This is a genomic window from Psychrobacter sp. MES7-P7E, assembly GCF_002863645.1.
GTDB lineage: Bacteria > Pseudomonadota > Gammaproteobacteria > Pseudomonadales > Moraxellaceae > Psychrobacter.
This window is the reverse complement of the sequence record NZ_PJBU01000078.1, coordinates 1-57671: the sequence shown is the minus strand read 5'-3', so window position 1 is coordinate 57671 and position 57671 is coordinate 1. Positions and strand designations below refer to the sequence as shown.

At 41.9% G+C, this 57671-nt stretch carries 49 protein-coding genes, 1 tRNA gene and 2 pseudogenes (1 of these 52 running past the window's edge); 28 read left to right on the top strand and 24 right to left on the bottom strand.

Features of this window, described 5'->3' with window-relative positions:
* From CXF62_RS05005 to CXF62_RS04985, 5 genes are all read right to left on the bottom strand, one after another.
* Positions 1-775, bottom strand: the 5' portion of a protein-coding gene (locus CXF62_RS05005; protein ID WP_102093149.1) for a recombination directionality factor. It extends 137 nt beyond the left edge of the window; 775 of the gene's 912 nt are visible here — the first part of the coding sequence; the start codon lies at positions 773-775; the stop codon falls past the left edge of the window.
* 125 nt (positions 776-900) lie between these two features.
* Positions 901-1983, bottom strand: coding sequence for a YqaJ viral recombinase family nuclease (locus CXF62_RS05000; RefSeq protein WP_167514308.1), 1083 nt, complete (start codon positions 1981-1983; stop codon positions 901-903).
* 180 nt (positions 1984-2163) lie between these two features.
* Positions 2164-3159 carry a DUF932 domain-containing protein gene (locus CXF62_RS04995; protein ID WP_102093147.1) on the bottom strand — a complete coding sequence of 332 codons (996 nt, stop codon included), beginning with the start codon at positions 3157-3159 and terminating at the stop codon, positions 2164-2166.
* 68 nt (positions 3160-3227) lie between these two features.
* Complete coding sequence (locus tag CXF62_RS04990; protein WP_102093146.1) at positions 3228-3515, bottom strand: hypothetical protein; 288 nt, start codon at positions 3513-3515, stop codon at positions 3228-3230.
* A 188-nt stretch (positions 3516-3703) separates the two neighbouring features.
* Complete coding sequence (locus CXF62_RS04985; RefSeq protein WP_102093145.1) at positions 3704-4591, bottom strand: YagK/YfjJ domain-containing protein; 888 nt, start codon at positions 4589-4591, stop codon at positions 3704-3706.
* Between the two features lie 435 nt (positions 4592-5026).
* Here CXF62_RS04985 and CXF62_RS04980 point away from each other — a divergent pair, with 435 nt between their 5' ends.
* Positions 5027-6388, top strand: coding sequence for a hypothetical protein (locus CXF62_RS04980; protein WP_102093144.1), 1362 nt, complete (start codon positions 5027-5029; stop codon positions 6386-6388).
* Positions 6389-6588: 200 nt separating this feature from the next.
* On the opposite strand, the gene CXF62_RS04975 is transcribed toward CXF62_RS04980, so the two are convergent.
* Together CXF62_RS04975 and CXF62_RS04970 are read right to left on the bottom strand one after the other, a co-directional pair.
* Entirely contained in the window at positions 6589-7950 is a 1362-nt protein-coding gene (locus CXF62_RS04975) for a tyrosine-type recombinase/integrase (protein ID WP_102093143.1), read from the bottom strand.
* A gap of 283 nt (positions 7951-8233) precedes the next feature.
* Positions 8234-8324: transfer RNA gene (locus tag CXF62_RS04970), tRNA-Ser, on the bottom strand.
* 177 nt (positions 8325-8501) lie between these two features.
* Between CXF62_RS04970 and CXF62_RS04965 the strand changes: the two genes are divergently transcribed.
* The 4 genes from CXF62_RS04965 to CXF62_RS04950 all read left to right on the top strand — a co-directional run bounded on the left by CXF62_RS04965 (position 8502) and on the right by CXF62_RS04950 (position 11381).
* Entirely contained in the window at positions 8502-9338 is an 837-nt protein-coding gene (locus CXF62_RS04965; RefSeq protein ID WP_228153171.1) for a DNA/RNA non-specific endonuclease, read from the top strand.
* A 226-nt stretch (positions 9339-9564) separates the two neighbouring features.
* Positions 9565-10392, top strand: a complete 828-nt coding sequence (locus CXF62_RS04960) for a DNA/RNA non-specific endonuclease (protein ID WP_228153170.1) — start codon at positions 9565-9567, stop codon at positions 10390-10392.
* A gap of 70 nt (positions 10393-10462) precedes the next feature.
* Entirely contained in the window at positions 10463-10726 is a 264-nt protein-coding gene (locus tag CXF62_RS04955) for a hypothetical protein (protein WP_102093141.1), read from the top strand.
* Between the two features lie 271 nt (positions 10727-10997).
* The gene (locus CXF62_RS04950; protein WP_101205965.1) at positions 10998-11381 is read left to right on the top strand and encodes a DUF2147 domain-containing protein; all 384 of its coding nucleotides are present in this window, start codon (positions 10998-11000) and stop codon (positions 11379-11381) included.
* A 193-nt stretch (positions 11382-11574) separates the two neighbouring features.
* Here the strand turns inward: CXF62_RS04950 and CXF62_RS04945 are convergent, their stop codons facing one another.
* The 4 genes from CXF62_RS04945 to CXF62_RS04930 all read right to left on the bottom strand — a co-directional run bounded on the left by CXF62_RS04945 (position 11575) and on the right by CXF62_RS04930 (position 16291).
* The gene (locus CXF62_RS04945; RefSeq protein WP_057762031.1) at positions 11575-12837 is read right to left on the bottom strand and encodes an ammonium transporter; all 1263 of its coding nucleotides are present in this window, start codon (positions 12835-12837) and stop codon (positions 11575-11577) included.
* Between the two features lie 107 nt (positions 12838-12944).
* Positions 12945-13283: a P-II family nitrogen regulator gene (locus tag CXF62_RS04940; RefSeq protein ID WP_010197981.1), complete on the bottom strand. Its 339-nt coding sequence runs from the start codon at positions 13281-13283 to the stop codon at positions 12945-12947.
* A gap of 479 nt (positions 13284-13762) precedes the next feature.
* Entirely contained in the window at positions 13763-14617 is an 855-nt protein-coding gene (locus CXF62_RS04935; protein ID WP_102092102.1) for a universal stress protein, read from the bottom strand.
* A 174-nt stretch (positions 14618-14791) separates the two neighbouring features.
* On the bottom strand, positions 14792-16291 hold the full coding sequence (locus CXF62_RS04930; protein ID WP_102093140.1) for a SulP family inorganic anion transporter: 1500 nt from the start codon (positions 16289-16291) through the stop codon (positions 14792-14794).
* Positions 16292-16992: 701 nt separating this feature from the next.
* Between CXF62_RS04930 and murD the strand changes: the two genes are divergently transcribed.
* On the top strand, positions 16993-18417 hold the full coding sequence (murD, locus tag CXF62_RS04925; RefSeq protein WP_102093139.1) for a UDP-N-acetylmuramoyl-L-alanine--D-glutamate ligase: 1425 nt from the start codon (positions 16993-16995) through the stop codon (positions 18415-18417).
* A 277-nt stretch (positions 18418-18694) separates the two neighbouring features.
* Positions 18695-19891 carry a putative lipid II flippase FtsW gene (gene ftsW, locus CXF62_RS04920; RefSeq protein WP_185156599.1) on the top strand — a complete coding sequence of 399 codons (1197 nt, stop codon included), beginning with the start codon at positions 18695-18697 and terminating at the stop codon, positions 19889-19891.
* A 132-nt stretch (positions 19892-20023) separates the two neighbouring features.
* Here the strand turns inward: ftsW and gluQRS are convergent, their stop codons facing one another.
* From gluQRS to CXF62_RS04890, 6 genes are all read right to left on the bottom strand, one after another.
* The gene (gluQRS, locus tag CXF62_RS04915; protein ID WP_102093159.1) at positions 20024-21019 is read right to left on the bottom strand and encodes a tRNA glutamyl-Q(34) synthetase GluQRS; all 996 of its coding nucleotides are present in this window, start codon (positions 21017-21019) and stop codon (positions 20024-20026) included.
* 242 nt (positions 21020-21261) lie between these two features.
* Positions 21262-21699, bottom strand: a complete 438-nt coding sequence (gene dksA / locus CXF62_RS04910) for an RNA polymerase-binding protein DksA (protein WP_057762021.1) — start codon at positions 21697-21699, stop codon at positions 21262-21264.
* 492 nt (positions 21700-22191) lie between these two features.
* On the bottom strand, positions 22192-23031 hold the full coding sequence (locus CXF62_RS04905; protein ID WP_102093137.1) for a metallophosphoesterase: 840 nt from the start codon (positions 23029-23031) through the stop codon (positions 22192-22194).
* Positions 23032-23340: 309 nt separating this feature from the next.
* On the bottom strand, positions 23341-24144 hold the full coding sequence (locus CXF62_RS04900) for a metal ABC transporter permease (protein WP_102093136.1): 804 nt from the start codon (positions 24142-24144) through the stop codon (positions 23341-23343).
* Between the two features lie 112 nt (positions 24145-24256).
* On the bottom strand, positions 24257-25054 hold the full coding sequence (locus CXF62_RS04895; RefSeq protein ID WP_102093135.1) for a metal ABC transporter ATP-binding protein: 798 nt from the start codon (positions 25052-25054) through the stop codon (positions 24257-24259).
* Positions 25055-25126: 72 nt separating this feature from the next.
* The gene (locus CXF62_RS04890; protein WP_102092146.1) at positions 25127-25705 is read right to left on the bottom strand and encodes a Fur family transcriptional regulator; all 579 of its coding nucleotides are present in this window, start codon (positions 25703-25705) and stop codon (positions 25127-25129) included.
* 210 nt (positions 25706-25915) lie between these two features.
* Between CXF62_RS04890 and CXF62_RS04885 the strand changes: the two genes are divergently transcribed.
* The 13 genes from CXF62_RS04885 (at position 25916) to CXF62_RS04825 (ending at position 38990) form a co-directional block, all read left to right on the top strand.
* Positions 25916-26809 (top strand): metal ABC transporter solute-binding protein, Zn/Mn family, encoded by an 894-nt coding sequence (locus CXF62_RS04885; RefSeq protein WP_102093134.1) that lies wholly within the window; start codon positions 25916-25918, stop codon positions 26807-26809.
* A gap of 277 nt (positions 26810-27086) precedes the next feature.
* Positions 27087-27485 carry an ATP synthase subunit I gene (locus CXF62_RS04880; protein WP_102093133.1) on the top strand — a complete coding sequence of 133 codons (399 nt, stop codon included), beginning with the start codon at positions 27087-27089 and terminating at the stop codon, positions 27483-27485.
* A 676-nt stretch (positions 27486-28161) separates the two neighbouring features.
* Positions 28162-29028, top strand: a complete 867-nt coding sequence (gene atpB, locus CXF62_RS04875; protein WP_101205957.1) for a F0F1 ATP synthase subunit A — start codon at positions 28162-28164, stop codon at positions 29026-29028.
* Positions 29029-29061: 33 nt separating this feature from the next.
* On the top strand, positions 29062-29310 hold the full coding sequence (atpE, locus tag CXF62_RS04870; protein WP_010197960.1) for a F0F1 ATP synthase subunit C: 249 nt from the start codon (positions 29062-29064) through the stop codon (positions 29308-29310).
* 117 nt (positions 29311-29427) lie between these two features.
* A complete protein-coding gene (locus CXF62_RS04865; RefSeq protein ID WP_101205956.1) occupies positions 29428-29898 on the top strand; it encodes a F0F1 ATP synthase subunit B in 471 nt (156 codons plus the stop codon).
* A gap of 13 nt (positions 29899-29911) precedes the next feature.
* Entirely contained in the window at positions 29912-30535 is a 624-nt protein-coding gene (locus CXF62_RS04860; RefSeq protein WP_057762004.1) for a F0F1 ATP synthase subunit delta, read from the top strand.
* A 93-nt stretch (positions 30536-30628) separates the two neighbouring features.
* Positions 30629-32173: a F0F1 ATP synthase subunit alpha gene (gene atpA, locus CXF62_RS04855; RefSeq protein ID WP_057762002.1), complete on the top strand. Its 1545-nt coding sequence runs from the start codon at positions 30629-30631 to the stop codon at positions 32171-32173.
* 216 nt (positions 32174-32389) lie between these two features.
* Complete coding sequence (atpG, locus tag CXF62_RS04850) at positions 32390-33271, top strand: F0F1 ATP synthase subunit gamma (RefSeq protein ID WP_102093132.1); 882 nt, start codon at positions 32390-32392, stop codon at positions 33269-33271.
* A 38-nt stretch (positions 33272-33309) separates the two neighbouring features.
* On the top strand, positions 33310-34743 hold the full coding sequence (gene atpD, locus CXF62_RS04845; RefSeq protein ID WP_101205954.1) for a F0F1 ATP synthase subunit beta: 1434 nt from the start codon (positions 33310-33312) through the stop codon (positions 34741-34743).
* 114 nt (positions 34744-34857) lie between these two features.
* Positions 34858-35274 (top strand): F0F1 ATP synthase subunit epsilon, encoded by a 417-nt coding sequence (locus CXF62_RS04840; RefSeq protein WP_057761996.1) that lies wholly within the window; start codon positions 34858-34860, stop codon positions 35272-35274.
* Positions 35275-35875: 601 nt separating this feature from the next.
* Positions 35876-36592, top strand: coding sequence for a response regulator (locus CXF62_RS04835; RefSeq protein ID WP_057761994.1), 717 nt, complete (start codon positions 35876-35878; stop codon positions 36590-36592).
* A gap of 329 nt (positions 36593-36921) precedes the next feature.
* Entirely contained in the window at positions 36922-38619 is a 1698-nt protein-coding gene (locus tag CXF62_RS04830; protein ID WP_102093131.1) for an ATP-binding protein, read from the top strand.
* 191 nt (positions 38620-38810) lie between these two features.
* Positions 38811-38990 (top strand): hypothetical protein, encoded by a 180-nt coding sequence (locus CXF62_RS04825; RefSeq protein WP_057761990.1) that lies wholly within the window; start codon positions 38811-38813, stop codon positions 38988-38990.
* A gap of 38 nt (positions 38991-39028) precedes the next feature.
* On the opposite strand, the gene CXF62_RS04820 is transcribed toward CXF62_RS04825, so the two are convergent.
* Positions 39029-40504: an ATP-binding protein gene (locus CXF62_RS04820; protein WP_102093130.1), complete on the bottom strand. Its 1476-nt coding sequence runs from the start codon at positions 40502-40504 to the stop codon at positions 39029-39031.
* 426 nt (positions 40505-40930) lie between these two features.
* Between CXF62_RS04820 and rpsP the strand changes: the two genes are divergently transcribed.
* The 4 genes from rpsP (at position 40931) to rplS (ending at position 43366) form a co-directional block, all read left to right on the top strand.
* Positions 40931-41200 carry a 30S ribosomal protein S16 gene (rpsP, locus tag CXF62_RS04815; RefSeq protein ID WP_021812802.1) on the top strand — a complete coding sequence of 90 codons (270 nt, stop codon included), beginning with the start codon at positions 40931-40933 and terminating at the stop codon, positions 41198-41200.
* A gap of 165 nt (positions 41201-41365) precedes the next feature.
* Positions 41366-41899, top strand: a complete 534-nt coding sequence (rimM, locus tag CXF62_RS04810) for a ribosome maturation factor RimM (RefSeq protein ID WP_101205950.1) — start codon at positions 41366-41368, stop codon at positions 41897-41899.
* A gap of 77 nt (positions 41900-41976) precedes the next feature.
* A complete protein-coding gene (trmD, locus tag CXF62_RS04805; protein ID WP_102092093.1) occupies positions 41977-42741 on the top strand; it encodes a tRNA (guanosine(37)-N1)-methyltransferase TrmD in 765 nt (254 codons plus the stop codon).
* A gap of 205 nt (positions 42742-42946) precedes the next feature.
* Complete coding sequence (rplS, locus tag CXF62_RS04800) at positions 42947-43366, top strand: 50S ribosomal protein L19 (RefSeq protein WP_102093129.1); 420 nt, start codon at positions 42947-42949, stop codon at positions 43364-43366.
* Between the two features lie 239 nt (positions 43367-43605).
* On the opposite strand, the gene CXF62_RS04795 is transcribed toward rplS, so the two are convergent.
* Positions 43606-44166 (bottom strand): DUF4442 domain-containing protein, encoded by a 561-nt coding sequence (locus CXF62_RS04795; RefSeq protein ID WP_102093128.1) that lies wholly within the window; start codon positions 44164-44166, stop codon positions 43606-43608.
* Between the two features lie 512 nt (positions 44167-44678).
* On the opposite strand from CXF62_RS04795, the gene CXF62_RS04790 reads away from it, so the two are divergent.
* Together CXF62_RS04790 and uvrC are read left to right on the top strand one after the other, a co-directional pair.
* Positions 44679-46202 carry a DUF3360 family protein gene (locus tag CXF62_RS04790; RefSeq protein ID WP_102093127.1) on the top strand — a complete coding sequence of 508 codons (1524 nt, stop codon included), beginning with the start codon at positions 44679-44681 and terminating at the stop codon, positions 46200-46202.
* A 154-nt stretch (positions 46203-46356) separates the two neighbouring features.
* Positions 46357-48201, top strand: coding sequence for an excinuclease ABC subunit UvrC (gene uvrC / locus CXF62_RS04785; RefSeq protein WP_102093126.1), 1845 nt, complete (start codon positions 46357-46359; stop codon positions 48199-48201).
* 132 nt (positions 48202-48333) lie between these two features.
* Here uvrC and CXF62_RS04780 read toward each other — a convergent pair whose 3' ends face one another.
* Both CXF62_RS04780 and thyA read right to left on the bottom strand, forming a co-directional pair.
* Entirely contained in the window at positions 48334-48906 is a 573-nt protein-coding gene (locus CXF62_RS04780; protein ID WP_102093125.1) for a dihydrofolate reductase, read from the bottom strand.
* Positions 48907-48970: 64 nt separating this feature from the next.
* Positions 48971-49255: pseudogene (thyA, locus tag CXF62_RS04775) on the bottom strand (thymidylate synthase); the annotation flags it as partial.
* 331 nt (positions 49256-49586) lie between these two features.
* Here thyA and CXF62_RS04770 point away from each other — a divergent pair.
* Positions 49587-50270, top strand: a complete 684-nt coding sequence (locus CXF62_RS04770; protein WP_102093123.1) for a hypothetical protein — start codon at positions 49587-49589, stop codon at positions 50268-50270.
* 109 nt (positions 50271-50379) lie between these two features.
* On the opposite strand, the gene CXF62_RS04765 is transcribed toward CXF62_RS04770, so the two are convergent.
* From CXF62_RS04765 to hsdR, 3 genes and pseudogenes are all read right to left on the bottom strand, one after another.
* Positions 50380-52176 (bottom strand): restriction endonuclease subunit S, encoded by a 1797-nt coding sequence (locus CXF62_RS04765; RefSeq protein WP_102093122.1) that lies wholly within the window; start codon positions 52174-52176, stop codon positions 50380-50382.
* Between the two features lie 281 nt (positions 52177-52457).
* A pseudogene (locus CXF62_RS04755) lies at positions 52458-53879 on the bottom strand (N-6 DNA methylase); the annotation flags it as partial.
* Positions 53880-53969: 90 nt separating this feature from the next.
* A complete protein-coding gene (gene hsdR, locus CXF62_RS04750) occupies positions 53970-56396 on the bottom strand; it encodes an EcoAI/FtnUII family type I restriction enzme subunit R (RefSeq protein WP_197707693.1) in 2427 nt (808 codons plus the stop codon).
* Between the two features lie 334 nt (positions 56397-56730).
* On the opposite strand from hsdR, the gene CXF62_RS04745 reads away from it, so the two are divergent.
* A partial coding sequence (locus tag CXF62_RS04745) for a nucleotidyltransferase family protein (RefSeq protein WP_102093120.1) occupies positions 56731-57671 on the top strand: 941 nt, incomplete at its 3' end.

Genomic DNA, 57671 nt, shown 5'->3' with positions numbered 1-57671 from the left:
CATCCATCAGACCATCGCTATCAATCTCAAAGCAGGAATTGACATAACCTTGTTTAGCAGCTTCCTCTAATGCCGCTTGATCAAAGCCGTGTTCGCTAAGCTCTTTATCAATTGCCTGTGCATCTTGTACGGCTTGTTTAAGCGTCACATCATCACGCAGCGTTAAATCCACAAAGTAAATCGGCGTGCGATAGCTTTGCGTCGTGCTCTTACCTCTAAGCGTGAGTTGCAGTGGCAAACATGACAGCTTGTTGCCGGATACCGCCGCAAAGTAGCTAAGCCTTGCTGCAAGCGTTCGAATACTATTAAAGCCAGTCGTCCGAAAGATAAATGTACCGAGCTCATCGTCTTCAGACAGATTCACGTACAGTCTGCCATACGGCTTACAAGCCCCGCCTTGTGCCAATGGACAGCGATCAGGTGATGGGCAAGGAAGCTGCTCGACACCATTATTGGTTCTGCGCTGACATTGCTCACCGTCACCCACACATAATGGACGACCTGTCTGTCTATCGAACAGCGTGTACTCAGCACGAAGGTTTAGCTCAGGATCGTTAAACAACATACGTACGGGAATCTGTCTGAGCTTACCGTCGTTATTTGCACGCAGCTTTGCATCGAGTGGATGATTGATCCAGCCATCCTTGTTTTGAACTTGACTGGTAATGGTGAATTGATCGTCTTTGGCAGGCAGACGTTTGCCATCTTTTTCAATGACACGACCAATGCTGATACGACCGAGTACGGGCGGGGTTATCGTGAGACCTTTAATCATGGTGATATTCCTTATGTGTTTTGATGAGCCATAAAAAAGCCCACCTATCTCAGGTGGGCTTTATGCGCTTGCTTGATTCGCTTTAACTGGTTGATTGCTGCGTTGATGATTAAGTGACTGATGGCTTAGTCATTAAGAATGACAAAGCGTCTACTACCTTGCTTGGTTTTACTAAACTGTATGAGCAATTCAGGATGCGCTTTGATAACCGCTTTGCTATCAAGACCGACACTGTCTTTCGAGCGCTTCCATGAAATAGCCCCTTTATCAAACACAGCGACCTCATTGTCTTTGATAAGCGTTTGCAGCTGATGCTTAACCTGATCATGACGCTGTTCGATGTCTTCCATGGATGCGCGGTAGTTTAAGAGTTGCTCAAACAACCTGTTGGCCCCGTCATCGCCTCGTAGATCAACCTTGCTTGATGGTTTAGGCGTTGGATACAGCTGTTTTAATGCTCTTGCTGCTGACTCGCTATGATCAGGGGTTGGCGGAGTGTCTGTTTCTACGTATTGCCAGAACAGACGCTCATGCTCCATGATAGACTCGATTAAACGCTCATCACGCTCAACCTTATAAATCTTAGCCTCGTGTCCGCACAGCAGTACGCAGATATGAGCAGCTTGTTTGCCAGTCACCGCCAGCTGATGTTGTACTTGGCAGGTCACATACAAAGGCACGCCGTCACGCCACAGCTTGGTACCATGTTCACCAGCGGTTTTACACTCTAAAATCTGAACCTCATCATTAGTAGTGATGGCATAGTCTAAATTCGCCAGCATAAAGGCGTTATCAGGATCAGGATGCTGCAAGACAGCATTGACACGCCTAACCTTATTGCCTGTATGCTCTTGGTAGTATTTCGCTACCATGGGTTCAAGCGTATTGCCCCAGTACAGGGGCGAGTAACCCTCGATGCCGTTATTACCACTAGCATCAATGTTTGAGCTCATGCGTCCTGTCTTGATCATCCATAGCTCAAGCATGGACAAGTATGGGTGGATACCACAAGCGGCAGCAGCATCGGAGCTGCCAATTCCTTGTCTGCGTACTTGTAGCCAATCTTCACGGCTTAAGTCTTTGGTATTGACCAAACGCTTAGGCGTGGTTGATGTCTTTGGTTGAGCAGTTTTATTTTGCTTTAGCGTGATTTCTACTGGTTTGACCTTGGTTTTAGATTTAGCGGTTCGGGACGCTTTGCCTGTCATGACTGAACGTTTAGGTTTTAGCTGAGTCGTGTTTATATGATTTAATGCGATCAGGTTCATGGTGAACTCCTTTATTAAGTTTATTCTTGGTGATCTGTAAATGTGCCTTGCTTAATTGACGGCATAAAAAAACCACGCGCAAAGGCGTGGTTGATTCATTAGATCAGATTGTCTAAGCGACTAGGCAATCAAGCGTAGCGCTTCATCTAAGCTTTTGTCTTTAAGCTTAGCACCAGCACCAAACCAGGCAGAGTCAAGGCGATGATCTTGCGACATGGCACGGCGTTCATGATCAACAAATTCTGTCATCGCATTTAATAAGCCATAAGCGGTGTCTTTAGCTGAATCAAGGCCAGCACCTCGCCCTTGGCCATTAAACATCGTCATCACCTGATTCATCGCTTTAGCATTCGGGATGGCATCTCTTTCTTTTTTGGCCGTATTAAACAGAATAAGACCATCATCTTTAACATCATTAAACACGCGGTTTAAATAGTTGGCCGCTTCTGCTTGCGTGACTCGCCTATTGGTCAATTGCTTCATCTCATAGCTGAACTCATTCCATTGATTGACGGATACGCCTAATTGCTGCTTGACCTTCTCTGCATCAAAGGTGGTGCTATGCGGTACTTTCACCACACCGCCATTACCGTTCGCAAGGCTGATCGCTAAGGTGTTATTACAAACCACGCGAATATTGGTGAACTGTGCTGTGGTGGCAAGCGTACCATCACAAGCGGTTGCTAGCAGTAGATAGCCATGACTGACATCACCGCCACGTAGTGTCGCGGATTGTCCCGTACGAGCGAGTGCCCAGAACTTGCGACCTCCTTTTAACACCCCTGCGGTCTCTAATTCAAAGTCAGCTTGTTCAGTCAGATCACGGTAAAACTCTAAGATCTCACTTGGTTGGACTTCTTGATAGCGCTGACTAACTACCGATAGTGGCTCTAGGGTGTCACTACGGTACAGTACCTTGTTATTGTCATAAGGCATGATTAGGTTTTGGCCTTTATCGTTGGTTGCCATGTAGCTCACATCCGATGATTCAATACGCCAATTCATCCCAGCCTCACGTGCCCAGACTTCAATAGGCTGCTTGGGGGAAAGCTCATTACCTAAACCGTGCCAAGGGGTTTCGCCAACGTATGCCATGCTTTCTATTAAATGTGCCATGCTGATATTCCTTTTAATATTGATTGTTTAAACGCTTTGATAATTGAGTGAGTAAATAAATGAGGATGTCAGATGCTAAAGGTATGCTGACAGGTACTGCAAAGATAGCGCGGCAGGATAGCCGCTTTCAGTAATGGCGGCTGCATCAGCCGTTGTTGTGCCAGATTGATCACGGTGGCAATAGCACCGCCTGCAACCATGCCAATCATCGGATTAATCTTGTAATACTTGCAGACGCTCACACCCAGACTGACTAAGAGTTTGGGTGAGCACAGATGCTCTGACATGCTTTGCATGTTGGTATCCGTATTTTCTATAACGTGTGCTGAATGACAGTTGGGGCAGATAGGTTTCATAGCATCTCCTTGATAGTGGCGCATAAAAAAGGCCTGCTAAAAGCAGACCTTAATTAGGCGTTGAGGGATAGACGGATAAGATCGCGATGGCTCCTTATCTCATCTCGTGGGGATACTGTATATCTGAGATTATTTTGATATTAAGGGATATCTATGCTGTGGCTTTATTAAACACCCCTCTTACCGAGCTAGTGAGTCATGCTTTGCCCAAAGGTATTCATATTCGGTAAAGACACTTTAAGACGTTGATAGCTACCATCAGGCTTATCAGGACGGGTTAAATACAAAGCAGCATTAACCGCATTCTCAACTTCTTGCATGTTATTACGATGAATCATCCCGATACCAAGTATGCCGCGGCGTGCAAGACCTTCTTTATGATTTTTAGTATTTAAGATAAAGCAATAGCCAACGCCTTCAGTAATATCTCGCCATTTTTGTCCCACTTGATCAGCCAAATAGTTGTCCTTGTAATGTTTTGCGCCATCAAAGATCAGCAGCAGATGACAATGAAAGCCACCATTTTTTCCACCATGTTCTAATGACCAAGCATAGCTAAGTAAATGCGTAAAACAAGTATCGCCATTATGAATGGCGTCTCTTAATTTTTTCATATGAAAGTCAAAATCACGAATGGTAATGTGATGACTGATCTCTTGTATGTATTTTAAATCCACTCGAACAAACAACAATCTTGAATGGTCTGATATGAGGGTTCTGATATTAAGCTCTAAGTTTTTGCCATTTTGATTACTCTGATAACGCCACGCGCTGTAATCTTTCTTGATCACCTTCTCATAACCTGACAGTAACCGAATAAATTGTACTGTCTTTTCATTATCCCAAAATACGTTATAAGGATAAGCATCACCAACAATTATATTAGTGCTTTCTATAAATGCTTGGATTGGTTTTAAATATTTAAATTCAGGATCAAAGCTAATCATGAACGAGTAATAGAACTCGTTCAATCGACTTTTGATTTGTTGAAAACTGATCGTACCGAACAGTACATCTCTAACCAGTCTGTCGACGTTAGAGATAAGCTGTGAGTGATTAACAGGTGAGTAGATCATGGCTTGCTTTCCTATGAATATAAAGTTGAATGGGTGCTACATATATTCATAGGGTTGTGTATTTTTTTACTGTTCAGTGCGGATAGCATCCGCCTTAGTTAAATAGTACCTAATATAACTTATATTATCGTACCGTCTCTTCATGAGTATCCAAAGGCAGGATTTGTGTAAGCCAGCGTTGGGTTTATGAAAATCACAACACAGTAATTCGCTGTGTTTTAGGGAAGAAGGTGAAGATAGAGTTAGCTGATCGTCATTGATGTTACTTTATAATAATCTACTAGCTAAAGCATATATAATTCCTACAACGTGCTAAAGTTATACCGACGTTTTAATGACGTTTTAACGATGTTTCTCTGACGTAAATAATGGTATTTTAATAATAGAGAATTAATAAAAAATAATTTACTTTTAATTATTATATTGAGATAAATAATGAGAAATGTGCGTAGAAATAGTAGCGAGATTTTGATAAAGGAAGAAGAGTATATTGAAAAAAAGGTAAATGCTCTTAGCGTCTACAATGTGTATTGGTGCCTTTCTGAGTTGAGAAAGCGTGGTCAACTATCAACAGGAACTGTATTGAAAAATGACTCCTTTTGTAAATTACAGTTAATAAGGATTTTAAAAGAGCGACGCTACAGCGCTAGAAGTTTAAATACATTTTTAGAAGTCAGTGCTGAAAACAGTATTCCTTTGTCATACGTCAATTGGTTTTACGACGATACAAGAGCTGCACTGTGGTTAAAGATGGTGTTAAGAAATACTATCAACTCAAGTGAATCCATCATCACAGAATCTGATATATCAATTTTTATTCATGATGTTATTTTTAATAGAAAGCTGCTAATTTCGAATAAAAAAATTGTTGAGAGAAATAGCGACTCACAAGTTGCATTGAAAAAGATAACTTTAGAATTACTAAAAGACACTTACCTTCTCAGCCAAGTAAATTCGAAAGATATTAGATGGCTTACTAATAATGGCGGTAGGGTTAAGATAAACCATATGTATCAATACATGAATAAAATGCATGATCTTAACAACTTGAAAATAAATAAAGAGAATAAAAAAAAGAACGGAGGACGAAAAATACACATTAATAAGGCTGGGTGCCAACAGGCTTTAATTTGTTCTGGCACTATTAAATTTAAAGAAACAGATACAGCTATGCGGCTTTGTCACATACTGGCATCACTTGATTATTGGATGTTCGATACCTATTGGCTTTACAAAGATGGCGACGTTGTAGACAGAGAAACGGCTGATAATAGAGGCCTCTTTATTAGTAATATGGAAGACGTTTGGAATTCGAAGCAAAGGCGTGATCGCAATAAAATCAAGAAAAATCAGGGTATAGATCTCACAAGCGACAATAAGAAAAACCTAAAGTATCTTGCTAAGGCTTGTGGTAAGACACAGCGTGAAGTGTTAAATGACTTAGTTGAATCTGCTTACAGTCAGATACGAAATCAAGAAATTAAGCTGTCCCCATCTTTTCCTAATCAATATAAGGCTTTCGATAAGATAACTCTAGAGAAGCCCTCCAGCTTGCCAAGCGAACATACTGAGAGAGAGGTCATTTCTGAAGACACTTTTCTAACTAAAGATAAGCAAGAGTTAAGTAGCGATTATGATGCAGATCCAGTTGATCAATCGAGATACGATAATGAAGAGGTGCCAGCTGAGACTATTACACCCAAACAAGAAGTTCAACCATTTTACCCTAAAGTAAGTAATAGAAAACCAGCTGAAGATAAAGCCGATACTAATACAGAAAATTATAATCAGTTATGACTTAATATAGGGATAGGTTTTTCTAGCTTGCTGAGTCTAAGCCAACAAGTGCTATAAAGTTTTATCCCTGTCCTACTGTATGGTTTTATATTAAGTTGGCCCTATACGTAGCTCAATTGATTATGATACAGAATTTATTACGTTTAAGAAAATTAGTGCTAATAGACGGCTGTAATAATTTTTCTTAACAGTTAAATACATCAGTTATTCTCAATGTAGACTTGCAGCTCATCAGCTGTGATACCTTGCTCTAATAGCGCTTTGATCAGATCTTGTTTATCAGCGTTTTGTAATGTGTTTGGTTGCTTACTTGCCAGTGACTGCTCAATTTGCTGCTTTGCTGTCTGAAAGTCTACGACCTCGCCTGTGTCTCTTAATAGGTCTAAAAAGTCTGCCCAGACCTGCATGATTTTACGACGCTCCTCTAAATGCTGCGCGTGGTTATAAACCGCGCGAATGCTGCTTTTTTTATCATGCGCCATCTGCTTTTCGATCGCGTCGCCCATATAGCCAAGCTCGTTTAGATTGGTAGAGGCGATGTGACGAAAGCCGTGACCTGTTTGTTTGCCAGCATAACCTAAGATATCAAGCGCATTATTGATGAACTCTTCACTATATGGCTGATGCATGCCTGTATGATAAAACACGTACTCATATTGCCCTGTGATGGCTTTCATCTCTTCTAACACTGCTAGCATTTGATCTGAGAGTGGTACGACATGCTTACGCGCAATTTTAAGGTTATCAATATCAACACGCCATAAGCGATTGGCAAAATCGATATGTGACCACTTCATCATACGCAGCTCGATGGTACGACAGAATGAATAGGCTAAGAATTTCATACCTAAGCGAGTCTGATCGTGACCATGGTAGCCCTCGATAGCTTGGAGTAGGGCAGGCAGCTCATGGATATCCACATGCTTCATGTGCTGGCTTTTGGCTTTAGGATAGAGTGCCTTTAAATCATCGATTGGGTTTTGCTCAATGATACGTTCGCGTTTGGCACGCTTTAAAACATTAGCAACCAAATCAATAGTGCGTCTGGTAACCTCACGTGGTGGTTCACCATTCTTGTTCACACGCTTTTCGATCTCGTCTGCCATTGATCGGCAGTCTTCAAAGCTTACATCTTTTAAAGCGATGCCTTCAAAATGTGATAACACGTCTTTATGCATACGGTTATAGTCTTGCTGATAAGTACGCGGCTTGACGTTACGTTGTCGTTCAGCAAGCCAATCTAATGCGTAGTCATTGAATTTTTGCGCATGAATATTGGCAAGCTTATCCTGCCGCTTTTTATTTTTTGGATCAATACCGTCAGCCAACAGTGCTTTGATCTCAGTATTGGCTTGTCTAGCCTGAGATAGGGACATGAAGGGATAAGTACCAAGAGTAATACTTTTTTGCTTACCATCAAAGCGATAAACGCTTATCCATGATTTTGTACCCGTGCTACGCACAAAAAGCTGTAATCCATACTTGTCAGTATACTTGTCAGGCCGCAAAGGTATGCACTTATCACTTGGTCTAAGCTTACGAATTTTGGTATCACTTAACATGTTGGTCTATTCCTCATACCTACGAGCTATACATTCAAAGCGTTAAGACAATTATGTTGGTCTAAGGCGTATAAATCTAGATCGAATGTTGGTCTAATTACGGTCTATATGAATAATAGACCAACGAATAGACCAACACAAGCGACGTGATAGGTGGGTCACGTTGGGTGGGGTTGGGAAAACAGCAGACATAAAAAAAACGCTAGACGCGTTATTTATAAAGGGTTTAATTGGTATATGAGTGGAATTGGGTCAAGGTGGGAAAACTAAGATTTTATAAGATTGGCGGTGAAGGAGGGATTCGAACCCTCGATACGCTATGAACGTATACACACTTTCCAGGCGTGCGGTTTCAGCCACTCACCCACTTCACCATTTTTTGAACGCCTAAGTATAGCGGATACCATGTAGAATGTCACGACTTGCGCGCTATCTTTCTTTATTGGCAAGCGCCTGCTAGGATAGTAAGTATGTAACGGCAAGTATAAATGGTTGAAAGTTGAATGATAAGTTTTAGTAGGCTTAAGTACGGATGTAAGAATAGTGCGCTGATGGCAGTATTGCTTGTCGCGACGGGTATCACCCAGACACACGCTGATGATTTGACCCAGTGTAGCCAGTCTTTTTATGGGGGTGTTTATCCTGAATTTACCAATACCAAGTTAAAAAAAGAGACACAAGCGCTATGCATGGAGGGCTTTGCGGTTATGTACTCGGGGGTATCACGTACACCGCTTTGGTCAGCAGAGTATCTCGATCGCACACGTCTACAACAAGCTAAGCAGATCGATCGTGAAGATAGCTTCCATGAAGAGAGTAAACTACCCGCCTTCGCACGTGCCTCACTCTATGATTACTCAGGAACTGGCTACGATCGCGGGCTGTTAGCACCCAATGCCAATATGGCCAATCGCAGCCAACAGTATGATAGCTTTAGTTTAGCCAATATTGCTCCGCAGTCACCACGTAATAACCGTTATACTTGGCGTAATATCGAATCAGCGACTCGATATTTGACTCAGCAATACGGTGAGGTCTATACCATTACAGGGGTAGCATTTACTGATAAAAAAACCAAGCAGCTCGCTGATCGTGTGCTTGTACCTAGCCATTTCTTCAAAGCTGTATATCTCCCAGCAACCAATCAAGCAGGCGTGTATTACGCCCCAAATGATGAGTCAGAACGCATCGATGTGATCAGTATCGATGAGCTGACCACTGAGATTGGTATCGATGTATTACCTATGCTAGATAGTCAGTCCAAATCTCAAGCATTTGATTTACCATTGAAGGCAGGTGAAAGCTCTGATTTACCTATTGATATACCAGCAGAAGATCCTGTTTGGAAGTTATTTTTCTGGGCGATTATTGATTGGTTAATGAACTAGTTTAATGTCTAGTTAAGTGTCTATATTGGTGACTAATAAATACTATTTGATCAAAGATATACTTGCATAGGTAGTTCACATACATATAACTTCGTTGACTTCATTTACTATTAAGTGCCTGTTAAGATAAGGTGTTAAAAGTACAAAAAAATATGGCTAGATTATGAGTTTCACATGGGGTGTACATAGTATCAAAAACATAAGATTGACAACGATATTTATCATAATGATAAGTACTTCATTAGTACACGCTGATGATTTGACCCAGTGTAGCCAGTCTTTTTATGGGGGTGTTTATCCTGAATTTACCAATACCAAGCTAAAAAAAGACACACAAGCGCTATGCATGGATGGCTTTGCGGTCATGTACTCGGGGGTATCGCGTACACCGCTTTGGTCAGCAGAGCATCTCGATCGCACACGTCTACAACAAGCTAAGCAGATCGATCGTGAAGACAGCTTTCACGAAGAGAGTAAACTGCCAAAGTCAGCACGAGCCTCATTATCCGATTATTCAGGCTCTGGCTATGATCGAGGTCATTTGGCACCCAATGCCAATATGGCCAATCGCAGCCAGCAGTATGATAGCTTTAGTTTAGCCAATATTGCTCCGCAGTCACCACGTAACAATCGCTACATTTGGCGTAATATTGAATCTGCCACTCGGTATTTAACGCAGCAATACGGTGAGGTGTATACCATCACGGGTGTGGCATTTACTGATAAAAAAACCAAGCAGCTCGCTAACCGTGTCCTTGTGCCTAGCCATTTCTTCAAAGCGGTATATATCCCAGCAACCAATCAAGCCGGGGTGTATTACGCACCCAATGATGAATCAGAGCGTATCGAAGTTATTAGCATTGATGAGTTAACTGCTGAAACGGGTATCGATGTCTTACCGATGTTAGATATCCAAACAAAAACACAAGCGTTTGATTTACCATTGAAGGCGGGTGAGAGCTCAGATACCCCCGAGGTGCCAGTAGAAGAGCCTGAGTGGATACTGTTTGTCTGGGCTATTTTAGAATGGTTGATTGCACAATTACAGGCTTAAGCTGAAAGTAAGACCCTAAAACCGCCTCATTCTGAAAAAATACAATGTTACTGATAATAAGGATAATCAAATGATTGAGCCATTCGCCAACGACCATCAAAGCATGCAGATTGGTGATCTTGTCATTGAAAATCAAAAAGACAAGATTATTATATATGGTGATATTGATCTCACTTTTGACGAGTTAGGATACGAGCAAGCCCAACAGCTACATGAGCTGTCGGAGAAAATCGTACAAGCATTTGCAGATAAAAATCTATATAGTAAGAATGATGCTAAGTCAAAGGAAAAGGATGACCAATTAGATAAAGATATCGACAACCCTTTCCTGTAAGTCTTTGATATAGTTTTATTTTTCCAGAAATAATAAAGTATAAAAAAATTACTAGGCAAACTTAAAAAATTGCTTATAATGAATCAAGACATCGCTTATGTCGCTCAGGTCTTTGAACAAACCTTATGAGTCATTGCGGTAATATCTAATTAAGACGCAAGTAATTAGGTAAATACCCCAAGACTCATAACAAAAGATTCTAGCAAAGGATAAGCATAGGACAACAGAAACATAACGTTTCGAGTAATCATTGTATGAAGGGAGTCAATCTATGAAGTTATTTACAAAGACCACTTTAGCAGTTGCTGGTATTGGTATTGCTAGCATGGCATTCGCCGCTGACCCATTAGCCAACACTACTTGGCAGACATATGATGAAGGCAAGCCAAAAGGTACGGTAAAAATCACTGAGTCAAATGGTGTGTTGACCGGTACTCTTATTGCTACTAACTCAGCTAAAGGCAAAAAGCACGTTGGTACGACCATTATTAAAGGTCTAAAAGCTGACGGTGGTGGTAAATATAGTGGTGGTACGATTACTGACCCTGAAAAAGGCAAAGACTATCGTATGACTGCAAGCTTAAGCGGCAACACATTAAAGCTAAAAGGCTATATTGGCCCATTCTCTCGTAGCCAAGAGTGGAAAAAGAAATAAACTAAAAAACTAGTTTCAGCGTAATACATAAAATCTCGCGTTACCGAAAGGTCTCGCGGGATTTTTTACGTTTTAGATTTAAGCTTATGGCTTCAACAGGGGAGAGCTTTAAACACTAAAATTATAAACACCGATACTACAGTAGGTAGTATCAGCGCATTTAACAGTAATCTTTAGCTTATTTGAAAGGCGCTTATCTTATAAATTCTGGGTAAGCTTCCATACCACATTCTGCAATATCAGCACCTTCGTACTCGTCTTCTTCAGAGATACGTAGACCGATAACTAGCTTGATGATAGACCAAACCACTAGGCTGGCAATGAATACCCAAGCAAAGATGGTTGCAGCACCCACAATCTGACCGATGAAGGTAGATGCTGGGTTAGTGATAGGTACAATTAGTAAACCGAATAGACCGACCACACCGTGAACTGAGATTGCACCAACTGGATCATCAATCTTGATTTTGTCTAAGGCTAAGATTGATAACACTACAATGATACCGGCGATAACACCGAAGATAGTAGCTTGTAGTGCAGAAGGGGTTGAAGGCTCAGCAGTAATGGCTACTAGACCAGCTAGTGCACCGTTTAGGAGCATGGTTAGATCCGCTTTACCAAAGATGATGCGAGCTAAGATCAAGGCACCGACAGCACCACCAGCAGCAGCAGCATTAGTGTTCAAGAATACCATTGCAACAGCATTAGCACTAGCGATGTCGCCTAATTTAAGCACTGAACCACCGTTGAAACCGAACCAACCCATCCACAAGATTAGTGTACCGAGTGCCGCTAATGGTAGGTTGGCACCAGGAATAGCACGTATCTCACCGTTAGGACCATATTTACCTTTACGTGAGCCTAAGAGTAGTACACCTGCTAGAGCTGCTGCAGCACCAGCCATATGTACAATACCAGAGCCTGCAAAGTCAGAGAAGCCCATGTCGCCTAGGTTAAATAGACCAAAGACATCGTTGCCGCCCCATGTCCAGCTACCTTCTAGTGGGTAGATAACACCAGTCATGACTACAGCAAACAACAAGAATGACCACAGTTTCATACGCTCAGCAACAGCACCTGATACGATTGACATACAGGTCGCTACAAAGACCACTTGGAAGAAAAAGTCTGATGCGGCAGAGTAGACAGAGTCGCCACCGAAGCCGTTTTCAGCAGAGGCTGCTAGAGCGTCTTCTACTAACGTATCACCGCCTGCAATTCCGCTTAAGAATAAATCGCCACCATACATAATCGCATAGCCGCATACCATATACATGATACTAGCCGTTGCAAATAGTGCGACGTTTTTAGTTAAGATTTCGACTGTATTTTTTGATCGGACCAGTCCGGCCTCTAACATAGTGAAGCCTGCTGCCATCCACATGACCAACGCACCACATATCAAAAAGTAAAACGTATCGAGCGCATATTGGAGCTCAAAGATTTGACTTTCCATTTAAATTCCCCCTTGAATTTATAATATAGATATCGGCATTACCGATAGATAAAAATGCTGTAAGAGTCTGTACCTATAAGTTTATGCCCGTAGGTAGGTCTTCAAATTTAGATAGCGTCAGGTCCCGTTTCACCCGTACGGATGCGGATAACTTGCTCAAGTGCAGTGACGAAAATCTTGCCATCACCAATCTTACCAGTGCTAGCGATACGAGTGATTGCCTCGATAGCAGGCTCAACCATCTCGTCGATCACAGCGACTTCGACTTTTACTTTAGGTAAAAAGTCCACCACGTATTCTGCGCCGCGATAGAGCTCTGTATGACCTTTTTGACGACCGAAACCTTTGACTTCAGTGACAGTGACACCTTTAACACCGATGTCGGAAAGCGCTTCACGCACGTCGTCGAGCTTAAACGGTTTTAAGATCGCAGTGATTAGCTTCATAAAAAATTCCTTATTTGTGTGATGCCGCAGATTGATAGAAGTACTATGGTGCATCATCATATCTCTGCCTTGCTTACTGTAAGTTATTCAAGAACTGTGCCAACCTACTCAAGGGGGGAGGTAGAATTGGCGTTGTTCATTAAAAAGTAATAACAGTAGTAACATAGAGTATGGGCTACGATGCAACGATTAGAGCCATCGCTACAAGCATAATAAAGGTGAATCAATCTTTAGCGTTTGGTTAACGAAAACTTTATTATAACCAACTTTTTGAGTGCTTGGGGAGGCTATCCCTTTATTTCATGTGACGATTTGCTAACTTGAGTTTGGTCGTTAGCTTGGCCTTTTCATGCAAGCGTATCAAAGATGAATGGCGGAAAGGTAGAGAGAAAATAGAGGTAAGCAGCAGAGTCTAACATAGTAGTCAGACCCCTGGGCTTAGATAGATAAAGGGTTTGGGCGTGTTTATATATACGTCGTTAGGCTTTAGGAAATAGTAGATAAGGGGTTTTTGTACTGACCAATAGCTTTTTTGTATCGCTACCTTGTAGTAATTCGCGTAAACGAGATTGGCCAAAAGCCCCAGTCATAAGTAAACCGATATCATGCTGGTTTTGATAGTAGTTCAAAGCTGCCGCGACATCACGGCAGTCCAGCAATGTCTTTTTGGATTTAATACCCGCCTGTTTGAGCTTGGCGTAGGCTTCACGCAACGCATCACAGTTATCAGAAGTTTCCTTGCCGACCATCACGATATGAACCGTTAGTGCACGCACCAGTGGCGTTTTACACAGCCAATTTAGTAGCTTATGGCACGTTGGACTGTTATCAAACGCAAATAAAGCGGTAGTAGGGGGCAAAAATGGTGCATGTGTCACCAAAATAGGGCAGTGACTGACTCGAATGAGTTGGCTCAGTGTTGATTTGCAGGTGACATGATGACCTATAACGATCAATTGTGCTTGGTCATCGACATAATCAATGCTTTGGTTGAGGTTCTCATGACGATGTAGTGTATATGTCTTTAGCTTATGGCGTTGCTGTTCACAATACGAGGTTGCTTGAGATAATAGCAATCGGCCCTGTGCCTTTAGCTCACAGTTGCTTAGATGTTCTTTGGATGTGAACTGTTCGAGCAAAGCGTTTTCGTCATCAATATTGAGGCAACCAGAATAATTAATAGCGGCTTTTTGCTGCAAGCTTGGCATCGAGTGCAATAAGCCAACAGGCGCGCGCAGGCGAATAGAAGCCCACATACTGGCCTCTAGTACCGCTTGAACATGATCAGGACAGTCCAAGCAAGCAATCACACTATCTGGTTTTAAATTACTCATAAAACGACCACATCATTTTAATAATAAAAATCTGCTATCTTAGTTTAGGGTTGGCGTATAAAAAATACATCCAACCCTTTTACCAATATAACTGTCTATTAATATCCGATACATCAGCCATGGACTAATAATACAGCCACATGGCAACCGCGTAGATTCTCTTAGCAGTTTCGCTTAGTCTAACAAGCCAATGTCTCGGCGGTCATGAATAGAGAAGCGATCAATCAGTGTTCGACTCGCATTGTTGAGTCCTACCACTTTGACATCAATACCTTCACGTTGCAAGCGCATCACTAGCTTGTCTAAGGTGTCAACAGCGCTGACATCCCAGAAATGTGCTTGGCTTACATCAATCTGAATACTGTCTACAGCTTCTTTGGTATCGAAACTATGCAAAAACTGGGTGGTAGAGGCAAAGAACACCTGGCCTTGAACATAATAATAACGGGTGTTGCTGCTGTCATCATATTCACTAAAGATGGTTAAGAATTGACCAATTTTATTGGCAAATGCCAAGGCAGATAGTAAGACACCTACGCCGACACCGTAAGCCAAGTTGTGAGTAAAGACGGTAGTCAATACAGTCGCTAGCATAACGATATTAAACGACATTGGATGCGTCTTAAACTCGCGAATAGATTGCCAGTTAAACGTACCAATCGATACCATAATCATGACTGCAACCAAGGCTGCCATTGGAATTTGACTGACCCATTCGCTTAAGAATACTACCATGATAAGAAGAACAACACCGGCTATCAAAGTAGATAGACGCGTACGACCACCTGATTTGACGTTGATCATTGACTGGCCAATCATTGCACAGCCTGCCATACCACCAAAGAAACCTGATACGACATTAGCCATACCTTGACCACGACACTCTTTGTTTTTATCACTTGGTGTATCGGTCAATTCATCGACGATCGTTGCTGTCATCATAGACTCTAAAAGACCGACGATGGCAAGCGCGATAGAATAGGGTGCAATAATCAGCAAGGTACTTAGGTTTAATGGAATGTCAGGCAACAAGAATACTGGCAATGAATCTGGTAAATCACCCATGCTACCAACGTTGCGAATATCAAGATTCATATACATTGCAACAGCGGTCAAACCTACAATACAAATAAGCGGTGAAGGAACGATGCGACCGATTTTAGGGATAAGTGGAAATAGATAAATAATCGCCAAACCAGCTGCCGTCATGATATAAACAGTCATGCCGACACGCTCAGTCATTGGGTTCAGTTCTGGTAATTGGGCGGCAAAGATTAATATTGCTAAAGCATTGACGAAACCGATAACCACTGAGCGAGAAACAAAGCGCATCAGATTACCAAGTTTTAGAATGCCCATCACGACCTGAATGGCACCACAAAGCAAAGTTGCGGCAAGCAAATATTGCAGACCGTGGTCAGCAACCAAATCGACCATGACCAATGCCATCGCGCCAGTTGCTGCCGAAATCATACCTGGACGACCACCGACAAAACTGATCACTACCGCGATACAAAATGAGGCATATAAGCCAACCTTTGGATCAACACCAGCGATAATAGAAAAGGCAATGGCTTCTGGAATAAGGGCTAGGGCTACAACCAAACCCGATAAAACGTCACCGCGAACATTGGAAAACCACTCGTCACGCAAGTTATCAATAAAAGATGTCATAAGTAAACTACATAGGGTTAGAGGCAAAAAAAGTAATCATTACTCATTTATAAAATGATCGCGTCGCTAATAATAGCTATTCATTTTTCTTTTACTTCAACATGCACTAGGTCATGTTGCTGTGTTGAATTGTGAGAAACTAATAACCAAAATATCTAACTAAGGTCTCTAACTAATAACCAAAGTAGCTACTGATTTTTTTGGTATCAAAAATACGCTCATCAATAATCAATACGATGATAAGGGCAGTAAATTACCTAAAAATATTTTTTAAAAGATTGCTTAAAATAGGCAACTAGATAGATGTACCTACAATAATATATAGAGTCAGCAATCACTTGCTGTAGTAGAAGGTGATATATCACTCGTCAAATTATCAAAATTGTCTGATACACCCTTATCACAACGAGAATCGTTGATGAAGAGGCGTGACAATAGCGCGATAAATGTGACAACATGCTAAACTAAAATGCTTGAGCAATGTGCTCAGCAAAATACTGATAAATATTAATCAAGCTGACTATTATAGCATTAGCCACTTAATATAAAAACAGGCGAATAATAGCATAAAGTCATAAAAAATCAGTACCGAAATCTGAACGATGGCGTTAAGATGCTGCATATCTTAGCGGCGTCGGTTAGAGTCGCTATACAGCAGATTTATTTGATACAACTTTTCTCGTTCAATAGAAGGAATAGATATGACCACTAATACAGCAACAGAAGCCTTACTTCATAAGGGTAGTGGTCTACAAGTCGTGGTGGGTTTGGGGCAGTCTGGATTGTCAGTCGCGCATTATCTGGCCAAGCAAGGCTATCAAGTCGCAGTCACTGATGCTCAAGTTACCCCTAAATTGGCAGAGCAACTGCCCGCTGAGATCGAGGTTCGTCAGTTTGGTGGGATAGATGCCGATTTATTACAGCAAGCGGCACGTATTATCATTAGCCCAGGTATTTCTCTTGAGACTACCGCTGTGGCTGCTGCTCGCCAAGCCAATATTCCTGTAGTTAGCGATATTCAACTGTTCTGCGAAGCGTGTACCGTACCCATCGTAGCAATTACAGGTTCTAACGCCAAAAGTACGGTCACTACGTTAGTTGGTCAAATGGCGGCAGATGCTGGCGTTAATGTGGGTGTTGGCGGCAATATCGGTGTACCAGCTTTAACATTGTTAGATAATTCTGATATGGAACTTGCGGTACTTGAGTTGTCTAGCTTCCAATTAGAAACCGTTACCAACTTGGGCGCAAAGGTAGCAACTGTGCTCAATATGTCGCCTGATCATTTAGATCGTCATGGAGATATGCTTGGCTACCATCAAGCCAAACATCGTATCTTCCAAGGTGCCAAGTCGGTGATGATTAACCGTGAAGATGCGCTCACTCGTCCATTGGTCGCAGACAACCTACCGAGAATTAGTACGGGTATTCATGCCCCTGATAAAGGTCAGTATGGTCTGATTACCGACACAGAGGGCCAAACTTATCTTGCTCGTGGTACAGAACGATTACTGTCGGCAGACAAACTGTTGATTAAAGGTCGTCATAATCTACTGAATGCGCAAGCGGCTCTGGCACTTGGCGAGCTTGCAGGATTGCCGCTAGAGAGTATGCTGACCACTTTACAGCAGTTCACAGGTCTTGAACATCGCTGCCAATATGTGGCCAATGCTGCTGGTATTGATTATTTCAATGATTCTAAAGGCACCAATATTGGTTCGACCATGGCCGCTATCGAAGGCTTGGGCGCAGTCTATGCGCCAAAAGACGGTAAGCTACTATTGATCCTAGGCGGGCAAGGCAAAGGGCAACAGTTTGGTGAATTAACGCCTTTTATCAATCAATATGTGAGCCAAGTCTTGTTCATTGGTGAGGATGGTCAGCAGATTGAACAACATCTCAGAGCTGCGAAATTGAGTGATGATGTCGCACTACATCAGTGTCAGACACTAGAGAACGCATTTGCGACTATTCAACAAGTCACTACCAGTAGTTTATCGCAAGTACAAGCTGTATTGCTGTCACCCGCTTGTGCTAGCTTTGACCAATATAGTGGTTATGCGGCTCGCGGTGAACACTTTAGCCAACTGGTCAATCAATTAGACACCGCACAATCAGAAGCTTGATAGGTAGTCGAATATATTAAGCAGCTATATAGGTTGGCATAGCAGATGTCTATTCTCTAGCAACAGCCAGTATTTTCTGGATAAATGATTGTTTTGCTTATAGATTGCTGCTACTGTCAAGCATATAATCCTGATTACTAAAATAGGTGCTAGCTCAGGCGTTTGCCGATGGTTAAGGGCTTTCTATCATCTATCTAGTACGATTTACTTTATGATTTTTTAAACGGTGGCGTTTCATAGACGCCGTGTTTTTTCGTTTGTTAGTGTATATAAAATTATGGCGCTCTCTTCTTTTTTTCGTTCCTCGCCCCAAACCAAGCAAACCTCTGGCTCAGATGGTGTCCTATCTATGCCATCAGCGCGCGCAATTTTATTATCAAGCGTCGGCTGTATGATGGTGCTTAGTTTGCTGATGGTTGCTTCTGCTTCTATTCCTTTTGCGCTTAGCCGCGGTATGACCGAGCTGTATTTTTTCAAAAACCAGCTGTTGTATATGACGATTGGTTTAATCGTTGCGGTCATTCCTTATTATGGCGTGTCTTTACGCACCCTATATAAGACCGAGACCCAGTTTGCTTTGTTAGGCATCACAGGGCTATTACTGGTTGCCACATTGTTTAGCACACCAATTAATGGCTCCAAACGCTGGCTCACACTAGGCGGCTTTAATTTTCAGGTAGCTGAGTTAGCCAAACTGGTCATGATTGTGTTTGTATCTGACTTTGTGGTACGCCGATCTTTTGAAGTTCGTAATGGCCTAGATGGTTTCTTACGAATTATGTTGGTAGTCGCGCTGATAACGATACTGTTATTGTCACAGCCAGATTTCGGTTCTTTTGTCGTCATTATTGGTACGCTGTTCGCGATTTTTTATATTGCTGGGGCACCTTACAAGCATTTCTTAGCATTGGGTGCTGCTGCTGTTGGCGGAGCTGTATTGATGGTGACTACGGCAGAGTACCGACTGGTGCGTGTGATGTCGTTTATGGATCCATTTGACGATGTGCAGGATACTGATTATCAGCTGGCACGTAGTTTGATCGCCTTTGGCCGTGGGCAATTCACGGGTGTCGGCTATGGCGAAAGTGTACAGAAACTGTCGCATTTGCCTGAGGCGCATACGGATTTCCTATTAGCCATTACGGGCGAAGAACTAGGGTTCGTCGGGGTCAGCATGGTACTGATACTTGAGGCGTTGATCATCGGTAGTGCGATGCGTATCAGCTACAACGCGCTAAAACGTCGTCAAATGCGCATGAGCTATACTGCTTTCGGTATCGGTGTGGTATTTATTGCCCAGACGATTATTAACGCTGCAATGAATATGGGTGCCATTCCAACCAAAGGTTTGACTATGCCGTTCTTTAGTTATGGCGGTTCGTCTATGTTGATTAGTTTGGTTATGGTCGCGCTATTATTAAAGATATATAAAGAAAGCCCTGAAATCGAGAAAAGCCAATGCCGTTATTACTAATAGGCTTTGCCTATAATTGGCTGAGTGTCATGTAACTTTAAGATTTCGGTAAATCATGCCCAGTACGATTGGCATCAAAGCGTCACAAATGGTGGCGCTTTTTATTGTCTATTTATAGCTTTTGAACTCTTATCAGTAGGACAAATTTAACTGCTGCTTGCCTTGTAGCGGGGTGTTATCCCATTGCGCAATGGCTTGTTCAAGCATATTTTCTGGGGTATCGATATCGACCTTTGGTTGCTGCAGTAGCGATAGGGCTTCAGCAATAAGTTGACTCGGGTTTGATGTGTCGATTGGTTGAGCAAGGTTCTGCTTAGAGAGTTTTTGGCCGTCAGCATTATTGATCAATGGCAAATGATACCATTGGTCAATAGTGGGTAGGCGGGCTGCTTGCATGATACCGATTTGCGCGGTCGTCATAGGTAGAATATCAAGGCCACGCATGATATGAGTAACCTGCTGTAGACCATCATCGAGGCTGGCCGCCAGTATATAGTTAATCATGCCATCCTGACGACGAGCGACCATATCGCCTAACGTCTGTTGCGGATTATCCCACTGCAATCCCTGAATACCGTCATTGAAGCCAATCCGATAGTCTGGTAGCTGAATACGTAGCTTATGTTGCTGTCTATCAAGGTCAGATGCCACACAGCGACGTGGATAGCGCTGCCGATTTGGCTGTACTTGGTCAATTGATGAAACTTGTTCGTCTAACGATGTCTGGTCGGTCAGCGCAGCTAAGCTAGCACGACTATGGTTTCTACTTATCTCTTCTTGTACCCAGTACTGTTCTAAGTCCTTACGGGAACATTGGCAGCCATAGGTCAACGGCCCTAGGTATGATGATAGATAATCGTTGTAGATATCAATGCGCTCAGACTGATAAATAACATCACCATCCCAATGCAATCCAAGTGCCTCAAGATCCATCAAAATTTGCTCAGTGAACTGTCTATCACAGCGTTCAGTATCGGTATCTTCCATACGCAACAGCCACTTACCACCGATTGATTTGATATGGCAAAAGCTGGCAAGCGCGGTGGTTAGAGAGCCAAGATGTAATTCACCCGTTGGTGAAGGCGCAAAGCGGCCAATGGGCTGTGATAGTGTGGTTTGAGTTGGCATGGTGGTAGGCATTGTTTTCAAAATAAATGGCTGTCTATAAAAAGTAATAAAGATAGAATAATAAATATGAGTATCAAAAGATATTCATTAAATGAGATTGTTTTGTTAGTTGTATCATTATTTTGGCGATTATATTTGTCAGAGTAAAATTAGTAATGCAGCAAAATAGTCACAGTTTAAAATGCAAAAAGCGACCTATTATAAGGTCGCTTCTGCTTACATTTATATCTGTAATATCTGATCTAAGCGCCTTGGTTTTGACGTTCTTTGATTTCAGATAAGGTTTTGCAGTCGATACATTGAGTAGCGGTTGGGCGTGCTTCAAGGCGACGTAATCCAATCTCTACACCACAAGTCTCACAAAATCCATAGTCGTCATTTTCAATTTCTAACATAGATTTGTCGATTTTGCGGATAAGTTTGCGCTCACGGTCACGAGTACGTAATGCCAATGCAAACTCTTCTTCTTGAGTGGCACGGTCATTGATGTCTGGCATGGCGCTTGACTCATCTTGGATGTAGTTTTTGGTACGATCCGCTTCGCCAATCAGTTGGTTTTTCCAATCCAATAAAATAGCCTTAAAGTGCTCCAACTGCGCATCAGACATATACTCTTCGTCTTTGGCCGGCACATAAGGAGTAAATTTAACTTCACTCGGATTCGTGGTCAGGGTGCTCATATGGGTATCCTACTTTTTCAAATTAATTCAATAAAACGACGTATCAAAAGACAAGACGTTATTAATGCTACAAACGCTACAATTTGTCCTTTTATCAAACGTTTCACCACTTGGTAATACAAGTAACACAGCTGATCAAATAATATCGTAGACTTTATATACTGACAGTTATATACCGATTGTTAGATAGATTGTTATATAAACTTCGGTTTTAATAATACTGTCTAAAGCATGCCGTAGGTCATTGATTGTGAAAACTGAGCTTGTGGTTAATGGGCCATCCTAGCTATCGTGCAGTGGCTTCATATTAGATATTGGGCCACCCTTGCTTTATTTCATAAGTTGTATCATTGTTTGTAATAATAATGAAGTGATTTTTTATACTGAATGCATATTTTATTTGTTTATTACTGTGTTTTTTATCAAAAAATATTGGTGAAAGCTATAAGTATAAAGGGCTAAGACTTATACCAGTACCAATAATTCTGGGCATCAAGTATCCAGTCTTTCAACCCAGCTTGCAACTGTTCCATTGTTGGCTAATTGCAACCAGCGATATCCTGGTAATGCATGCTCATCATAAGAAAAATCATCTTCATAGGGTTTGAACTGATAGCAGGTAGATGGCGTGCTATACACCGTGACGCCTTGGCGCAGTCGAACTTGCTCTTGGTGAGTATGGCCACTGATCACCACTTGTAGCTGTTCAAATGGCGCCATATGTTGCCAAAAACTCTCAGTATTTTCTGCCATATGGGTATCAATCCAGCCAGAATCAACTGGAACAATATGATGGTGCAGGGCGATTAATGCAGGCTTATCACAGCTGCTAAGTCTCTCACATAACCAATTGATATCAGTAGGCGTGATCTCGCCTGCGACCTTACCAGAAATGGAGGAGTCTAATAACAACAGCTGCCAGTATTCAGTCTCAATGACATGACGACTTAACAAACGTGAGTCAGCAGGTTGAGCGACAAGCTCTCGCTGGAAAAATGGCAAGTCTTTACCATTCTCGTCCGTCACATCATGATTACCAGCAATACAAGCAAAAGGAATCTGAGTCGCCTGTAATACAGTAAAGATATGATCGTAAATTGAAGACTTTACTCGATTGACCAAGTCACCAGTCACAATAATCAAATCACAGCGAATATCTTCACTAAGTGCCTGCTGGAGCACTGCTTCAAAACTACGCTGACAAGCCATGTCGTCACTATAGGTATTACTCTCATCAACAAAGACAGGCGTCGATAAATGCAAATCAGTAATTTGTAAAATATTTATTGTTTGGTCGGAGGTGCTTAACTTATTGGCAGGATAGTTTGGCATTGGTTCAGTCCCTTATCGAATCACAACAATAATTATTGTTAGCGCGAGTATGGATAAATGAGCTACTATTTTTCACTGGGTATTTATAATTATTATCAATCTACTATAAAAGAGCACAGTGTTTGCCTTGAGCTTACTTTAACTCGAATCAACGATATTTATACTATTAACTAGTAATATCAAAGTTAGAGCCAACTTATAGTAATATTGAACTAAAGTATTCATTATATTAATAAAATAAAGTCGAACAAAAAGATAGCGAAAAACAGTCGTGTTTTATTTATTATAACGTATTTACAGCGACGCTAACTAAAGTTTTATCTTTATTAACTTCGAAAAAATGAGTGCAGTAAAAAATAAAGCAGCTAATATCAAGACGATAGAAAGACCTGTTTGAATATCTAGCCAAATACTGCCCCACACACCAAGTGTCACACCCAGTTGAGCGATTATCAACGCTATAATCACCATTTGTTTTGGTGATGCTGACCATAGACGTGCGGTCAGTGCAGGTAGCACTAATAATCCGCTGATTAATAAACTTCCAACCGCCTGTAGTGCAATCGCACAAAACCCTGCCAGTACACCCATAAAAAACAGTCGTTGCCGTGTTGGATTGATACCTTGAATACGTGCCAATGCTTCATGTGTTGCCAGCTTGATTTGCGCAGGCCAAATATAGATAAGCAGTCCCAAGCCAGCTAGTACGCTACCAGCAAGCAAAGGCAAATCAGCCCAATCAAGGTCTAGCAAATTGCCGAATAAAAACCCGAGCACATTGGCCTGTTGGTCAGTCAATTGGGTTAAGGCTAGCAGGCCTAGGCACAAGAGCGACACTGACACGACTGCCAATACAGCATCCACTGGCAGACGCTCATCATCAATCAAGACCAGTCCCAGAACGACCATGACACTGACTAATGCAACACCGATACCCATTGGCAGTTGCCACCACACCGCTAAAGCCACACCTAACAACGTGCCATGGGCTAAGGCATCAGCGAAAAACGCCATACGCCGCCACAATACTAAGCAACCTAACGGCGCTGATAATAACGCTAATATACTACCAGCGATCCAAGCAGGCGCAATGATGGCTAACCAAGCAGTCATAATGAATGTCCGTAAAAATTTTATAAATAGAGTAAAGCCGTTTTATTTATATGTTTGATATTTTGGCTTTAGTGAGCTGGATTTTGGCGATTTTGAGCTTTGATTACTGACACTACAGTTCGCTTGGCGCATGGTGTTCACAGGCATGAGGCTGATGTACGTATGGCTGCTCATAATGATGACCAAATAGCTTTTGAAACTCAGTACTAATGGCTAGCTCGCTTGGTTGTCCTTCACAGCAAATATGCTTATTCAAACAAATGACGCGGCGGCTGCCTTTCATGACCCAGTGCAAATCATGAGACACCACTAGCATGGCGCAACGTAAGAAATCAGGCAGCTCATCAATGAACTGATATAGCCAAACTTCAGTATCGGGATCGAGCCCCTGCATCGGCTCATCTAGAATAAGCAAGTTAGGTTTGTCTAGTAGCGCTCTGGCCAATAGTACGCGCTGTGTCTCACCACCTGATAGATGCAACATCTGCCGTGACAGTAAATGCGTTAATGATAAGTTATCAAAAATAAACTGCCGCTGCTCAGGGGTTAGACGTTTCTTATCTGCTTGCGCCAACAAGTCGCAAACGCGCAATGGCAATATCGGTGGTACAGCAAATCGCTGCGGTACGTAGCCAAGCTGTAGCGGCTGATGTGCTGTCATAGAGCCATCAGTTGACTCAATTAAACCTAAAATAAGTTTGACTAGCGTTGACTTACCAGCACCATTTGGACCGATAAGGCTGACCGTCTCATTAACAGCAATGTCAATATCAATATGAGAGAGCAGACGTTGAGGCCCAATATGGTAACTGATATTGTTTAAGCTCAATAATTTGTCGGCATTACTCACAGTACTGCTATTCGCAACAGCAGTATTTGACTGATTAGAAGGTAGGGTAGAGGTATTCATAATATGACAACGCATAGGTAAATAGACAATCGACGAATCATGCTTAAAACGTTTACACAAACCATAGTAGCTCTACTGGCAAGCTTGGCAACGACCGCTAAGCTCAATGACACTACGCTCAACCACAAACCCCACATCTTGCTCGGCGAAGCTCATCATTTCCTGAACGGGCAGGCTGCTGCATTCTTGAACCCGTTGACACTGATCGCAGATCAAAAAGGCGGCTGTATGCTGGGCACGAGGATGACAGCAGGGAACATAAGCATTAATAGAGGTTAACTGATGAATCAACCCTTCACTTAGCAAAAATTCTAAACTGCGATAAACCGTTGGCGGCGCGACATTTTTCGGCGCGCTTTTTTTAGTTGTCTTAGTTTCTACCGAAAGTGTTGGTGAGCTCGCTGCTTCTTGAGTATCACTGTCATCAGGTATAGACAGTCGCATTTGCTGCAACTGCGTGATTAGGTCATAAGCGCCAACGGGCTGATCCGCCTCTAAGACCAATTGGTATATCTGCTGACGCAAAGGCGTAAATCGCGCGCCATTTAGACGGCAATGCTCTTTAGCTGCTGCTAAGCGTTCATGAACATCATGCGGAGTCAGATCTTGCACATCATGCAAATGTTCGCAGATCGATGAAGTAATAGACATGGTACAAGCTCCTAAAAATAGCATGGTAATCGCATGACGTTTTTTATGATAGCGTTTTTTATTGTTATAGTATAACATACTAAAATAAGAAATGAGTTAATTGTCTTATAGTAGTCTTGTATATCTACCCTTTTTACAGGAGTGGGGCAAGACACTATTACTCATACGTTCGTTATCCAACAATGCTATCTAACAATAAAAGAGCTTACTATGAACGCTGTTTTTACTTACTCCGTACGTTCGCTTATCACATTACAGCGCTTGCTAATGACAGGATTGATAGTCCTAGGGTCTTTCACACTGAGTGCACAAGCTGCAACGGTCAGTGTTAGTAATTATCCGCTATTCTTGTTAAGTGAAGCAGTAACAGAAGGCGCGCCATCAGCCAATCGACTATTGCAAGCGGGGGAGGTGGGACATCATGGTAGTATCAGCCCAGGTGATATCAAAGCAATCAAAGACAGTAAGTTCGTCGTATGGTTCGGTGAGCCGCTAGAAAACAATCTAGCAGCGAGCTTAAAAACAGCCCCAAATGCCATTGCTTTATTTGAGTTCGATGCATTTAATCGTCATCCATTACGTGATGTAAAGGGCAACGCTATCGCGGGTACACTAGATCCACATATTTGGTTAGATCCTGAAAATGCAAAAGCCATTACCCGTGCATTGGCTGTGATTCATAGTCATGCAAATCCACAATATAAAGACCTATACCAAGCCAACGCGAAAAAATTTGCACAGCAACTAGACAAAGAAGTTACTGCATTGGAGCAACGCTCTATTCAAAGTGCCTCAAAAACACGACCTTATTGGGCTTATCATGATGCGTATCAATATATCGAAGACAGCTTACACTTAACGCTCGTTGGTAGCCTTAGCGTGGATCATCATCTATCACCCAAAGCAAGCCAACTCCGTTGGTTGAATGAGCAACGCCCAGCCAAGCAAATGTGTTTGGTCAGTCCAAGTGAGCCAGCAAAAGGCTTACTTGCGAAGTTACAACCAGTGACGAGTACGGTACAGCCAGAAGATATGAGTAGTAGCGATGACTTTATCAGCGGTTGGCAAAATATGGCCAAACAGATATATCAATGTATCTCGTAATGTAGCCAAAAACAGCAATTTGCTATGATTGTTTGAGTTGGTTGTACAGCTTCGCTTCAAGCACTTATGACAGACTAAATACTATAATAATCTTAGCAAAATGCGTTAGGTGACTGATAAAAGTCATATTTTACTTGCTTAATAGTTACGCTCTACCTATAATAAGTAGCGTTTTATTTTGGCCGAAAGGTAATGCCTGTAGAGTAAGTCATTCACGGATAAAATTATCATAAGTATGATATATTGTCCCAATGCTGTAAGGGCTATAGGAATACCGATGACCAAGCCTGCCAAACGCACGCAAAAAGACAAGATTGGCATCTATATTAAACGACAAGCATGGATACTATTTATCCTTATTATCATTGCTTGGATAGTAGATACTATTTGGTTACATAGTGAGCTTACGATAGCAAAAAGTGCTGCAATTGGTGCGCTACTAAGTTTTATCACTCAAGCAGTATTTGCGTTTTTTATTTTTTGGTACACCGGATATCGCGCGCGCCAACACATCGTTAGCCAGCTATATCGGGGTCAAATGTCAAAATGGTTATTGACCGTGTTTGGTTTTGCACTAATTTTTATTACCGTACAACCCCTATCTGCGCCAGCGCTGTTTATCGGTTTTATGGTAATGCAAATTAGTCACAGTTGGATGTTGTGGCATATACGCTAGCGCTAATAAATGATCGCTAAACAGATGGTTTATTAATAGTACTGGCAAGTCACCCTGCCGTCCAGCTTCTCTATGACTAGTTCGAAAAGTCGAAGCACAACGCTGTCTTAGGATAGCACCAGTGATTATAAAGACCGCACTATGAGTCTCAATGTTAGACGTAGTATGCAGTGAGAGGGTAGGGGTTATTCAACTATCTGTATCGCTGATAATTAGATTACTGATATCTAATTATGGTTAGTGGCTATATTAGCAAGTAAAACTGGTGGCTAACTTATTCATACAGTGGATAAAAAAATCACAATTGACTTTACACGAATACAACGCTGCATTAATATAGGCGGCTAAATATTTTGCTTATAAGCGTTACATTAAGCGCCGATCGTAAAAAACGGTCAGTGAGCAAGCACATATATAATAATTTTGCGTATAAAAATGCAAGGGCTATTACTGAGTTATCATAAGCCCTTTTTTGATAGCTAAAATTTATCTCACGCTATCAAATACTGCATATTAGTAATAGAACTATGGGTTGGATGTTGTTGGTTACATGAGTGATTTAGTACGGTTTATTTGTCTGCTTAATAGCAAGATAGATATAAATACTACACCTCATCAGATGACAACCATATTTTTGGTAGTTGATTAAATCGTTGATTAATAAGAAGCTTACATTATGGCATCCGAGCAAACATCATCAGAATATATCTCTCACCACTTAACGAATTGGACGTATGGCTATCTGCCGGGCGAAGGTTGGAAAGTTGCTCATACTGCTGAAGAAGCAGGGGCAATGGGCTTTAATGCTATCCATCTTGATTCTATGCTATGGTCGATTGGTCTAGGTATCTTATTTTGCGCCGTCTTTTGGATGGTTGCCAAAAAAGTCACTTCAGGCGTGCCAGGAAAAACTCAGGCAGCAGTTGAGATGATCGTTGAGTTTGTTGATAACAACGTTCGTGATTCATACAGTGGTACATCAAAATTGATTGCGCCATTGGCGTTGACCATTTTTGTCTGGATCTTTTTGATGAACTTGATGGATTTAATACCTGTTGATTTCATTCCAGGTATTGCTGGGCAAATCGGTGCCGCTATGGGCCATGATCCACATCATGTTTTCTTTAAGATTGTTCCAACGACTGATCCTAACATCACGCTTGGCATGTCGTTCTCTGTCTTTGCACTGATTATCTTTTATAGCATTAAAGAAAAAGGTTTGGGCGGCTTTATCGGTGAGTTAACACTACATCCGTTTGGCGCCAAAAACCCAATCGTACAAGCGATTTTGATTCCCATCAACTTCATCCTAGAAGCAGTTACTCTAATAGCCAAACCTGTATCACTTGGTTTGCGTCTGTTCGGCAACATGTATGCTGGGGAATTGATTTTCATACTGATTGCTCTAATGCCGTTTTGGATTCAATGGGCGTTATCGGTACCGTGGGCTATCTTCCACATCTTAGTTATTACACTTCAAGCGTTCGTATTCATGATGCTGACGATAGTTTACATGTCGCTTGCATCATCAACTGAACATTAATTAGACATTCAATAGGTAAATGAGGATACATCAATGGATCCAGTATTAGGTGGTTACACAGTTATCGCAGTAGCACTACTTATCGGTCTTGGCGCACTTGGCACAGGTATTGGTTTTGCTATTCTAGGTGGAAAATTCTTAGAAGGCGTTGCGCGTCAACCAGAGCTTGGCTCACAATTGCAAACTCGTATGTTCATCGTAGCAGGTCTTCTTGATGCTATTCCGATGATCGGTGTTGGTATTGCTATGCTATTGTTGTTCGCTAACCCTCTAGCAGGTTAATCCGAAAGCTCAGTTGTAAATGTTTGGTATTCGGAGAATTTCTATCAAATATAGTCAAGATTTGACTACCAAACATGATCAATGAAACTGATTTTTCATTAACAAAGAGGTGATCACGTGAATATCAATTTTACCCTCGTCGGTCAAGCCATTGCTTTTGCAATATTTGTGATTTTTTGCATGAAATTCGTGTGGCCACCACTTATCGGTGCCATCAATGAGCGTCAGCGTAAAATTGCTGAAGGTCTGAATGCCGCAGAGAAAGCAAAAGCAGATTTGGCGACCGCGGAGCAAAATGTCCAGCAGGAACTTGATCTTGCAAAGACCAAGGCTGCCGCTCTAATCGAGCAAGCGAACAAGAGTGCCAATCAGCTCGTCGAAGATGCAAAATCGCAAGCCCAAGCGGAAGGCGAGCGCATTCGTCAACAAGCGCAAGCATCTATCGATCAAGAAATCAATCAAGCGCGTGAATCATTGCGTGCCCAAGTTGCTGAACTGGCTGTACTTGGTGCAGAGAAGATTTTGCAAGACAAAGTCGATGTGCAAAAACATGCCAGTATGTTAGACCAACTGGCGGCGAAGCTGTAATTGTGAGGATATAATGGCTGACTTATCAACCTTAGCACGACCGTACGCTAAAGCCGCGTTTGACTATGCCAACGAAAACGGCGCAGTCAACGAGTGGGAAAACTTCTTACTTGTTGCTAGCACTGTTGTCAATGACAAGTCGTTCAGTACTTGGCTAGACAATCCAGCTGTTTCTGCTGAGCATAAGTCAGCTGCTTTGGTCGATCTTTATGATACGCAAGTAGCTAGCGCTAATGATTCTGCTTTTAAGCAGTTATTAAGCGAAGCTCAAGGGACTAGCCTTGACAGTAACGTAAGCTATCCAAAAGTATCAGTAGCACTTAGTAACTTCGTTAAACAGTTATCAGAACAAGAGCGTCTGGCGCTGCTTCCTGAAGTTTATGAGCATTATCGCCGTCACAAGGCAATAAGCTTAAAGCAGCTTGACGCATATGTGACCTCTGCCTACCCATTGACTGATGAACAGCGTCAAACGCTACAAACGCGTCTTGCTGCCTCGCTAAATGCTAGTGTAGTGATTCACGAATCAGTTGATCCAAGTCTATTGGCAGGCGCTACAATCAAAGTCGGTGATAAAGTCATTGATGATTCGATGCGCGGCAAGTTACAACAGTTAAAAACACAGCTAACTGCCTAATGCCAATCATCAATACAGTCAAATATTGGCTGTATGATTATAAGAGCAATTAAGTCAGTGGGCGGGTTATCATAAATTAAAGGAAACAAGGCAATGCAACAATTGAATCCAGCGGAAATCAGTAACCTGATTAAGCAGCGTATTCAAGACCTTGATGCGGGTGCAACTGCAAAGAATGAAGGCACGATTGTCAAAGTATCTGACGGTATCGTGCAGATTCATGGTCTTGAAGATGCCATGTACGGCGAAATGATTGAGTTTGAAGGCGAAATCTACGGAATGGCTCTAAACTTAGAGCGTGATTCTGTTGGCGCGGTAGTACTTGGTGATTACCTAAAGCTGCAAGAAGGTCAAAAAGCCTATTGTACTGGTCGTATTCTTGAAGTACCAGTAGGTCCTGAGCTGTTAGGCCGTGTTGTTGATGCTTTGGGTAATCCTATTGATGGCAAAGGTCCTATCGATGCCAAGATGACTGATAAAGTCGAAAAAATCGCTCCAGGCGTTATCGACCGTCAATCAGTAGATCAACCAGTAATGACTGGTTATAAAGCCGTTGATACCATGATTCCAATCGGTCGTGGTCAGCGTGAGCTTATCATTGGTGACCGTCAGACTGGTAAAACAGCGATGGCTATCGATGCGATCATCGCACAGAAAGCTTCAGGCATTAAATGTGTATACGTGGCTATCGGACAGAAACGTTCGACTATCGCTAACGTCGTACGTAAGCTTGAGCAAACTGGCGCACTAGAATATACCACTGTTGTGGTTGCTTCAGCATCAGAGCCTGCAGCACTTCAGTATATCGCACCGTACTCAGGTTGTACGATGGGCGAATATTTCCGTGACCGCGGCGAAGATGCACTGATTGTATTTGATGACTTATCAAAGCAAGCAGTCGCTTATCGTCAGATTTCACTACTATTACGTCGTCCGCCAGGTCGTGAAGCTTATCCTGGTGACGTATTCTATTTACACTCACGCCTACTTGAGCGTGCATCACGTGTAAATGCTGATTATGTAGAAAAGTTCACTAACGGTGAAGTGAAAGGTAAAACTGGTTCTTTAACCGCACTACCAATCATTGAAACACAAGCTGGTGACGTATCTGCATTCGTACCAACCAACGTTATTTCGATCACTGATGGTCAGATCTTCCTAGAGTCTAGCTTATTCGCTTCAGGTATCCGTCCAGCAGTAAACGCTGGTATCTCGGTATCTCGTGTTGGTGGTGCTGCTCAGACTAAGATCATCAAAAAGCTATCTGGTGGTATTCGTACCGCTCTAGCTCAGTATCGTGAACTAGCAGCATTCGCTCAGTTCGCATCAGATCTTGATGATGCAACTCGCGAGCAGCTTGATCATGGTGAGCGTGTGACTGAATTGATGAAGCAGAAGCAATATCAGCCGATGTCAATCTCTGAGCAAGCAGCCGTTATCTATGCTTCAAACGAAGGCTTCTTAGCTGACGTACCTGTCGAAAAGATTGGTTCTTTCGAAGAAGCGTACTTGCGTTATATGCATGATGAGCAAAGTGAATTGATGCGTGAGATTGATGACACTGCGAACTACAATGATGATATCGCAGGTCGTTTAAAGTCATCTCTAGAGACCTTTAAACAAAATCACAGTTATTAATTTAACGGGTTAAGCCGAATTGGTTATAACTGTAGCTTAGAGCTGATAAAGTGGCGCGTTGTCTGACCAGATATTTGCGCCACTGTTTTAACCATTATCGGTATTAGATCGCGTAATGCCACAAGATATAAAATATTATTCTGTAGGATTGATGTTGTATATCAAACGATTGTCGCATGCGCCAATGCTTTTTAACCCTCTTATATTGGAATCATTATGGCAAGCTTAAAAGAGATACGTGCCAAAGTCACCAGTATTAAAAGCACCCAGAAAATTACTCGTGCTATGCAAATGGTAGCGGCAAGTAAAATGCGCCGTGCGCAAGAGCGCATGGAAGTGGGTCGCCCGTATGCTGATAGTATGCGCCGGGTTATTTCACATTTGGTGCATGCCTCATCAGACTACAAACATCCGTATATGGTATCGCGTCCAGTCAATAAGGTTGGCTATATTGTCATTACCTCTGACCGTGGCCTAGCGGGTGGTTTGAATATTAACTTATTCAAAGCCCTAACTAAAAGTATCCAAGATTATCAAGATCAGTCTGTACAAGCTGAGTTTGCAGTCATCGGTGCCAAAGGTGTGAGTTTCTTTAAAAACTTTGGTGGTAAAGTTACATCGGCTGTGACCGATTATGGCGATAAACCAACGTTTGAACAATTGAATGCACCGGTTCAAGCGATGCTTGAAGACTATAGTAACGGCAATATTGACCGTATCTATGTGGTCTACAACCGATTCGTCAATGCGATGACTCAAAAACCAACAGTCAATCAGTTGGTTCCTCTACCAGAGCAGTCATTCGATGATGAAGACAGTGGTCTACAGACAGAACTTAGCTGGGATTATATCTACGAGCCTGACATCAAGACGTTAATTGATGAATTGCTTGGTCGCTATATTGAGTCGATTGTTTATCAAGCGGTAATGGAAAACATTGCCTCTGAGCAATCTTCACGTATGGTTGCGATGAAAGCGGCAACAGATAATGCTGGTGACCTTATTAACGATTTACAGTTGGTTTATAACAAGCTGCGTCAAGCGGCGATTACCCGAGAAATCTCGGAAATCGTTGGCGGTGCTGCTGCTGTTTCATAATTGACTACACCTATATATAGAAGTTCAAGGAGAACGCAATGAGTAGCGGTCGTATTGTACAGATTATTGGCGCGGTTCTTGACGTTGAGTTCAACCGTAATGAAGTTCCTCAAATTTTTGATGCCTTGCAAGTAGACGGTACCGAAACTACCCTAGAAGTACAGCAACAGCTGGGTGACGGTATTGTACGTACTATTGCAATGGGTTCAACCGAAGGTTTAAAGCGTAACCTACCTGTTACTAATACTGGCGCACCTATCTCTGTGCCTGTAGGTACTGGTACGCTAGGTCGCATCATGGATGTTCTTGGTCGTCCTATCGATGAAGAAGGTCCTGTTGTTGCTGACGACAAATGGTCTATCCACCGTGAAGCACCAAGCTACGCGGATCAGTCAAACAGCACTGAGCTACTAGAGACTGGTATTAAAGTTATCGATCTACTTTGCCCATTCGCTAAAGGTGGTAAAGTTGGTCTGTTCGGCGGTGCTGGTGTTGGTAAAACTGTTAACATGATGGAGCTGATCAACAACATCGCTCTAAAACATGAAGGTTTGTCAGTATTTGCTGGTGTTGGTGAGCGTACTCGTGAAGGTAACGATTTCTATCACGAAATGCAGGAAGCTGGCGTTGTAAACACCGAAGACTTCAGTAAGTCTAAAGTAGCAATGGTATATGGCCAGATGAATGAGCCACCGGGTAACCGTTTACGTGTTGCACTGTCTGGTTTGACCATGGCTGAATATTTCCGTGATACCAAAGATCCTGTTACTGGCAAAGGTCGTGACGTACTATTGTTTGTTGATAACATCTACCGTTATACACTAGCGGGTACAGAAGTATCAGCACTACTTGGTCGTATGCCGTCAGCGGTTGGTTATCAGCCAACACTAGCTGAAGAGATGGGCTTACTACAAGAACGTATTACGTCAACTCAGTCAGGCTCTATCACTTCAGTTCAGGCGGTATACGTACCTGCGGATGATTTGACCGATCCATCACCTGCTACAACGTTTGCTCACTTGGATGCAACAGTTGTACTAAGCCGTGATATCGCATCACAAGGTATCTATCCTGCGGTTGATCCATTGGATTCAACATCACGTCAGCTAGATCCACAAGTAATCGGCGAAGATCATTATAATGTTGCTCGTGGTGTTCAGGAAGTTCTACAGCGTTATAAAGAGCTTAAAGACATCATCGCTATCTTGGGTATGGATGAGCTATCAGAAGAAGATAAACTGGTTGTTTATCGTGCTCGTAAGATTCAGCGCTTCTTGTCTCAGCCATTCCACGTAGCCGAAGTCTTCACTGGTGCACCTGGTAAATACGTACCACTACGCGATACCATTGCTAGCTTTAAAGCAATCATCGCTGGTGAATACGATGACCTACCAGAGCAAGCGTTCTACATGGCTGGTAGCATCGATGAAGTAGTCGCTAAAGCTGAAAAAATGAAGTCTAAGTCAGCGTAAGTTGTATGAGCATAAGCTAACGAGTAGATATAATATAAACCTTGTATCTACTCTTCAGTAACGCATCGCAGTTTTACTGTTTTTTGATCGCGCTTTGATGGTAAGGAATTAAGTATGGCAACGTTACAATGTCGCGTCGTAAGTGCTCGTGAAGAGTTGTATTCAGGCGAAATTAGCATGTTAATAGCTACTGGTACCGAAGGCGAGATTGGTGTATTGCCAGGTCACACACCGCTTATTACTTTGCTAAAGCCAGGTGCAATGCGAGTGCAAACACCAAACGGTGAAGAAGAAGTAATTTATGTCTCAGGTGGTGTACTAGAAGTACAGCCTAAGATGGTTACGGTATTGGCTGATACAGCCATGCGTGCACACAATCTTGACGAAAGCAAAATTGTCGAAGCACGTAAAAAGGCTGAGCAAATGTTAGTTAACCAGTCTGATACGCTACAAACCAATGCGGCTTTGGCCTCACTTGCAGAGTCAGTGGGACAATTACAGACTATTCGTAAGTACAAAAACCGCGCGTAATTTATTACTGATAGCTCTAGCTAATAATTTAGAGTTGTCGCTAGAAATAATGATAAAAAGACAGTCCATTATATGGGCTGTTTTTTTTATGTCTATTCATTATGAAATTAACGGTTCTGCATTGAATACATATGATTATCACTTGGATAATATTTGTGGCAGTTCACTCTATTCTCAGGAAAAATCTTTTATTATCAATGAATCATCGTCCATTGGAATTTTCTTAAAAAGACACTGGCGACAAGGGTAATATATGGTTATATTAGACATAACGTATTATAAGTAACGAGCAGTAACTGTACGCGATAACGTTGGCTCGATGGTTTGGCTAATCAGCAAACGATAGATAATACAAATTGCGATGTAGTAACGAAGTAATTGGCATAATTTCTGGACGCAAACTAAAGTTTTGATAGGGGTAGTTTATAGGTTTTGTTACCGACTATAAGCTATAGTATAGGAAGCTGATAATTTAATAGTATACTGTGCTACCAAGTTTGTAACAGCTATACGAACATCAATTGTGCCACTATATGGTGCTATTAATTTTACCGCTCTTACTTTTACTGCTTTTAAATTAGATGTATTAGAGGATATAACAATGACAACGAATGAAGAAGACAACACCCCCCGAATCTTGATTGTTGAAGATGATGAGCGTCTGGCCATGTTGACTCAAGATTACTTGGTCAAAAATGGTTTAGAAGTGGCAATTGAAACTGATGGTAATCGTGCTATTCGCCGTATCGTCAATGAGCAACCAGATATGGTTGTACTTGATGTCATGCTACCTGGTAGCGATGGTCTGACTGTCTGCCGTGAAGTGCGTCCGCATTATCAAAATCCAATTTTGATGTTGACTGCACGTACTGAAGACATGGATCAGGTATTGGGTCTTGAGATGGGTGCTGACGATTATGTTGCCAAGCCTGCTCAGCCACGTGTATTGCTTGCCCGTATTCGTGCGCTACTGCGCCGCTCAGAAAATGCACCATCAGAAGATGTGCCACAACGTCTGGAGTTTGGCGAGTTAGTAATTGATAACGGCGGTCGTTCAGTTAACCTAGGTGATGAGTTGGTTGATTTCACCAGTGCTGAATATGATCTACTATGGTTGCTTGCTTCTAACGCAGGTCGTATTCTATCTCGTGAAGATATCTTTGAGCGTCTACGCGGTATTGAGTATGATGGTCAAGATCGTTCAATTGACGTACGTATCTCACGTATTCGTCCAAAAATCGGTGATGATCCAGAAAATCCAAAGCGTATTAAGACCGTACGTAGTAAAGGCTATCTATTCGTAAAAGAAGGCAACTAATATTGTTGCTTCTATAGGTTGATTAATTATTAATCACTATTCGAAAAAACCAGCAACGATGCTGGTTTTTTTGTGGCTAAATTTTAATTTTTAAACTTAAATGCAGTGTTATGTGGTTTAATTAAGCCATTATTATAGACGCTGACTAAATATATGTCATACATATAAGTCTTTGGATGATTGCTGCATATGGATTAAAATACGGTAATTAAAAGTCAAAGTTAAAGTCTATCCCTATTCGATCATGTTCGATATCGTCAAACACATAGCACTACCTATATGTTTGATGATATTGGCAATCTCTATTTATTAAGTTGGTCACGGCACGTATGTCATTAGTCTCTTCTTTAAAACACAGTATTTTTGTTCGTATCTATGCTGGGCTACTTATAGTCTGCTTGTGTGTGGCACTCTTTGCGCAGTTATTGATGGATACCATCAATAAGGAACGTGTGCAGTCCTATCGTGAAAATATGGCAATGGGGGCGTTCCATTTGGTGAGTGAAGGAATCTCTCACCAAAATAGCGAGGAAGAGCGTGAATATTGGTTATCAGATGCGAGCAGTTTGTTTGGTACTACTTTTAAAGTCTTGCCTATTGACGAAGTAGACTTTAGTGCCAGTGAGCTACGCCGCTTTAAAAATGATAATACCGTTGTACGTTATTTTAACCAGCCTGTATATGCAGATGTTTATTATCGTTTGCCGGATAACAAGAGTGTTTTAACAGCGAGAATCTCTCAAGTTACCGAACAGCAAGTGCGGGCAATCGCGGTCTTTTTGTTAGACGATTTGTCTTATCACATGACACTGTCGGACAAACGCGCACGTTTGGCTGAATTGGAGAAGAAGTTTTCTTTTCCTTTAGCGTTCAAAGCAGTCAATACACTTGAGTTAGATTCAGATCAGATGTCTCGTCTGCGTCGTGATGAAGTTGTTATATCGCTGCAAGATACTAACAGTAGTACGAGTAACTCTGCGATTAGGGTAATAGTACCCTCTGAAATCAATGATATGGCAATTTTGATTGGGCCTATACCGTTATTTAATTGGTTCCCGCTTAACTTAATTATTAGTATGATTCTTATTAGCATGTTCCTAATTAGCTTAGGTGTATATGCGCTCATCTTCCCGCTTGAACGTAAGCTACAATTGATTCAGGTAGGTGTGAATGAGGTCAGTCAAGGTAACCTTGATATTCAAGTACAGGTTATTGGTCAAGATGAAATAGCACGTTTGTCAGCGACTTTTAATGCCATGACCTCGCATATTAAGCGTTTGATTGAATCACAGCGAGAGCTTACCCGAGCGGTTTCACATGAGCTTCGTACGCCAGTGGCTCGTATTCGATTTGCAGTAGATATGCTTGCTGATACGGATGACGAAGACTCACGTTTTATGCAGCGTGATTATATTGATGAAGATATTGAGTCGCTTAATGGTTTGATTGATGAGATTTTGACCTATGCTAAGCTTGAGGAAGGGTCACCAAAGTTAGATTTAGAACCAGTGAACTTAAGAGAACTGTTAGAGCAGATCGAGCGCGAAACCAATGCACTCGGTAAACCGATTAAAATAGTAACCAGTTTACCAAATGCAAAAGTAACGGCAGTGGCAGATAGACGTTACTTACACCGTGTGATTCAGAACCTTGCAGGTAATGCGTTACGCTATGCAGAAACAACCATTATCATTAGTGCAGGTGTCAAAAAAGGCAATGCCTTCGTCAGTGTCGAAGATGATGGACATGGTATTCCTGAAGCAGATCGCGAAAAAGTATTCATTCCATTCTCACGCTTAGATGACAGCCGTACACGCGCGTCAGGTGGCTATGGCCTAGGCTTGTCTATTGTATCGCGTATTGCCTTTTGGTTTAATGGTAGTATGAAGGTAGATGAGAGTCGTGAATTAGGCGGTGCAAGGTTCGTAATGACATGGCCTATTAAACCATTGACGCAAATTCTTGCTGCTGATGAGTTAACGCAAGAGAAAAGCGAGCGCGACTTCGATACTAAGTTGTCAGACTAAACCAAGTTATAGGGCTAAGCTATAAGAGCAAGCTATCAGACTAAATCATCAGACTACGCCATAATTATTAGTCATGATACTAAAGACAATCAGCGCCATTTTAATGGTATAGCACGATAGCGCTTTATAGCCAGGTGACGCACTTGTCGCTATTTTTAAGACAGTTGGACAATGTCATAGGAGGGCATAGGATGCCATATTTATTTGGTGGCTTGGTAGTGTTGAATGCGATTACGCTAGGCTATTATTTGTTCTTAAAACAGCCGTCAACGACCCAAACACTACAAACAGCTCAGGCTGAAATTACCCAGCCATTAGCTTTTACTAACAGTGCTGAGTATATTCCACCGGCTATTGGTAGCAAAGACTAGCTTTGATATCTTTGCTTATTCAGATTGAAGTCTTATCACTATTTTAAATTTGGCGCTGTACTGCCTACCTCAGTTACTTCGTCTATGTCAGCCGCTAACGTAGTATCTCCAGCGACTTTAGAGAGTAGGGGAATGCGTACACATACTTGTAGCCCACCTTCAGGGTGGTTAATGGCTTCGACGGTACCATGATGTAATCGTGCAATACGATCAACAATCGCAAGACCTAGACCGCTACCTTGAGTAGTCCGTGCCGTCTCTCCACGTTCAAACGGTTGCATAATCCGCTCTAATTGATCGTCAGCGACGCCATCACCGCAATCTCGTACACAAATCACTAGCTGTTCTTGAGCTTCTTTGTTTACCACATTTTCGCTGACCACATCCGTATCTTCGTCTTCGACAGTTTCTATAAATGTCGGTACAACCGTTGCCGATAAATAAATAGGTGGTTTTCCATAACGATTGGCATTATTAACCAAGTTGATAATCAGACGCTTGATAGATAATGGACGTACAGGAACCACCTTGTCGCATTCTGACTCATATACAAACTTCATTGGCGCAAACTGCACCATAATTTCGTTAAATATAGTGTCTAGATTGGTCAAGCTGACTGGCTCATCAGAACCATCTTTCATAAATGAGATGAACTGCTCTAAAATGGCATCCATATCCTCAATATCGTAAATCAGCCCTTCACGAAAAAAATCATCTGGTAGCATCTCTGCGGTCAAGCGCATACGTGTCAACGGCGTCCGCAAATCGTGTGAGATGCCGGCAAGCATGATTGTTCGCTCTTTTTGAGCTTGGTTCAATGTCGTAAACAGTCGGTTAAACGCCATATTAACTTGACGTATTTCTGTGGGACCTTTCTGAGTGGGCAGTGTGGTTGCATGACCGAGACGAATATAGTTAGTAGCTGCCCGCTGTAGGTAGCGTAGCGGGCGATTTAACTGACGGGCTAATAGAATAATCGTTAGTAGCGATAGGATAGGCAGTCCGATCAAAAATAGCACCAGTAACGTCGGGCTATATTGTGAATAGTAAACCACAGGCTCACGCACCCAAAAACTATCATCACGGCTGTCTTGTACCCATAGCTGAGGTGTTGGCTTAAATTTAAAATAAACTTCTACAGGGCGGCCGAGCTGTGCACCGATTTCACGTTGTAATACATCCGTAAAAAAGCTCACGAATGGCTTGTCAGCGACTTCTGGAAAGTCGCTTGGGTTATTCACCACGACGACATGAGAGTGCTGGTAAATCCATTGACGTACTTCGGGACGACCTTGCCAGTCTTTATTGACGCTATTGATCAGCTGTAATTCACTCGTTAAATAACGCGCATGGTTTTTTAACTCTGGCAGATACAGACTGCGCCAAAAGAACAAAATCGATAAGCTCACACTGATAAGCACGATAAAGGCAACCATCAAGGTCGTTAGCCAAGTGTTGGAATAAGAGCGTGGCAGCCAACCTTTACGACGCGGCTTTGGGTTCGGAGAGATCATATGTGTCCAACAGAGTAAAAGAAAAGTTAGCGTGATATAGCGTGTAGCTCTTTAATTGCGATTGCCTTAAAGCTAGTCCGTGCATCAATCTATAGCGGTATATCATAGAATAGCATAATCAATAAATAGTACTGATACAGTATGCAATCGACGAGCGAGCCAAACAGTTATTGGAATAGATATAAAGTTAAGCTTAAGGATAAATGTATTTAGCAATCATCTATTTTTCAGAGAGAGCGACAGTAATCTATAGAATCTAAAGAAAAACTTTAAAAATAAGCCATTATTATCAGTTATATTTTACTTAGGTCGACATTTAAGCTATTGTTAATAAATAATTAAATATGCACAGTTTATGTTTTCAACAAATAAAGACTGTGATATAATTATGCCCTTTTTGGTATACCTGCGAAAGAGAGAATTCACATGGTTGTTATTCGTTTAGCACGGGGCGGTGCCAAGAAACGCCCATTTTATCAAGTAGTTGTTGCTGATCAACGCCGCGCGCGTGACGGTCGCTATATTGAAAACATCGGCTTTTTTAACCCACTCGCTAAAGAGTCTGAAGAAGCAGTACGCCTAAACATGGAAGCGTACAATGCGTGGATCGCAAAAGGTGCACAACCTTCAGATCGCGTTGCTTCATTAGCAAAAGCTTACAACAAGTCTGCAGCTCAAACTGAAGCAACTGCTTAAGTTTTGGTTGTTACTGAGACGTTCATAGCAAAACTATGACATGACTCAGTAGACTTTAGAATACATAGCGTAACTGGTCTGACCAGGGTGCGCCATTAACTGTTTATCGCTTTTGACGCAATTGTTTTTGCAATTGCTGTTTTAATCATTGTTAGGTTAGCTGCTATGTCATCTGTTCCAAACGCTAGTGCCCTTATGAAAATTGGTCAGCTTAAGAAGCCTTACGGCATTAAAGGCTGGCTTTGGGTATTCAGTGATACTGATGACCGTACAGCGATATTCGACATGAAGCCGTGGTGGATGAAAACTGCCACTGGCATGAAACCTTTGACTGTGAAGGCTTGGCGTGAGCAAGGAACAGGAATTGTGGCTCAATTTGAGCAGATTCCTGATCGTAATGTTGCTGAGACTATGAACGGTGTTACCGTTTGGGTCGAGCAAAACGTCCTACCTGAAACAGCTGAAGACGAATATTATTGGTCGGATTTGGTCAGTCTGCGCGTGATGAACGAGCAGGATGAGTATCTAGGTAATATCACTGAAATGTTTGAAACCGGTGCCCATGACATCATGCGTGTAACGGCAAATTCAGACAGTTTAGACAATGAAGAACGCCTGATTCCATGGCATAAGCAAACTGTGATAGAAGTCAATATGACTGAAAAAACAGTGCTTGTGGCATGGCCGAGTGATTACTAATAGTATTTCTGGCTTTTTAGTCAGACGTTATTAGTACTTACACCGATTGTTTTAGCCTCAACGCAAGTAGACATCAGATGTATTTTGCCGTAATTAGTATTTTTCCTGAGATGTTTGCCACGATTCGTGAATTTGGAATCACGGGCCGAGCAGTGACTCAAGAGCAAGTTACGATTGAATGCATTAATCCACGTGATTATACCACCGATAACTATCGCCGTATTGATGAGCGCCCTTATGGGGGTGGTCCTGGGATGGTGATGATGGCTGAGCCATTATCGAAAGCCATTGAGGATGCACGATTGCGTGCCAGTCAGCATGGTTGCCGTGTCGATAGTGAGCACTGTCCGGTGATTTATATGTCACCGCAAGGACAGACGCTTAGTGAAAGTAGCGTAGTCAATATGACTGATTACGATGGCATGATTTTATTATGCGGTCGTTATGAAGGTATTGACGAGCGTTTACTATCACAATATGTCGATATGGAAGTATCGTTAGGTGATTATGTGTTGACTGGTGGCGAGTTGCCAGCAATGGTGCTGATGGATAGTGTGATACGTCGTCTGCCCGATATCATGGGTGATGACAAGTCAGCGGAGCAAGACTCTTTTGTCGATGGCTTGCTTGACTGTCCACACTATACTAAGCCGCATGAGTTTGCGGGTATGGCGGTTCCTGAGGTATTACTTTCAGGTCACCATGCCAATATCGCTAAGTGGCGTTTTAGTCAGCAAGTCAGTCGTACGCAAACGCGTCGTCCAGACTTATGGCAAGCGTTTACTCCAACGGTAGAGCAAGCGAAGTGGTTGAAAGCATTGGCCAAAGCAGATAAAAAGTAGATTTTTAAAATCTGACTTTATTGTTACTAGGTTTGATAAACAGTTAAGAAACAGAATTTTGAGCAATAATAAAACGAGTCATCACATAGTGGCCGTTGGTTATAACCCATTTACGTTGTGTCTCACTATAAAGAGATGCGATTAATTATTACAAACAGGTGATATGCGTTAAGCCTCTATTATCTAATGTGAGGAGATAACTCTCATGAGCAACAAGCATCCATTGGTTCAGGTCATCGAAAACGCTCAATTGATTGAGCGCCCAAACTTTGCACCCGGCGATACCGTTGTGGTACAAGTAAAAGTACGTGAAGGTGAGCGTGAGCGTTTACAGGCTTTTGAAGGCGTTGTAATTGCTAAGCGTAATCGCGGTTTAAACTCAGCGTTTACTGTACGTAAAATCTCAAGCGGCGTTGGTGTTGAGCGTGCATTCCAATTGCATTCACCAATCATCGATAGCATTGAAGTGAAACGTCGCGGTGCTGTTCGCCGTGCGAAACTGTACTACTTACGTGAGCGTTCTGGTAAATCAGCACGTATCCGCGAAAAACTTGCGCCACGTCCAGCTCAGAAAAAGACTGACGCTGGCGTACCTGATGCAGTTGATACTGCACCTGGTATCTAAGCACAAGTTTGCCGTTTTGAGTTAATCCTATAATTTTAGGATTGGCTCAAGACAAGGTAATAGTAGATACAAGCCCTTATTCATAGGTTTATTTATAAATAAGCGGGCCATACCAAAAAAGACGAAACCCCAATCTATGCGAAAGCTAGATTGGGGTTTTTGTATGTATAGCATTAATAATTTAAGTTTTATCAGCTCCGATATTATCAGCTCTAATAGTGCCAGTTATAAGCTAAAGCTTATTGAGCATCAAATGTATCGATGCGATTTACTTGCTCTTTGGACTTACTGTATTTGCGCAGTCTAATGTATAAAGTCTTGGTGACGGTCGCAATGAGCTTTTGCTGCTCATCAACGATATCGACTTTATACTCACGGAATACCGCTTCGCCTTCTTTTGCCAACTCTTGAATAGTAATAATTTCAGAACTAGGTATTTTCATGCGTGCAGTGACTTTGCTACTGCCAGGCGCAACAAAATCAATGTGTGAGCTTTTGTCCCACACTACGTAATTGCTACCCAGTTGGTGCATCAGCATGAGCATATAAAAAGGGTCAACCATCGAATATAAGCTACCACCGAACTGAGTACCGACGATATTTTTGTTCAGAGTATTTAGTCCCATGCTTACCACGCACAAACCCTGATCGAGACTGATATGATCGATTTTGATACCTGCGCCAATGTATGGTGCATAAGTATTAAGGCGCAGCTTTAATAAATGCGGTGTCAGCAATGGCATGATGCTTTGCTTGGCCCGACGTTTCAAGGTCTCAAGGTTGGTAGGTAATACGCTCATAAACTTGTCCTGTTGCCTTTTTTTAATTTTTTGATTGTATCAATAATGCGGTTTTAAACAATGTCACTGAGAAATAAATCGATAAAAAGTATTTATCATAATTAAAAAGTACTCAGCCCGCTAGCTCTAAAGCGTAACCGAAATGACATATTTATGCCCACTTACAGGTAACGATCGTTATTTATTATAACTATCTTTGCTATTCATCTATGTGATAAAAAATCATCTAGATGTAAATAATTATCAATAAAACGGTCGTTTATCCTAATTTAAAGTCTATAAAAGAGAGATTTTTTCCTCATGGTTTTCTATTAAGGTCAATTTTGTCTCAAATAGAAACTTTAGTTTATATATTATAATGAGATACATAGTATCTTTAAATGGTTTTAGGTTCGCATTTCATCAAGTCTTGGCATACAATAGTTCGCAGTTTGTAATAGGCGCTTTGGTCTATGACATTAGAGCAGAGCGTGTGTAGTCAATCAAAGACGTAATCGACACAAGGAAATGTGATGAGTAACCCTCAGACCCCCTCTTCAGGGTCTAATACGCCGACCTCGAACGTAAACCACGACAGTCAAGTACAAGGCAGTTATGTAGATTTGCATAAGCCCAGTTCTAGTTTCGACAGTCGTGATGCTTATTTAAACCATGAATTACAAATCATGCAGCCGAAACGCTGGCGTCCTAATTTACCATTCCGTGATTACCGTTTTGAATACGAAGATACTATTCCAGCAATGGCCGCGACCATTGGTAAAGTTGTTATGGTGGGCGCCATTGCAGCAACCTTTGCAGGTCCACTCGGCTTAGGTGATGCGTTTGTTCTAGAAAACGTACGCTACGAGCTATTGATCGTCTCCTTCTTTATTATCTTATTTTCGGGATTTTTATTGCCGACGGCCAACCTTGCTGGTACTCACGGTCCACTTATTCCTTTGATTCCTATTGTGGTAGCAGCTGGTGGGCACCCGATGGCCTTTGGTTTGCTTATCGGTGCTTTTGGTCTGCTCCTCGCGATTAGTAAAGGGGGGAGTCTACTAGCCAACTTAACCAGTAAAGGTGTGTGCGGTGGCCTATTGATTTACTTGGGCTTTATCGGAACCACATCACAGGTCAAAAATCTCTTTGCTTGGGCAGAAGGGATTGGCATGTCGCATATCGCTTTCTTTATTATTCTGGCGACTATTCTGCTGTATGCATTGCTTGAGCATTGGCAAAAACGCTGGCTCGCGGTTCCGCTAAGCTGTGTGTTAGGTGGAGGTCTTGCATTTGCATTGGGCGCACCTTTTGAGTTCAAAACAGCGCCAGGTCTACCAAACATGAATCCAATGTATTGGTGGGGCGAAAACACAGGTTGGATGTTAGGTCTGCCGACGATTGAAAGCTTCATTGTAGTACTGCCGTTTGCTATTTTGGCCGTGGCAATGTGGTCGCCAGATTTCTTGGGCCATCAAGTATTCCAAAAAATCAGCTATCCTAAGCGTACTGAAAAAGTGCTTATGGATATTGATGACACCATGACCAGTGCTTCATTTCGTCAGGTAGTCGGCTCTGTATTGGGCGGCTCCAACTTTGCGTCATCTTGGGGAACGTATATTGTTCCTGCGGCGATTGCTAAACGTCCAATTCCTGCCGGTGCTTTATTGACGGCTCTATTTTGTATTATCGCAGGGGTTTGGGGCTATCCAATGGATTTAGCCATCTGGCAACCAGTGATGTGTGTGGCCTTGATCGTTGGGGTGTTTATTCCATTACTAGAAGCTGGTATGGAGATGACGCGTGAAGGTAAAACCACGCAGTCTGCTGCTATCGTAGTATTCGCGTCGGCATTGGTTAACCCAGCCTTTGGTTGGTCGCTCACGTTGTTGCTTGATAACTTGGGCTTGATTGGCTCTAAAGAACGTAGTGCGAATTTGACTAAGATGAGCCGCTGGATCATACCGGGTATTATGTTCCTGGTACTGACAGGCGTCATGGCTATCGTTGGTATGCTGCCGGGTATCCCAGCATTGATGGCTAACTTCCGTCATTAGTAGTATGTGATTGAATAAACGATAATAGAACAGACTAAGCCGGCGAAAGCTGGCTTTTTTATGGGTAGCACTGCGATAATAATTGGCTTGTAAAACAATGACTCCCGCCCCATAACTAGCAGTATTACTAAGATTTTTAAGAGCAACAAATTCTATGGTTAATGTCTCAGAATCGAGTCCTGTCGATGATAAAAAAGCCCGTCTTAAGCATCTGATTAAACGCCTTCCTAACTTGCCAGGAGTGTATAAGATGCTGGGTAAGAACGGCGATATATTATACGTTGGTAAAGCTAAGTCGCTAAAAAGTCGGGTAAATAGCTATTTTGCCAAAACGATAGATCATCCAAAGACACGGGCGCTAGTGGCACGGATTCATAATATTGAGACTATCATTACGCGTAGTGAGACCGAAGCGCTGTTGCTTGAGCAGAATCTAATCAAAGAACATCGACCGCCTTATAATGTGCTGCTGCGTGATGATAAATCCTATCTTTATGTGTTTATCTCAGCCGATAAGCCTTATCCACGTTTGGCCTACGGTCGCGGTAAAGGTAATCATCAAAAAGGTCGATTCTTTGGCCCGTTCCCCTCTGCACATGCGGCAAAAGAAACGTTGGTATTGATGCAAAAGATGTTTCAAATGCGTCAATGTACCAACACCTTTTTTAAGCAACGTCAGCGTCCTTGCCTTGAGTATCAGATTAAACGTTGTCGTGCGCCCTGTGTCGGTTTGGTATCGCCAGAAGAGTATGCAGAAGATGTGAATAATACCATCCGTTTTTTAAAGGGCGACTCTAGCGATATTCATACGACTTTGATTGAAAAGATGGAAGCATCAGCTGAAGCACTAGATTTTGAAAAGGCGGTATTTTATCGCGATCAGCTGTCCATGCTACGTGAAGTACAAGCAAGGCAAGCAGTCTACACAGTACAAGGTGAGGCAGATGTGATTGCGATTGCCAGTCAGGCTGGCATGACCTGTGTGAACGTACTGACGGTACGTGGTGGACGTGTATTGGGTGGAAAAAATTATTTCCCAGATGTGGATAGTAGTGAGTCGTTAGCAGATAACCTATCAGCCTTCATTACGTCATTTTATTTCCAAGTGACCGATGATTTGCCCGCTGAAATCATATTGAGCCATCAGATACCAGATCAAGTGGCAGTAAGTGAAGCATTGGCAACGCATTTCGGTAATAAAGTAGTCATCAAGACCAATGTGCGTGAGCACCGTTCAGAGTGGCTGGACTTAGCAACACTAAATACCGGTAATGCATTAAAAACCAAGCTTGGCGATTATCTAGAGCTACATGCGCGCTTTGGTGCGCTAAAAGACGTACTGGCGACTGTCACTGATCGGACGATTGATCGTATTGAATGCTTCGATATCTCACATACGATGGGTGAGGCGACCATTGGTAGCTGCGTGGTGTTTGACCAAGGTGGCTCGCGCCGTCGTGATTACCGTCAGTATGCTATTCATGATATTCAAGGTGGCGATGACTATGCAGCGATGAAGCAAGTGCTGACCAGACGTTATAAGAAGCAGCCATTGCCGGATTTGCTATTGGTTGATGGTGGTAAAGGTCAGCTTGGTATTGCCAAAGAAGTATTAACTGAGTTGGGTATTCTTGATGACACCTTGCTCATTAGTGTGGCAAAAGGGGAAGGGCGCAAGGCTGGGCTTGAGGTATTGCACTTTATCAATCATGAGCCGTTAGATCTACCGATGGATAGCAAAGCATTGCACTTGCTGATGCATATTCGTGATGAGGCGCATCGTTTTGCGATTACCGCTCACCGTAAAAAACGGGATAAGCGTCGCTCTTCATCAGTGCTAGAGGTGATACCGGGACTGGGCGAGAAACGTCGTCGTGACTTGCTCAATCATTTTGGTGGTATGCAGCAGCTGCTTGGCGCTTCACAGCAAGAGTTGGCAGGCGTACAAGGAATCGGACCAGTACTCGCAAAAACGGTTTATAAAGTACTGCATGAGTAATGGATTAGATATTATCAACCAGCAGTTTTTATTGATTGTCTATAAATACGATTGTGTGGAAATTAAACAAAAAAGGGGTAGTCTTGGAGAATTTTACTTATCCAAGACTACCCCTTTTTTAATAAGCTTTTACTACTTATCAGTTTCTACTTTATAAGTGGTAAACTTAAAGCTTAAATCGCTTTTTTCATCGTGCATTTGCTCAGATTCGTCTGCTACTTTAAAGCGTTCTGGCAACTCAGGATAAAATGCATCGCCGTCAGCAATGTCAGTATCTACATGAGTCAGCTCAATACGGTCGGTGTACATCAGAGCGTCACTAAATACTCGCTCGCCGCCAATCACCCAAATCGTATCGAGATGCGCGCCATGAGCAAGGCTAGCTGCTTGTGTCAGAGCATCGTCTAGGTTGTGTACCACATAAGCATTGCTGCTATCTGCAAGACCTTTTGTCTCAGCATAATCCATCTGTGTCGTGACAATAAAGCTCACACGCTTAGGTAATGGTTTACTACCCATTGACTCAAATGTCTTACGACCCATGATCACGATACCTTGAATCTTGCTATCATTTTCTTTGGTCGTCATGCTTTTGAAATGTTGCAAATCTGCTGAGATATGCCACGGTAGCTCATTGTTTTTGCCAATACAGCGATTGCTACTAATAGCAGCGATTTGGGCAACTTCGGTATGGGCATAGCTCATAATATATCCTTTTTATTGTATTCTTAAATTTTGCTCTTATTTAGCGTAGTTAACCAGACTAACTCTATACGGCAACTTTGGCTTTGATAGCAGGGTGCGACTCATAGTCATTGACGCTAATGTCTTCGTACTCAAATGCAAATATGTCTTTTACTTCAGGATTCAAAGACAATGTCGGCAGTTTATATAGCGAGCGAGTCAACTGTAACTCAGCCTGCTCACGGTGGTTTTGATAGATATGGCAATCACCACCTGTCCAAACAAACTCTCCAACTTCTAAACCACACACCTGCGCGATCATATGAGTCAATAGCGCATAGCTCGCAATGTTAAAAGGCACGCCTAGGAAATTTACAACCCCTAATTTATGCACAAGTCGTTTTACTTTCTAGTGTAGAGTATTATATTCTGACTGTGCATTTCTAATTATGCACACTACGGACTATGTAATCAGTCAGTTGTCCTTAGAAGTAATACCAACATTATCTAATTTACCGAGTGCATATCTTGATAAGAGATATTATATCTTATCAAGACATATAAAACACTTAGCTCAATACTAAAACCCGATCAACTGCTGATCACAAATAGCCATAAGCTCATCGGTCATGGCACAAGGCGGCATTATTAGGGTAGTGATATACTCTAAACTAAATACCGAATCATAATAAGGATGCATTATGAGCGATGATTGGATATATATCGGAGCTGATATCTATAGATACGAATGGTCAAAAATTGGTAAAACAACTCGTGGCCTTAACACACGGCATACTTCATCTCAAAACCCAGGGTACTTTATTTATACAGCTTACAATATTGTTAGAGGTGATGTTCACGAGATAGAGACGAAACTATTAAATCGTGTTGAATCCATATTTTCTGATAGAAGACTGCTTCACTTTAGTACTGGCAGTAAGAGTGAGTGCTTTTTTCTAAATCCCAATGAGATAACTTATGTTGTTGAAGATTTTATTGAAGAGCAATATTCATCATGTGTATTTTATGAAGATCTGCCTCATACACCTATAAGCCGATATCAATGTGATCCACATGTGTATCGGATGTTTGAAAAATCGAATACATCATTTGGTCTTGGCCAGAATTCAACTCATTTGTTCAATGATAATATGGGGTATGGGGTTGGACAAAATATAGATCCTTCGCTTGATGAGGATATAGAGTTTTGGCATGACAAGACTCCAACTGATCCTCCGAATAATTTGGGATTGTCTCGCAATAATTATTTCTCTGGTAATCAGATACAGCACGAAACAGATCTAGGTGATGGTAATTTCGTGGATCATAGTACAGGAATGCATGGATACAGATATGAAGATGGATCTGTAGAATGGAGGGAGTGAGGACAGATCGAGTACTGTAAGTTTGAGCCTTACATACACACGCATAAAAAAATCCGACTTGAAGTCGGATTTTTTTATATCATTTAAACACTTAGCCCAATACTAAAACTCACCCTAAAGCTCTATCAACCAATGCATCAGTAAGCTGAACTTGCGTCTCTTGAGACTGCTGTATCTTTTCTTTTAGCTGATCGCAAAGTGATAAAAGTCCCTCAACTTTTTTTGCAATACTATTCAATTCGTTTAATGGAGGTAAAGGAACTAATAAAGAGCCTAGAATTTCTAAATTGATGTTTTTTTGAGCAGTCGAAGGAGCAAAGTCTTCAAGATGGTTTTTTGCTGTACGCAAGTAGTAATCAAAATAGGAAATATCCATTGCCTTATCAAACGTTAAAAATCCAACTACACTATCAGGAAAACACGCATCAAACCCTAACAAAGCAGTATCTGCTATGTTGGCTGCGATTGTTATACACAACGTATTTCTAGGCCACAATCTGCTCTGAGCAAGGCCATGTTCATTGTATAAAGATGTATATGTCTCGATAATATTCTCTGCCCTTGCTACATCACCTGTTTGTACAAGAGGAATACTACCCTTTGCGAAAAGTGTAGGGTCATTTCTAGGCCTGTGTTTCGATTTACCACGAGCTAGCTCACCAACTTCTGGCAAACGACACCACGTCCATCCTTGCGGCAACTCAAAAGGTTTCTCATCATCTGTAATAGCAGGTAAAGGCTTTTCTTTTTTTATAACTTTCTCTTTAATCAACTGCTCTTTTTCTTCCGCAATCTTTTCTAACAACACCGAAGCAGGTTCTTCATCTGGATTTTGCGGAACTAACTTACCCATTACCGCCAATTGCAGCACAGTTTGCTTTAGAGCTTCGATGCTTTGCTCAGTAGTGAACAGGCTGTCGAAATGCTCAGCAATTCTCGCCCAGTTTTGTGCCAGCTCATCAGCGCCAGCACTATCTGTCAACGTGGCTAATAACACTTCCACAAGCGTAGCGTGAGCCTCGATACTGGCTTCGGTTTGCTGCTCTAGCTGATCACATAACAGCATGAGTTCATCGACTTTAGCGACGATGCGTTTTTGTTCTGCAAGCGGTGGAAGTGGAATAGGATTGCTTTCAAAAAAACTTCTTGGGACTCTTTTATGTCCAGCAGAGCCAGTCATAAGCTTTCGACCCATAGTTAAGAAGTTAGGTGATTTAAAATATAAAAGAAGAAAATTTCTTTCAACTTGCTCTCCAAAAGGACGCGCAACATGGAGTTCTGTTGTCCCTGCGCCAATACCATTTTCTAAATTACGAAAAATAGCAGCTTTACTATTTTCAAAACAAGGTGTTATTTTCGCAATAGCAATATCGCCATTAGCAAAATGGGTATAGCCTTTCTTTATTTCACTCCAAGGCCTTGATTCAGAATCATGTACTCCATCGTATGATGTAGTGATTAGAGTCATTGGAACAAATGATGCTTTAGTTTTATCATCAACATTCGTATTACGTGGGTTTATCTCTGTTATAAAGTTAAGTCGAGTCCACTGCCACTCACGAGGAAGATCAAAAGGTTTTTCATCTTCATTAACTTTACCATCTGCTTTAGTCTTCTTAATCTTCTTATCTTTAATCAACTGAGCTTTTTCAGCCGCTATTCTTTCTAACAAAACAGAGGCAGACTCATCATTAGCATCCTGCGGCACTAGCTTGCCACGTACTGCTAACTCCAAAATCAGCTCACGTAATTTGCTAATGCCGTATAGCTCATACTTTTTGCTACTGCCACGCCCACTAGTCGATTTAGCCAGTATAGCGCTAGTCCAGATATCGATATGTTCAGTGATCAACTGCTCTGGTTTGTTTGCGTCTTTACCCACCTCTAAGCTCGTTTTTACATTCATAGCTACTTGTCCTCTGTCGTGTTAGCAGACAGCGCAGCGCCCAGTACATCTTTTAATTGGCTGCGTAAAGTATCGATACTCTGTTGTTGTTTGGCATAGTCAGCGAGTAATTTATTAGGGTCATAATCAATGACTTGATCAACAAACGGATTTTTTATATCAAAATTAAATATAGCATTGAATATACTATCGCCAGCCTGTTGGCTATTGTTAGCATCACGGCGCAGATTATTGATTTTAGTTTCTAGCGCTTCAACTTTTTTTAGGTTATCAGGCTTTAACTCATCGCTGGCAGCTTTTAGTTCTGCACGTAACACTTTAAGATTAGGCTCTAAAGCACTGACTTCACCTAAGAGTACTGTTGCTTTGTCCCAGTGTGGCTTTGCGTCTTTTTCAGCTGTTTTACGCTTACTGCTGAAGTCAACTTTCCAAGCGTGATCATTTTCAACACGACTGGCGAAGCCGTCAGATTCATTGCCCCACCAATCAATCTCGGTTTGAAACTCTTCAAACTTCATTGGTTTGGTTTTACTATAGTTTTTAACGCCTTCAGGATAAGGATGCTCATAAAACCAAATATCTTTGGTTGGCTGACCTTTGGTAAAGAAGAGAATATTGGTCTTAATGCCTGTATAAGGGTTAAAAACACCGTTTGGTAAGCGCACGATGGTATGTAGATTACATTCTTCTGTAAGCATTTTCTTTAGCTTGGTTTTTACTCCTTCACCAAACAAGGTGCCATCAGGTAATACGACGGCAGCGCGGCCTTTATCTTTCAAGACCTCAATGATTAATTGTAAAAACAAATCAGCCGTTTCGCGTGTTTGGAACTCAGCAGGGAAGTTCTTTTCGATACCGTGCTCTTCAGTGCCGCCAAAAGGCGGATTAGTTACGATGACATCAATATCACTGTCCCAGCTCGACAGCGGCTTATTTAGAGTGTTATCGTGGCGTATCTGTACGGGTACTTCGATACCATGCAGCATCATATTGGTTGTACAGAGCAAATGCGGCAGTTGTTTCTTTTCAAACCCCAAAATCTGCTGCTGTAGCGCTTGATGATCTTCGGCAGTTTCGACATAGTTGTTTTTGACATGATCAAATGAGCAGGCCAAAAATCCACCTGTACCACAAGCTGGATCCATAACGCGCTCACCGAGCTTTGGATCTACACGGTCAACGATGAAGCGTGTCACAGCACGAGGGGTATAAAACTCACCTGCATTGCCTGCACTCTGTAAATCACGCAACAGTTGCTCATAGATATCACCAAATAGATGGCGCTCATCTGAACGATTGAAGTCCACTTCGTTGAGTTTATTAATCACTTGGCGTAGCAGCGTACCGTTTTTCATATAGTTGTAGGCATCGCTCAAACCTTGACGCACCACAAATCCACGTGGGTTGGTATCTACTGGCGCTGTCAGGTTTTTTAGCTCAACGAATATTTCATCATTTACGAACTCTAGTAACTCATCACCAGTGATACCTTCGGGATCAGCTGCCCAATTACGCCAAAGGTATTGCTCAGGGATGGGGCTCTTATAGTTTTCTTGTTCGAACTCAAGCGCTTCTTCTTGTGCATCAAATATCTTGAGAAACAATAACCATGACAATTGGCTTAAACGTTGGGCATCACCATCGACACCAGCATCTTGACGCATGATATCTTGAATAGACTTAATAACTGAACTGATTGACATGTAGTTTCTCTTTTCAATAAACAGTATGAATAAAACAAGCCTCAATAAGAGGCTTAGATATATGGATTGTAGCTAATTTTTTCTAGTTGCTTAAGCTTGTTTGGGTGGCGGTGCCCAATAGATTTCACTTTCAAGATCACTAATGGCTTGCTGATAATCTTGTTTACTACCGAAGCCTTCTCTGACAATTTCCATCGGACTACCTAATTGATCAAGTGGTTTTACTTTAAGCACGTTTAGGCTTTCGATCTCTTCTACACCCGCATCAGCATACTTATCGAGCAAGGCATTTAGTACTTTTTGAGCAGTGTCTGAATACTTGGTAAAGTAATTGCGCTTCTTAACTTCATTCGCACGTTCACGACGCGTCAAGGGTGGCTGGTCATATACCACATGGCAAATTAGGTCGAAGGGGTCCATGTCTGAACCGACCTCTTCCTGTAGTGCTTCCCAAATAATACCAGCATTTGCCAGCTCATCAATGATGGTTTGTTTGCGCTCAGTATCGTTCCAACGCTTGGTAAACTCGTCCAAACTAGCGAACTGCTTAGTGAAAGTTTTGCGAGTATAGTCCTGAAAAGACTCGGTGACTAGCTTACCATCAGTATCATAATACTGGATACGCTGTGCCGTTACTTTTACAGCTACACCTTTCACATGGTATTTTTTCGCGGGTTCACTGACACCTATGTCATCACCCATACCAGCCCCTAAATCAAAGCCACTCTTATCATCTTGGGTTGTGTAGGCCAGATCAGTACCATTAGCAATATCTAACTCTGCGTCTGATTCTCCATCGACCACTTCGTCTAGCTCAGCACTTCCTTCATTAATTTGTGCTGGCGTCACGGTCATGATACGTTCAGGAATACCATCGAAGCGCTCATCTGCAAATAGCTCAGTCGCTTTTTTGAAGTCAAGAATCGTAAACCATAGCTTGCCGTATTTATCATTGATACGAGTGCCACGGCCAATAATTTGCTTAAACTTAGTCATCGATTTGATGTTTTGATCTAACACGATAAGCTTACAAGTTTGTGCATCAACGCCTGTTGTCATTAGCTCTGACGTCGTCGCTATTACTGGATAAGGTTTCTTTGGATTGATGAAGTTATCAAGCTGTGCTTTGCCCAACTCATCATCGCCCGTGATTTTCATGACATACTTTTCGTTCTTTTTGACCTGCTCGGGATTGCAGTTAATCAGAGCACGGCGCATACGCTCTGCATGATCAATATCATTACAGAACACAATGGTTTTGGCCATTGGGTCAGTACGCTCAAGGTAGCTTGTGATGGTCTGAGCCACCAATTCAGTACGCTCATCAATCACCAGACTACGATCAAAGTCTTTTTGGTTATAGATACGATCTTCAATCAACTCACCATGCCTATCTGTCTGTCCTTTGGTTGGACGCCAGCCTTGTAGGTCGACATCGATATCAATTCGAACCACTTTATAGGGCGCTAAAAACCCATCTTCGATACCCTGTTTTAGGGTATAGGTATAAACAGGATCCCCAAAGTAATAAGAATTAGATACCTCTTCAGTCTCTTTAGGTGTTGCTGTTAAGCCTACTTGTGTGGCGCTATTGAAATACTCCAATATCTCACGCCAAGCACTGTCTTCCGCAGCGCTACCTCGGTGGCACTCATCAATGACAATCAGGTCAAAGAAGTCTGGTGCGACCTGCTTAAAGGCTTTCTGATGCTCTTCTGGACCTGTTAACGCTTGATATAAGCCTAAATGAATCTCGAAGGCTGGATCAACGGTACGGCCTTCTATTTTGGTCATCGCAGTGCCGAAAGGCTGAAAGTCATTTACCCGTGTTTGATCGACCAAAATATTACGATCTGCTAAAAACAAGATACGTTTCTTTTCTCTAGCCTTCCACAGACGCCAGATGATTTGAAATGCAGTGTAAGTTTTACCCGTCCCTGTTGCCATTACGAGCAGGATGCGATCCTGTCCACGAGAAATGGCTTCTATGGTCTTATTGATGGCTTGTAGTTGATAGTAGCGCGGTGATTTACCACTGCCATCATCATGATAGTCTTGAGTGATGATAGGTAGCTGAGATTGCGTATAGCCTTTCCACTGACAGTACTTATCCCATAGCTCAGCTGGCGTCGGGAAGTCTGCTAGTGAAATCTCAGTTTCGAGGGTAGTAGTACTAGTCTTATCATGAAAAATAAAGCCATCACCATTGGATGAAAACACAAACGGCACTTCGAGCAGCCCAGCATAATCAAGCGCTTGCTGCATCCCTTTACCAATAGAGTGTTTGTTTGCTTTGGCTTCGATAACCGCAAGTGGCAGATTAGGCTTGTGATATAGAACGATATCAGCAGACTTGACCGTCTTACGCACTGCCATTTGACCACGGACAATAACCTTCCCATCACGAAGCTTCACCTCTTCGCGAATTTGAGTCATGTCATCCCAACCTGAGCTTTTAATGGCAGGTAGAATAAACTTGCTGATAATATCTGTTTCAGATAATTCTAATTTGTTGATACCAGCCATGGCAGTAGGCTTCCTATCTAGCTAGTGTTGGGGGTAATTTATACTTTAACATATGTTGTGTCTTATTTTTCTATTGGAGTATCAATCTTAAGTACTTAAAGACCTTTGATATGATATTAGTGCATAATTAACGTGATATAAAAATACTATGGTATTAGCTTAGCGGTAACTAACTTATACTTTAATTCTAATAGTTACCATTTTAAGAAATAGCATTAGGTAATAATTGTATATTTATTTTAAGGTAGTATACATTTCATCTTCTACTTACATTCACAGATGACTACTACGTTTAGTCACAATTAACTGATAATCTAAGGAACATATGTCCGACATTAACTTTAATCAACGTCTAAATAGGTTAGAAGAGCGCAGGAAAGGTTCTAATTTTAGTTACTCATTTGATGGTCTCAATGAAGATACAGTTTTAAAAAGAGAACTTGATACCTTAAAAGAGTCTATGGAAAGCTGGCAGTCCGCATCAGATAAACCGTCTGTACGTTATGCTTTAGGTGCAATGCAAGAAGTAGGAAAGCGTTATACGGAGATATCCGTTGAAACTGCAGTTAGAGTTCAAAAACAGCTTAAATCTAGGTTGATGGATAATCATGGTATAAATACTGAGTATAGACTCCAAGGCTCTGTACCTTTGAACGTACATATAAAGGGTATTAGTGATGTTGATTTACTTGTTATTGATGAGTCGCATTATAGATCAGAGCATTATTTGGAAACTTTGCGTTCTCAAGATATTACAGAAATAAGCAAATTAAGAGCAGCATGTCACATTCAATTAAAAAGTGCCTACCCTGCAGTAACAGTTGACAATACTGGTGCCAAATGTATTAAGTTAGTAGGTGGTTCGCTTCAACGTGAAGTTGATGTTGTGCCTTCTCACTGGGTAAGAACAGATAAATACCAACAAGAAAAAAAGGCGTATGATCTTGGAGTCAACATACTTGATAGTAAAACTCCAACTACTTTGATGAACTTACCTTTTAGACATATTTACCTTATTGATACTAGGTGTAGGTATTTAACAGAGGGTGGGCTGAAAAAGTCTATACGGCTGTGTAAGACTTTAAAGGCCGACTTAATTACAGAAGGTTCTAAAATACACCTCAGTAGCTTTGATATAGCATCTATTATGTATCATGCAAACTTAGATAACTTAAAAAAAGGTAGTCATTACCCGTTAGCAGTTGTATTAGAGACACAAAGATTTTTCGATTATTTATATAATAACTCTTTTCGTAGGGATCTTTT

Coding starts and splice junctions, on each gene's coding strand:
- CXF62_RS05000 (WP_167514308.1), bottom strand. CDS start 1,983: ATGACAGGCAAAGCGTCCCGAACCGCTAAATCTAAAACCAAGGTCAAA.
- CXF62_RS04995 (WP_102093147.1), bottom strand. CDS start 3,159: ATGGCACATTTAATAGAAAGCATGGCATACGTTGGCGAAACCCCTTGG.
- CXF62_RS04990 (WP_102093146.1), bottom strand. CDS start 3,515: ATGAAACCTATCTGCCCCAACTGTCATTCAGCACACGTTATAGAAAAT.
- CXF62_RS04985 (WP_102093145.1), bottom strand. CDS start 4,591: ATGATCTACTCACCTGTTAATCACTCACAGCTTATCTCTAACGTCGAC.
- CXF62_RS04980 (WP_102093144.1), top strand. CDS start 5,027: ATGAGAAATGTGCGTAGAAATAGTAGCGAGATTTTGATAAAGGAAGAA.
- CXF62_RS04975 (WP_102093143.1), bottom strand. CDS start 7,950: ATGTTAAGTGATACCAAAATTCGTAAGCTTAGACCAAGTGATAAGTGC.
- CXF62_RS04965 (WP_228153171.1), top strand. CDS start 8,502: ATGGCAGTATTGCTTGTCGCGACGGGTATCACCCAGACACACGCTGAT.
- CXF62_RS04960 (WP_228153170.1), top strand. CDS start 9,565: ATGATAAGTACTTCATTAGTACACGCTGATGATTTGACCCAGTGTAGC.
- CXF62_RS04955 (WP_102093141.1), top strand. CDS start 10,463: ATGATTGAGCCATTCGCCAACGACCATCAAAGCATGCAGATTGGTGAT.
- CXF62_RS04950 (WP_101205965.1), top strand. CDS start 10,998: ATGAAGTTATTTACAAAGACCACTTTAGCAGTTGCTGGTATTGGTATT.
- CXF62_RS04945 (WP_057762031.1), bottom strand. CDS start 12,837: ATGGAAAGTCAAATCTTTGAGCTCCAATATGCGCTCGATACGTTTTAC.
- CXF62_RS04940 (WP_010197981.1), bottom strand. CDS start 13,283: ATGAAGCTAATCACTGCGATCTTAAAACCGTTTAAGCTCGACGACGTG.
- CXF62_RS04935 (WP_102092102.1), bottom strand. CDS start 14,617: ATGAGTAATTTAAAACCAGATAGTGTGATTGCTTGCTTGGACTGTCCT.
- CXF62_RS04930 (WP_102093140.1), bottom strand. CDS start 16,291: ATGACATCTTTTATTGATAACTTGCGTGACGAGTGGTTTTCCAATGTT.
- murD (WP_102093139.1), top strand. CDS start 16,993: ATGACCACTAATACAGCAACAGAAGCCTTACTTCATAAGGGTAGTGGT.
- ftsW (WP_185156599.1), top strand. CDS start 18,695: ATGGCGCTCTCTTCTTTTTTTCGTTCCTCGCCCCAAACCAAGCAAACC.
- gluQRS (WP_102093159.1), bottom strand. CDS start 21,019: ATGCCAACTCAAACCACACTATCACAGCCCATTGGCCGCTTTGCGCCT.
- dksA (WP_057762021.1), bottom strand. CDS start 21,699: ATGAGCACCCTGACCACGAATCCGAGTGAAGTTAAATTTACTCCTTAT.
- CXF62_RS04905 (WP_102093137.1), bottom strand. CDS start 23,031: ATGCCAAACTATCCTGCCAATAAGTTAAGCACCTCCGACCAAACAATA.
- CXF62_RS04900 (WP_102093136.1), bottom strand. CDS start 24,144: ATGACTGCTTGGTTAGCCATCATTGCGCCTGCTTGGATCGCTGGTAGT.
- CXF62_RS04895 (WP_102093135.1), bottom strand. CDS start 25,054: ATGAATACCTCTACCCTACCTTCTAATCAGTCAAATACTGCTGTTGCG.
- CXF62_RS04890 (WP_102092146.1), bottom strand. CDS start 25,705: ATGTCTATTACTTCATCGATCTGCGAACATTTGCATGATGTGCAAGAT.
- CXF62_RS04885 (WP_102093134.1), top strand. CDS start 25,916: ATGAACGCTGTTTTTACTTACTCCGTACGTTCGCTTATCACATTACAG.
- CXF62_RS04880 (WP_102093133.1), top strand. CDS start 27,087: ATGACCAAGCCTGCCAAACGCACGCAAAAAGACAAGATTGGCATCTAT.
- atpB (WP_101205957.1), top strand. CDS start 28,162: ATGGCATCCGAGCAAACATCATCAGAATATATCTCTCACCACTTAACG.
- atpE (WP_010197960.1), top strand. CDS start 29,062: ATGGATCCAGTATTAGGTGGTTACACAGTTATCGCAGTAGCACTACTT.
- CXF62_RS04860 (WP_057762004.1), top strand. CDS start 29,912: ATGGCTGACTTATCAACCTTAGCACGACCGTACGCTAAAGCCGCGTTT.
- atpA (WP_057762002.1), top strand. CDS start 30,629: ATGCAACAATTGAATCCAGCGGAAATCAGTAACCTGATTAAGCAGCGT.
- atpG (WP_102093132.1), top strand. CDS start 32,390: ATGGCAAGCTTAAAAGAGATACGTGCCAAAGTCACCAGTATTAAAAGC.
- atpD (WP_101205954.1), top strand. CDS start 33,310: ATGAGTAGCGGTCGTATTGTACAGATTATTGGCGCGGTTCTTGACGTT.
- CXF62_RS04840 (WP_057761996.1), top strand. CDS start 34,858: ATGGCAACGTTACAATGTCGCGTCGTAAGTGCTCGTGAAGAGTTGTAT.
- CXF62_RS04835 (WP_057761994.1), top strand. CDS start 35,876: ATGACAACGAATGAAGAAGACAACACCCCCCGAATCTTGATTGTTGAA.
- CXF62_RS04830 (WP_102093131.1), top strand. CDS start 36,922: ATGTCATTAGTCTCTTCTTTAAAACACAGTATTTTTGTTCGTATCTAT.
- CXF62_RS04825 (WP_057761990.1), top strand. CDS start 38,811: ATGCCATATTTATTTGGTGGCTTGGTAGTGTTGAATGCGATTACGCTA.
- CXF62_RS04820 (WP_102093130.1), bottom strand. CDS start 40,504: ATGATCTCTCCGAACCCAAAGCCGCGTCGTAAAGGTTGGCTGCCACGC.
- rpsP (WP_021812802.1), top strand. CDS start 40,931: ATGGTTGTTATTCGTTTAGCACGGGGCGGTGCCAAGAAACGCCCATTT.
- rimM (WP_101205950.1), top strand. CDS start 41,366: ATGTCATCTGTTCCAAACGCTAGTGCCCTTATGAAAATTGGTCAGCTT.
- trmD (WP_102092093.1), top strand. CDS start 41,977: ATGTATTTTGCCGTAATTAGTATTTTTCCTGAGATGTTTGCCACGATT.
- rplS (WP_102093129.1), top strand. CDS start 42,947: ATGAGCAACAAGCATCCATTGGTTCAGGTCATCGAAAACGCTCAATTG.
- CXF62_RS04795 (WP_102093128.1), bottom strand. CDS start 44,166: ATGAGCGTATTACCTACCAACCTTGAGACCTTGAAACGTCGGGCCAAG.
- CXF62_RS04790 (WP_102093127.1), top strand. CDS start 44,679: ATGAGTAACCCTCAGACCCCCTCTTCAGGGTCTAATACGCCGACCTCG.
- uvrC (WP_102093126.1), top strand. CDS start 46,357: ATGGTTAATGTCTCAGAATCGAGTCCTGTCGATGATAAAAAAGCCCGT.
- CXF62_RS04780 (WP_102093125.1), bottom strand. CDS start 48,906: ATGAGCTATGCCCATACCGAAGTTGCCCAAATCGCTGCTATTAGTAGC.
- CXF62_RS04770 (WP_102093123.1), top strand. CDS start 49,587: ATGAGCGATGATTGGATATATATCGGAGCTGATATCTATAGATACGAA.
- CXF62_RS04765 (WP_102093122.1), bottom strand. CDS start 52,176: ATGAATGTAAAAACGAGCTTAGAGGTGGGTAAAGACGCAAACAAACCA.